The organism is Streptomyces sp. NPDC048389 (assembly GCF_040706335.1).
Taxonomy (GTDB): domain Bacteria; phylum Actinomycetota; class Actinomycetes; order Streptomycetales; family Streptomycetaceae; genus Streptomyces.
The window spans coordinates 1-57,671 of record NZ_JBEZKP010000046.1 but is presented as its reverse complement, the minus strand read 5'-3'; the positions used below and the strand labels follow the sequence as shown (position 1 = coordinate 57,671).

The window sequence follows — 57,671 nt, the reverse complement described above, 5'->3', positions numbered from 1 at the left end:
GCCGCTGCCCGGTCTGCCGGGCCAATCGTGAGCGACTGCAGCAGGACGGGCCGCTGGCCGGCCTGAGCCCGGCGGCGTTGCTTGCCCTGCTGGTGGTGCTGGTGGCCGCCGTGGCCCTCCTGGCGGCGCAGACCGCGTAGGGCGGCGCAGGCGGCAGTCGCGCGAGACGAGGAAGAGCCCGGGGCCGTCGGCCCCGGGCTCTTCCCGTGCTGCGTTACCGCCTGCGTCGCTTAGGCGACGGCACGGCCACCGGCCACGAGACGCGGCAGCATCCGGAAGCCGATGCCACCGGCGATCATCGTGGCGGCACCGATCAGCAGGAACGTGGTCTCGGCGGCGCCGGTCTCCGCCAGCTCCTCCTTGACCTCACCCTGCTGGACCGGCTGCGAACCGGCGCTGTCGGTGTCGGTTCCGTCACCACCGCCGACCGGGGCGTCACCGTCGATCACGCCGTCGTCGCCACCGTCGGTGTCGGGACCGTTGCCGTCGGTGTCGCCACCGCCGTTGCCGCCCGAGTTGCCGTTGCCGCCCGAGTTGCCGTTGCCGCCGGTGGAGTCGTCACCACCCGTACCACCGGTCGAGTCGTCACCACCCGTACCGCCGGTCGAGTCGTCACCACCCGTACCACCGGTCGAGTCGCCACCACCCGTGCCGCCGGTCGAGTCGTCACCACCCGTACCACCGGTCGAGTCGCCACCACCGGTCGAGCCGCTGGTCACAGCACCGGGACCGTTCTCACCCTCGTTGTTGATGCCGACCTCGGCCTCGACACCGATGCCGGCGACCTCGGCCTCACCGGTCAGGTCGAATGCCTGCGCCGCGCCGGCGGCGGTCAGCGACGCACCCGCGGCGATCACTGCGCCGGCGGCTATACGCGCGACACGGATCCGCGTGTTCTTCGTCATGTAACTGCTACCCCCAGTAGCTCTCGTAAGTGGAGCTGCGTCAGGGGCAGTGGATCCAGGGGCCGTTGTGCCGCGCCCCCGTTCACACGCGCCCCATAAGTACGCATGCCGCGCGTCACCCTTCCCAGTTTTCGAAAGCGCGTCAAGGTCGTTAGCAGACGCAATGTCCGAAATACTGTCAGTTGCCTGACCTGCGGGCATGCAACTGTGACATAAAAAGGAACTGCCGCCCCAAGGACGGCAGTTACCTTGTCGACAAAGCGCTCCGCTACTTCTCCTGCTGCTTGCGCCAGCGAATTCCCGCCTCGAGGAAACCGTCGATCTCGCCGTCGAGCACCGACTGGGGGTTGCCGACCTCGAATTCGGTACGCAGGTCCTTGACCATCTGGTAAGGGTGCAGGACGTACGAACGCATCTGGTTCCCCCAGGAGCTGCCGCCGTCGCCCTTCAGGGCGTCCATCTTGGCGCGATCCTCCTGGCGCTGGCGCTCCAGCAGGCGGGCCTGGAGGACGCGCAGCGCGGACGCCTTGTTCTGGATCTGCGACTTCTCGTTCTGGCAGGAGACCACGACGCCGGTCGGGATGTGCGTGATGCGGACGGCGGAGTCCGTGGTGTTGACGGACTGGCCGCCGGGTCCGGAGGACCGGTACACGTCGATACGCAGATCGTTCTCCGGGATGTCGATGTGGTCGGTCTGCTCGACGACGGGCAGCACCTCGACGCCCGAGAAGGACGTCTGGCGGCGCCCCTGATTGTCGAACGGCGAGATGCGGACCAGGCGGTGCGTGCCCTGCTCGACGGAGAGGGTGCCGTACGCGTACGGGGCGTGGACGACGAAGGTGGTCGACTTGATGCCGGCCTCTTCCGCGTACGACGTCTCGTAGATCTCGGTCTTGTAGTCGTGCCGCTCGGCCCAGCGCAGGTACATGCGCTGGAGGCGCTCCGCGAAGTCGGAGGCGTCGACACCACCGGCCTCGGCGCGGATGGTCACGAGGGCCTCGCGCTCGTCGTACTCACCGGAGAGGAGGGTGCGGACCTCCAGCTCGTCGAGGGCCCTGCGCACCTCGGCCAGTTCGGCTTCCGCCTCGGCGAGGGCGTCCGGGTCGTCCTCGGCCTCGGCGAGCTCGAAGAGGACCTCGAGGTCGTCGATGCGGGAGCGGAGCGCCTCGGCCTTGCGGACCCCGGCCTGCAGATGCGAAAGCTTGCTGGTGATCTTCTGCGCCGCGTCGGGGTCGTCCCACAGGGACGGTGCCGCCGCCTGCTCCTCGAGCACGGCGATGTCTGCCCTCATCCTGTCGAGGTCCAGAACGGCCTCGATCGACCCCATGGTCGAGGAAAGGGACTTCAGCTCTTCGGATACATCGACGACTGCCACGGGTCCAGCGTAACGGCTGAGCGGACGGACCAGTGCTGCCCCCGGGCGCCTGGGGTCCGGCGCAACCGGACGGCGCCTTCCATGCCGGCCCGGGAACCGGCAGTCGGCGCCCGCGGTGTCCTACGGCTCCGCGGGCGCCGACTGCCGGTTGTCCTGAGGAGGCACCTGGCCGTCGTCGCCGGCGGTGGCCAGCCAGCCGCCGACTCCGACCGCCGCGGCCACGGCGAGAGCGACGACACCGAACGTGATACGGCGCCTGCGCACCGCGGCGGCCCGGTTCCGGGCGGAGCCCGGCCTGCGCTGACCGGGCGTGCGGGGGGCCCGGGCCGTGCCGTGGGCGCCGCCCGCGAGCTCGTCGGGGGCGGGGACGCGCATCGACGTGTGGGTGTCCCGGTTGGAGTCGGCCGGTGCGGCGCCCGGGACCAGCGGCACGGCGCCTCGGCGGCGCTGCTCGCCGGGAGCGGGCTGCGTGACGTTCTCGTACGGCTCCGCGGGCTGCTCCGCGTCGGGCTCGTCGACGTCCAGGGGCGGCATGCCCGCGAGCGCAGGCAGCAGGTCGTGCAGCCGGGACGCCACCTCGGAGGCGCGCAGCCGGGAGGCGGGGGCCTTCGCCAGGCACTGGACGATGAGCTGCCAGAGCTCGTCGGGGATGCCGGGCAGCGGCACCACGGTCTCGGTGACGTGGCGGCGCAGGACGGCGCCGGGGTGCCCGCCGCCGAAGGGGGTGAAGCCGGCCAGCAGCTCGTACAGGACCGTGGCGAGCGCGTAGATGTCGACGGCCGCGCGGGGCGGCAGTCCCTCGATGATCTCGGGCGCGATGTAGTCGGGGGTGCCGATGATGCCCGACGGGTTCGGCGCGGCGCCCCCGGCGGGGCGCGGCGCCTTGGTGCGGCGCGGGGTGTCGATCAGCTTGGCGACACCGAAGTCGGTGAGGAGCGCGGGGTGCGAGCCGGCGGGCCCGAGCGGTCCTTCCATGTCGAGCAGGATGTTCTCCGGCTTGACGTCCCGGTGCACGACGCCCGAGGCGTGGGCGGCCGCGAGGCCGTCGGCGACGTCCGCGACGATCGCGACCGCGGCCTCCGGCGCGAGACGGCGCTCACGGTCGAGCCGGGTGCGCAGATCGGTGCCGCGCACGAGTTGCATCACGAGGGCGAGGTCGTTGCCGTCGACGACGAGGTCGCGGACGCCCACGACTCTGGGGTGGTCGAGTCCGAGCAGGGCGGTGCGCTCCTGGACGAAGCGTCCGACCAGCTCCTGGTCGGAGGCGAGGTCCTCACGGAGGAGCTTGATGGCGACGGGCCCTTCGGGTCCTTCGCCGAGCCACACCGTGCCGGCGCTGCCCCGGCCCAGGATCTGGTGGGCCGTGTACCGGCTGCCGATATTCCGTGCCAAGACTGCTCCCTCAGCGGCTGGCGTTGTCCCACAACGTACGCGGGCAACCGGGTGCTGTGTGCCCCGGATGGCGCCAACCTCCACTTCTGCGGGATAAGTCGGCCCGCAGAAGTCGACAAAACGACAGGGTTACTGCTGGTTACCGATCTGGTCGGCGGTGTCCTTCGCCTCGCCGATCTGCGAGACCCAGTCGGTGACCGTCGAAACGGCGTCGCCGATCGCCTGCCAGTAGCTCTTGCCCTCCGCGATCCAGCCCTGCAGAGGGGTCAGCTCCCAGATCAGCCAGCCGGCGACGATGAACAGCACCACCGTGAACAGGCAGCCCTTGAGGCAGCCGAGCCCCGGGATGCGCATCGGGTTGGCGCGCTGCCTCGGCTGCCGGGGCGGACGCCGGGCGGGCGGCTGCTGGGGCGGCGGCTGCGGGGGCGTGTACTGCTGCTGCGGGGCGTACTGCTGACGCTGTGGCTGCGGCGCCGGCGCGTACGGCTGCGGCTGGGGGCGCTGCGGCGGTCGCTGCTGCTGCCGGTTCTGCGGCGGCTGCTGCTGCGGGGCCTGGCGCTGCGGACGGCGGCGCAGGGGGTCCTGGCTCGGGTCGAGGTACTGGACCTGCGTCTGCTCGTTGCGGTCACGCGCGGCGCGGAGCTGGCTCTGCCAGGGGTGCGGCTCCTCGGGGCCGGACTGCCCCTGGGGTACGGGTGGCATGACGGCGGTCGGGTCGGCCGTACCGCCGGGCTGCGCGGGCTGCCCGGTCTGCGGCATGACGCTGGTCGCGGCGGCCGGGTCGTACGCCGAGCTGCCGCCGCCGGTGTTCGGCAGGACCTGCGTCGGGTCGGAGGCGCCCGGTGCGCCGGGAACCGGTGCCGGCGCCGGGTCCGGTGCCAGCAGCGCGCCGACGCCGAGAGCGGCGTCGACCTGGGCGGCGTTGGCGTGCACCCCGACCCCGGCGGCGACGGTACGCAGACCACGGGCGAGGTTCTCTGCGCTGGGCCGCTCCGACGGCTCCTTGCGCAGACAGCGCTCGATGACCGTCCACAGCGGCTCGGGGACCGTCGTGGGACGCCGGGGCTCCTCACTGAGGTGGCGATGCAGCACCTCGAGCGCCGTGCCGCCCGCGAACGGGGGCCGCCCGGTGACCAGTTCGTAGAGGAGGATGCCCGCGCCGTAGATGTCGACCGCCGACGTCTGCGGGCGGCCCTCCGCGGACTCCGGCGCGACGTACGCGGGGGTGCCGACGAACTCGTGGGTCCTGGTCAGCCCGGGGGAGTCGGCGAGGCGCGCGATGCCGAAGTCGGTCAGCATCGGGTGCATCCGGCCGTCGGCGTCCGTCTTGAGCAGCACGTTCGCCGGCTTCAGGTCGCGGTGGACGACGCCGTCGGCGTGGCTGGAGGCGAGCGCGTCCGCGATCTGGGCGGTCATCAGCGACGCCGCGACCGGGCTGAGCGGGCCGCTCTCGCGCAGGTAGCGATGCAGGTCCGGGCCGTCGACCAGGTCCATCACCAGGGCGAGGAGGTCCCCCTCGACGACGAGGTCGCGGGTGCGGACGATGTTCGGGTGGGTCAGGCGGAGCAGGACGGAGCGCTCCCGGAGGAAACGCATCACCACGTCCGCGTCGTTCGCGAGCTCCTCTTTGAGGACCTTGATCGCGACGGTCTCACCGGGCTGGCCCGCGACGGCCGCCTCCGCGCCCGCGGTCTCCCTCTGACGGGCTCGCCAGACGGTGCCCGTGGCGCCGCGCCCGAGTGGCTCCTCGAGCAGGTACTTGCTGCCTACCGGCCGCACGTCATGCGCTCCCTGCTGATCATGGTCCTCACCGGCCCGGTCCGCCGGATGGTTTTCGGTCCGCCGGGTTGTCCGACCCACTTTAGAGGGTGTCTTTCCTGTCATCCCGGTTCGAGAGACAGACGCGGGCATCGTACGGATGGTTGCCGGGTCCGCGTGCAGTGAACATCACGATCCCTTCCGTCCGTAGTTCACTGGATGACCTTTACGGGACACCACCAGGTGCTCTTCCGTCCGGACTTGTCCTACGGGCCGACCGGTCAAGATCACTTACGGGTGGGTGGCGGGCGTGTTGTCGGCGGCGGATGCGAGGATGCCCACAGCACGGAGCCGTGGGCAGCCAGTCCCCGGCCCGTGCCGTCCTGCCGGGTGGGGGCTGTCTGGGCGGCTCCCCTGCCGGGCACCCCGCGCAGAAGGGATGGCTGACGGCGATGCAGATCCGGCTGACTGTTCTCGCGCCGCGCGGCGGACAGTCCGCGTCCGCCGGACGTTCCTGCGACGTGATCGTGACCGCGCCCGCGGGCACGGCGCTCGCCGCCGTGGCCTCCGGCCTCGCCGCAGCCGTCTCCGGCCCGGACGTCTCGGGGACCGTCGTCCTCTACGCGGGCCAGGAGCGCCTCGACCTCCAGCGCCGCACCCTGGGGGAACCACCGCTGGTGGACGGCGCCGTGCTGGCCCTCCAGTCACCGGCCGACGACGAGTTCCACGGAAGCGACGTCCCGGCCCGGCTGCACGTCGTCGCCGGACCGGACGCGGGCGGCGTCCATCTGCTGCACGGCGGCCGGATCAGTATCGGCCGGTCCGCCGACGCGGACGTGCCGCTGGACGACCCCGACGTCTCCCGACTGCACTGCGCGGTGACCGTCGCGGACGACGGCACGGTCACGGTGACCGACCTCGGCTCCACGAACGGCACGACGGTCGACGGCGCGTCCGTGGGCAGCCGCCCGGTGCGCCTGCCGACGGGCGCGCTGCTCCGTCTCGGCGAGTCGACTCTCCGGCTCTCCCCGGGGGCCGCGCCCCCGGCGCTGCCCACCACGCCGGACGGCGAGGGCCACCTGCGCGTCCCGGGCGGCGGCGCGGCCGCGGATCCGGGTGGCGCTCCGGTCGCGGACGGTCGCGGACTGCCGGACTCCGGCAGGTATCGGCCGGTGGCCGGCGCGAGCGGCGGCAGCGGGCCGGGACCATCGTGGGCAGACCGCGGTCCCGATCCCTCCCGTCCGGCCGGGGCCGTCGCCCCCGTGTCGACCGCCGACGCGGCTCACCGGCCGGGCGGCGGCGCGACCTGGTCCTACGCCGCCACCGGCGTGGCCGACCACGGCGCGCCCGGCACCGGTCCACAGGGCCGCGGGGACGGAACCGCCCCCAGGACCACCGCCGCAGGGCCCGCGCCCGGCCACGCCGCCACCGGCCGGGACGCCGGGCCGTACGACGTCGCGAGCCGGTCCGGCGCGGGACGTGAGGGGAACCGGTCCGCGCAGACGCACCACATCGACGCCGCGGCGGCGCGGGTGCCCGCGCAGTACGTCCCCGGCAGCGACACGCCCGCCACCGGCCCGGACCCGGAGTCGCCGGGCCGGCGCAGGCGCGGCATAGGGACGTGGGCCCGGCGGCTCGCCGGAGGGCGGGGCGGACCGGTGGCCGAGGAGACCGGACCGGCCGGGCCCGTGGCCGCCGCTGCCGCGCCCGTCGTGGCCGGCTGGCCCGACCCCGCGGCCGTCCTGCTCACCGCCCTCGGCCCCGGACCCCGGTTGTGGGAGCGGGGCCCGGACCACCCGGAGGCGCTGGTCCTCAGGCTCGGTACGGCCGACCGCTCGGAGCTGTCCTCCGTGGCCGTGACCGTCGCGCTGAAGGAGGCCGGTTCGCTCGGGCTCGCCGGCCCGCGCGCACGGCTCACCGGCCTCGCCAGGTCCGCGGTCGCCCAGCTCGCCGCACTGCACTCCCCCGGCGACCTGGAGATCGTGCTGATCAGCGCGGACCGCTCCCGGGGCGTCGAGGAGCGCAGGGCCGAGTGGGCCTGGCTCGGCTGGCTGCCGCATCTTCGCCCGGCGCACGGCCAGGACTGCCGGCTGCTGCTCGCGTACGACCGCGACCAGGCGACCGCCCGCACCGCGGAGCTGTCGCGCCGGCTGGACGAGGGCCCACTCGGCCCCGGCTGGCCGGGCGCCGACCGACGGGCCGTCATGGAGGCGGCCGACCGGCACGACGGCCCGCGCACCGTGGTGATCGTCGACGGTGATCCGGGTTCCGCGGCGCTGCGGGAGACGACGGCCCGGCTCGCCGGTGCCGGCCGGGCCGCCGGCATCCATCTGATCTGTCTGGCGGAAACGGCCGCGGCCTCGCCGCTCTCCCCCGTCGCCGTGACGTACGAGTCGGCGTGCGCGGTGTCGCTGCCGTTCCGCGAGTGCGGGGCCGCGGCCCTGCTGACCGGAGACGTGGCGACCGCGCTGCGCCTGATGCGGGTGGCCGGCGGGCAGCCCGCGGGCCACGGCACCGTCGGTGTGGTGGACGCGGTGTCCGCCGCCTGGGCCGAGCGCTTCGGGCGGGCGCTGGCCCCTCTGCGCGCGGAAGGCTCGAGCGTCGGCCCCGGCAGGGCGGCCGTGCTGCCGCCCTCCGCGCGGCTGCTGGACGAGTTGGAGCTGGCGCGGGCCACCCCCGCGTCGCTGATGGCGCGCTGGGCGTCGGCCTGTGACGGGACCGTGGTCCTCGGCGCCGGCCCGCGGGGGCCGCTGGCCGTGGACCTGACAGAGGAGGGCCCGCATCTGCTGATCGAGGGCCCGGCGGGCAGCGGCCGTACGGAGCTGCTCCGTTCGGTCGCCGCGTCCCTGGCTGCGGCGGGCCGCCCGGACCGGCTCGGGCTGCTGCTGGTCGACGGCGCGGGCGGGGAGCGCGGTGACGGGCTGACCGCCTGCACCGAGCTGCCGCACGTGACCGAGCACCTGGTGGCGAGCGATCCGGTCCGGATGCGGTCGTTCGCCCAGGCGCTCGGGGCGGAACTGAAGCGCCGTACGGCCGCGCTGGACGACGCCGGCGTCGCGGACTTCGCCGAGTGGCGCACCCGGCGCGAGGTCGCCGAGCGGATGGTGGGCCAGCGCCCGCCGAGCGCCGCCGAGCAGCGCGGCGATCTGGACTCACCCTCCTCCGGGACGCTCAGGCTCCGGCCCGGCGGGCGTACGAAGAGCCGGGAGCCGGATCCGCTGCCGCGCCTGGTGGTGCTGGTGGACGACTTCGACGCGTTGGTGGCCCCGGCACTGGGGAGCCCGGGCCGGCCGGCGGCCGGTTCGGTCGTACGGGCGCTGGAAGCGGTGGCCAAGGACGGCGGGCGGCTCGGCATCCATCTCGTGGCCACGTCGTCGCGGCCCGACCGCACCGCGGACACGCAACTGGCCGAGGGTGCCCGGCTGCGGGTCGTCCTGGAGGCGCCGCCGGTTGCGCCCGGCCCGGACGACCCGGCACCGGGCCGTGGCCGGCTGGGGCATCCGGACGGGCGGGTGACCACCTTCCAGGGCGGCCGGGTGACCGGACGCATACCGCGTACGGCGACGTCGCGGCCCACCGTGGTCCCGCTCGAGTGGGAGCGGATGGGCGATCCGCCGACCCGCCGTCCCCTACGCGAACTGGGCAACGGCCCGACCGACCTGGCGCTGTTGGCCAGCGCGCTGGAGCGGGCGGCGCGGTCGGTGGACGCGACGCCCGTCCCGCCACTGGCCCCGGCCCACCCCTGACGGGCGCCGGCGCCGTCCCGCCGCTGAGCCCCGGCCCACCACCTGCCCCGCGCCGCGCGCGTCCTGCCCGGGGCCACCCGCGCGCCCTGCCCGTGCACCGCTGATCGACCTGACGTCACGTCACGAGGCCATCACGAAAGGGCGTTACCCGCCGGGGGCGCTATTGCGGCACCCGTAGCGCGGGCGTAGACCTGTCGAGAGGCGCGACAGGTCGGGTACAGCAGCGCACAGGAGAGACGGGGCAGTGATGCGCAGAACTCTTCGTACGGGCAGGGCCGCAGTGGTGTTCGCCGCGATCGGCGCCCTCGCCCTCACCGGATGCGGCGGCGGCAAGGACGGCGGCGAGCCGGGTGACGCGGGTCCGACGAACGGCGGCGAGTCCCCCTCTTCGGTCCGGCTGCCCGAGCTGAACGGCGAGAAGGTCGAGGTCGCCGCGGTGTGGAGCGGCCCCGAGCAGGAGAACTTCACCAAGGTCCTGGACGAGTTCGAGAAGCGCACCGGTGCGACGGTGACCTTCGTGCCCGCGCAGGACCCGATCGTGAACTTCCTCGGTACGAAGATCGCCGGCGGCAGCCCGCCGGACGTGGCGATGCTGCCTCAAGTCGGTGCGATCCGGCAGTCGGTGGCCCGCAAGTGGGCCAAGCCGGTCGGACCGGAGGCCAAGGAGCAACTGGAGAGGAACTACTCGAAGGGCTGGCAGGAGCTCGGCGCCGTCGACGGCACGCAGTACGGCGTGTACTACAAGGCCGCCAACAAGTCCCTGATCTGGTACAACAACGCCGTCTTCGAGAACGCGGGGGCGACTGAGCCGAAGACCTGGGACGAGTTCCTGTCGGCAGCGGACACGATCTCCGCCTCGGGCGTCACCCCGGTCTCCGTCGCGGGCGCCGATGGCTGGGTGCTCACCGACTGGTTCGAGAACGTCTACCTCTCCCAGGCGGGCCCGGAGAAGTACGACCGACTCGCCAAGCACGAGATCAAGTGGACCGACCCCTCCGTGAAGGACGCCCTCACCACGCTCGGCGAGCTGTTCGGCAAGCCGAACCTGATCGCGGGCGGCACGGACGGCGCTCTCCAGACCGAGTTCCCCACGTCCGTCACCCAGACCTTCACCGGCGGTGACGCTCCCAAGAGTGCGATGGTCTTCGAGGGTGACTTCGTGACCGTCAACATCGCGCAGACCGACGCCGAGATCGGTAAGGACGCGAAGGTCTTCCCGTTCCCGGCCGTCGGCGCCGAACCGCCGGTGGTGACCGGCGGGGACGCGGCGGTGGCGCTGAAGAACACCAGAGGTGCCCAGGCGCTGCTGACCTTCCTGGCGTCCCCCGACGCCGCGGCGATCCAGGCGGGCGCCGGCGGCTTCCTCTCGCCCAACAAGTCGCTCGACGTGGCCGCGTACCCGAACGACGTGCAGCGTGACATCGCGAAGGCGCTGATCGCGGCGGGCGACGACGTCCGCTTCGACATGTCCGACCAGATGCCGCAGTCGTTCGGCGGGACGCCCGGCAAGGGCGAGTGGAAGATCCTCCAGGACTTCCTGAAGAACCCGAAGGATGTCGCGGGCACCCAGCAGAAGCTGGAGGCCGAGGCGGCCAAGGCGTTCAAGAGCTGACGCCGTGACGCCCGTCACCGCGGGGGGCTCGGCCCGGCCGGTGCCCCCCGCCGACAAGCGCAAGAGCGTGACAGGCACACGTAAAATAGTCGCGGTCGGCTTCCTGCTGCCCGCGCTGGTGCTGCTGGGCGCGCTCGTGGTCTACCCGATCGGGTACTCCCTCTACCGGTCCTTCTTCGACCAGTCGGGCAACGGCTTCGCCGGGCTCGGCAACTACGTGGAGATCTTCACCGACGACACGATCCTCACCGCGGTCAAGAACAACGCGATCTGGGTGGTCGTCGCACCGACCGTGTCCACGGCGCTCGGCCTGATCTTCGCGGTACTCACCGAACGGGTCCGCTGGGGTACCGCGTTCAAGCTGATCGTCTTCATGCCGATGGCGATCTCGATGCTCGCGGCGGGCATCATCTTCCGGCTCGTGTACGAGCAGGACCCGGAGCGCGGCGTGGCCAACGCGGTCTGGGTGGGCATGCACGACACGTTCACCGAGTCGGCCGGCTTCCCGAGGGCCCGTCCGCTGCCGGTCCATCCCCTCGAGGCCGCGGGCGGCGGTGCGTTCGTGACCAAGGAGCCGGTCTCCGCCGGGACTCCCGTACGACTGCCCCTGGTCGGTGTGGCGCCCGCGAAGATGCCGTCCGACGCGGAGCCGGCGAAGGCGCCGGAGCCCGGCGACGGGAAGATCCACGGCACGGCCTGGCTGGACTTCACCCGGGGCGGCGGCGGCAAACCGAACGCCATCGACTCCGAGGAACTCGGCCTCAAGGGCATCGAGGTGGAGGCGGTCAAGGACGGCAAGGTGGTGGCCGAGACCCGCGCCGGGGCCGACGGCACGTTCACCCTTCCGGCCTCCGCGGACGGCGCGCTGCTGCGGCTGCCGGCCGACAACTTCCGGGAGCCGTACAACGGTGTCAACTGGCTCGGCCCGAACCTGGTCACACCCGCGATCATCGGCAGTTACGTATGGATGTGGGCGGGCTTCGCCATGGTGCTGATCGCGGCGGGACTGGCGAGCGTGCCGCGCGAACTCCTGGAGGCGGCCAGGGTCGACGGCGCGAACGAATGGCAGGTCTTCCGACGGATCACGGTGCCACTCCTGGCGCCGGTGCTCGCGGTCGTGCTGGTCACGCTGATGATCAACGTGCTGAAGATCTTCGACCTGGTCTTCATCATCGCGCCGGGCTCCTCCCAGGACGACGCGAACGTCCTCGCGCTCCAGTTGTACCGCTCGTCGTTCGGCACGGACGCGGACCTCGGTCTCGGCAGTGCGATCGCGGTGCTGCTGCTTCTGCTGGTGCTGCCGGTGATGTTCTTCAACATCAGGCGGATGCGAAGGGAGACCCGGCGATGAACTCCCGATGCCGCACAGCCGCCCCCTGCCGGGGGTCCGGGGGTCGCCCCCCGGGCAGGCACAGCACCATCAGGCGGATGCGAAGGGAGGCCCGGCGATGAGCGCGACCGACGCCACGGGGAGGACCGACGCCGCCGAAGGGGCCGGCGTCAGGGCGAAGCGCTCTCTCGCCACGCGGATCGCGGCCCGCACCGGTGGTGGCGTGCTGCGGGTCTTCCTGGTCCTCGCCGCCCTGTTCTGGCTGATGCCCACCATCGGCCTGCTGCTCTCCTCCCTCCGCGACAGCGGTGACATCGCGGCGAGCGGCTGGTGGACGGTGTTCAGCGCCCCGGCGCAGATCACCACGGAGAACTACTCGCGGCTGCTGGAGAACGAGGCGATCACCGGTTCCCTCTTCTCCACGGTGATGATCACCGTCCCGGCCACCGTGCTGGTCGTGGTCATCGGCGCGCTGGCCGGATACGCGTTCGCCTGGATGGAGTTCCCCGGCCGCGACTGGTGGTTCATGGTGGTCGTCGGTCTGCTGGTGGTCCCCGTACAGGTCGCGCTGGTGCCCGTCTCCGAACTCTTCGGTGTGGTCGGCATCTTCGAGACGACGATCGGTGTCGTCCTCTTCCACGTCGCCTTCGGCCTGCCGTTCGCCATCTTCCTCCTGCGGAACTTCTTCGCGGAGATCCCCCGCGAACTGCTGGAGGCGGCACGGCTCGACGGCGCGGGCGAGACCCGGCTCTTCACCAGGGTCGTCATGCCGCTGGGCGGTCCGGCGATCGCCTCGCTGGGCATCTTCCAGTTCCTGTGGGTGTGGAACGACATGCTGGTGGCGCTGATCTTCGCCGACTCCGACAGCGCGCCGATCACCGTGGCACTCCAGCGGCAGGTACGGCAGTTCGGCAACAACATCGACGTACTCGCGCCCGGCGCGTTCGTGTCGGTGATCATTCCGCTGGCGGTGTTCTTCGCCTTCCAGCGGCAGTTCGTCTCGGGCGTGATGGCGGGCGCGGTCAAGTGACCCGCTGACGGGCCGGACTCGCGGACGTACGGGGCGCACGGACACGCGGACGCACGGGTGCACGGGCGCACGGGCGCACGGACACGCGGACACGCGGACACGCGGACACGCGGACACGCGGACATACGAACACACGGGCGCACGGACACGCGCGCGTACGGGCACACGGGCGTACGGAACGGCGGCCCCGGTTACCCCCGTAACCGGGGTGCCATTCGCCGTTGGTCCCCCGTATGCCACGTGCGGCGTAACCAAGTCACCCCTTTGGCCGTTCTCGGGCCATCCTGCCCGCGCGACCCATGGATGTGACGTGCCCCGGTTCAGCGTCATCGTGCCCGCGTTCAAGGTCCAGGCATACCTCCATGAATGCCTGGAGTCGGTGCTGACACAGACCTTCGCGGACCTCGAACTCATCGCGGTCGACGACTGCTCGCCCGACGCCTGCGGTGCGATCATCGACGAGTTCGCCGCACGCGATCCACGTGTACAGGCCGTCCATCTCGCGAGGAACGTGGGGCTCGGCCAGGCGCGCAACGCCGGGCTGGCCCGCGCGAGCGGCGACTACGTTCTCTTCCTGGACAGCGACGACAGCTTCGTCCCCGGTGCGCTCGAGGCCATCGCCGGACGGCTCGCCACGACCGGCGATCCGGACGTCCTCGTCTACGACTACGCCCGCACGTACTGGACCGGGGACACCTCCCGGAACAAGTTCGCCGCGCTGCTGACCGAGCAGGGCCCGGCTCCGTTCGCCCTGCGGGACCGGCCCGGCCTGCTCAAGCTGCTGATGGTTGTCTGGAACAAGGCGTACAAGCGGGAGTTCGTCGAACGGGAGGGCTTCACCTTCCCGCCCGGCTACTACGAGGACACGCCCTGGACCTATCCGGCGCTGCTGGCGGCGTCCAGCCTCGCCACCCTGGACCGGGTGTGCGTGCACTACCGTCAGCGCCGCCAGGGCGGCAACATCCTCGCCACCACCAGCCGCAAGCACTTCGACATCTTCGACCAGTACGACCGGGTGTTCGCGTTTCTCGACACGCGACCGGACCTGGCGCACTGGAGGCCGGTCCTGTACCGGCGGATGGCCGACCACTTCTCGACGCTGGCCACGGCGCGTGGCCGGCTGCCGCGCGGCAGCCGCGCCGAGTTCTTCCGCCGGGCCCGCGCGCACTGCCGCCGCTACCGCACGCCTGGTGCGACGCCCGCGCTGCGCGGCCGGCTGCGCCATGCGCTGATCCGGACCGGCGGTCACCGGGTCTACCGCGCGCTGTGGGCGGGTGACCGGCTGCGCTCACGCGCCCGAAGCGTCGCGGGGCGCGGCCGCCGCGCACTGCGCGCCGTGGCCCTGCGGGTGCACTACCGCGTCCAGCTGCGCCTGCCGGTCCGCTCCGACCTGGCGGTCTTCTCCGCGTACTGGAACCGCGGCTACTCCTGCAACCCGGCCGCCATCGAGGAGAAGGTGCGTGAACTCGCGCCGCACATCCGCACGGCGTGGATCGCGGACGAGGCGTACCACCACACCGTCCCGGCCGGCACACGGCGGCTGCGGCCCGGGTCGTTCGGTCACTGGTCGGCGCTCGCCCGCGCCAAGTACCTCGTCAACAACGTCAACTTCGACCGGCGGTGGGTCAAGCGGCCCGGCCAGATCATGGTCCAGACGCACCACGGCACTCCGCTGAAGACCATGGGCATCGACCTGCAGGAACGCCCGGCCGCCGCCCGTTCCATGGACTTCGGGCAGCTGCTCGCCAACGCCGACAAGTGGGACTACGCGCTCTCCGCCAACCGCCACTCCACCCTTGTGTGGGAGAGGGCGTACCCGTCGGCGTGCACGGTGCTCGAGTACGGCTACCCCCGCAACGACGTCTACCAGCGCGCCGGTGCCGAGGACGTGGCCCGGCTGCGCGCCTCGCTCGGCATCCCGGAGGACCGTGTCGCGGTCCTCTACGCGCCGACCCACCGCGACTACCGGCGCAGCCAGCTGCCGCCGGTCGACATCGAACGGTTCGCCTCGGCTCTCGGCCCCCGGTTCGTGCTGCTCACCCGCGCCCACTACTTCAGCGACACCCCGCTGAGCGGCCCCGCGGCCCACCGGGTCATCGACGTCTCCGGCCACCCTTCGGTCGAGTCCCTGTGCCTCGCGGCCGACGCGCTCGTCACGGACTACTCGTCCCTGATGTTCGACTACGCGGTCCTGGACCGGCCGATCGTCCTGCACACCGGTGACTGGGAGGCGTACCAGGCCGCCCGCGGTACGTACTTCGACGTGCGGGAGTGCCCTCCGGGAGCGGTCGCCCGCACCGAGGACGAGCTCGTCGACATCTTCGCGACGGGCCACTGGCGCGGCTCCCGCTCCACGCGGCTGCGGGCCGCGTTCCGCGAGCGCTTCTGCCCGTACGACGACGGGTTCGCCGCCGAGCGCGTCGTGCGCCGCGTCTTCCTGGGCGAGAGCGCGGGTCTGCCGGTCGTCGTCCCGCCGGAGCAGCGCACCCCGGCGCCCGCGCCCGCACAGTCGCCCGCATCGGGTGCCGCACCGGCGCGGCACCCGGCCGGCCGGGTGCCCGTCCAGCAGGGCCCCGGCGACCTCGTCCCCAACCGGCGCGTCTGAGTCCGGCCGGACCCGCCCGAGTCTTGCCGGACCTCCCCTGCCCCGGCCGGTCCCGACCACACTCCCCCCCGCCGGTCCCACTGAGCCACAGAAGAACGCGAGAAAGAGTGTCCATGCCCCGTCTGAGCGTCGTCGTCCCCGTCCGTCGTGTGCGCGGCAGCCTGCGCGAGTGCCTGGAGTCGGTGCTCTCCCAGTCGTTCGCCGACTTCGAGATCATCGGGGTCGCCGACGGCTGCCCCGACGGCTCCGGCCGGCTGCTCGACGAGATCGCCGCCGGCGACCCTCGGGTGCGTGCCGTCCATCTCGCGGAGCCGGCGGGCCCGGACGGCCGGCGCACGGCGGGGGCGGAGCACGCGAAGGGCGACTACCTGCTGTTCCTCGAAGGCACGCATGTGCTGCTGCCCGGTGCGCTGCGGCGCATCGCCGACCGGCTCGCGGACGCGGCCGACCCGGATCTGCTGCTGTTCGGCCATCTCCGTACGCCGTTCCGCGGCACGCCGCAGGCCAGCCGCTCCTTGTCGCTGCTCAAGGACATGGGCACCACGGAGATCTGTACGCTCGCGGACCGGCCGGAGCTGCTCGGGGTGGCGGCGGTGTGCTGGAACCGCGCGGTGCGCCGCGAGTTCCACGAGACCGGGCAGGCGTCGTTCGCGCCGGGCCGGCACGGCGACGGGCCGTACGCGCTGGGCACGCTCGCCGCCGCCGACACGGTCGCCGCCCTGCCGGTGCCCTGTGTCGAGCACCGCCGGCAGCGTCATGTGCCGGGCCTCGCGGAGTCGCGGGAGGCTGGCTCGCCCGGCGAACAGGCCGGGCAGCTCGACCTGGTCGAGCAGTTCAGCGACCTGTTCTGCTCGCTGCGGGGCACGCCGCGGTTCGAGGCCGTGCGCGGGCCGCTCTTCGACCTGGCCGCGCGGGAGCTGCTGGAGACGTACGGGACGCTCCGACGGCGCCGCCGTGCCTACGTCCGGGCGGTCGCAACGTTCCACCGGGACCATCTGCCGCCGGGGCACCGTGCGAACGGCGGCCTCAGGTCGCTGCGCCTGCGGCTGCTGACCGGCGGCCGGGCGGGGCGGCTGCGGGCCCTCGACGCGGCCCTCGCCGTCCGCCGCGGGCTGCTCGCCGTCGCACCCGCCGTGCGCGGGCGGCTGGCGCGACGGCTCACGCCGCTGTACTACCGGCTCCAGCGGCTGCTGCCGCTGGACCGCGACCTCGCCGTCTACAGCGCCTACTGGAACCGCGGGGTGAGCTGCAACCCGGCGGCGGTGCACCGCAAGGCGGCGGAGCTGGCCCCCCGGGTGCGCGGGGTGTGGGTGGTGTCGCAGAAGGCCGCCGCCGCGCTGCCGCCCGGCATCGACCACGTCGTGCCGGGATCGCGGCGCTACTGGGCGGTGATGGCCCGTGCCACGTACTTCTTCAGCAACGTCAACTTCCCCAACCACGTGGTCAAACGGCGCGGGCAGGTGCATGTGATGACCCACCACGGCACACCCCTGAAGGTGATGGGCGTGGGCCAGGCCCGGTACCCGGCGGCGGCGCAGGGCATGAACTTCCAGGACCTGCTGCGCCGGGTGGACCGCTGGGACTTCAGCCTGTCGTCCAATCCGCACTCGACGGAGAGCTGGGCGGGCGCCTACCCGAGCGCCGCGGAGCATCTGGAGACCGGCTACCCCCGCAACGACGTCCTCGTCGGCACGGACCCCGACCGGATCCGCGCCGTCCGGGAGTCGCTCGGTGTCCGCCCCGGACAGCGGGCCCTGCTGTACGCGCCGACGTTCCGCGACTACGAGCGGACCTTCACCTGCCGGCTCGATCTGGAACGGGTGGCCGAGGCGCTGGGCGAGGACACCGTGCTGCTGGTCCGGGCCCACTACTTCCACGACGAGAGCGGTCTCGCCGAGCACCCCGGCATCCTCGACGTCTCCGGGCACGGGAGCGCCGAGGAGCTGTACCTGGCGGCGGACGCGCTCGTCACCGACTACTCGTCCGCGATGTTCGACTACGCCAACCTCGACCGGCCGATCGTGATCCACGCACCGGACTGGGAGACGTACCGGGCGGTGCGCGGTGTCTGCTTCGACCTGCTCTCCGGTGCGCCCGGTGACACGCCCGGGGCGGTGACCCGTACGACGGACGAGCTGATCCGGGTCTTCTCGGACGGCACCTGGGACGGCGAGGCGGCACGCGAGTTGCGCGCCGCCTTCCGGGAGCGCTTCTGCGCCTTCGACGACGGACGGGCCGCGGAGCGCGTCGTACGCCGGGTGCTGCTGGGCGAGCCCGGCCTGCTGCCGGTGACACCGCCCGCGGAGCGACGCCCGGTGGCGGTGCCGCGCCAGGCGCACGCCCCCGAGGGGGAGGCGCTCAGCGCTGCTGGCCGGCCATCACGGTGATCAGACCGGCGACCACCATCAGCGACCCGGCCCAGGTCCACATCGAGGTCCGCTCGTGCAGCACCGTGGAACCGGCCAGCACGATCAGCAGATAGCCCAGCGCGTTGAACGGATAGGCGACGTTCAGCGGCACCTGGGCCAGCGTCGACATCCAGGCCACCGCGGAGACGCCGAAGACGACGAGGCCGACGACGACCCACGGGCTCGTCGCGGCCCGCACCATCAGGGAGCCTCCGCCGTGCTCGGCGACGGCTGCCGCCGAGCGCATGCCGTGTTTCAGCATGATCTGCCCGGCCGCCGACGAGAAGACCGCGAAGAGCAGCAGCAACAGGCTGGGCAGCGCCAAGGTGGTCCTCCTGGTGGGCGGTCGGTGCCGTGGGTCAGGTGCCGGCGCCCACTCGGCCGACGGGCTCGGCCGGGACGTACTGGCGGCTGATGATGTCGTGTACATCGACGTGCTCCCCCGCGATGATCGTCTGCGCCGCGTGCGGGGTGAGCACGGCGACGTACTGGTAGCCGAAGAGTGTCGGCCGCACACGGGTGAGGAACCGGGAGACGCCGGCCAGTGCCCCGGCGGTGGCGCCGGCGCCGAGGACGGACCAGAAGGGCGCGCCGGTCGAGGTGAGCCGCAGCTGGTCGAAGCCGGCGGCCCGCACGGTGCGGCGCAGGCTGCCGCGGGTGAAGAAGCGCAGATGGGTCTCGTCGAGGATGCCGCGCCGGTCGTAGCCGAAGATGCCGAGGGCGACGCGGAGACGCGAGTACCAGTGGCCGAAGTTGGGCACGGACAGCAGCAGGCGGCCGCCGGGCCGCAGCACGTCCCGCAGTTCCCGCAGGACGTGTTCGGGCCGGGACAGGTGCTCGATGACGTCCCCTGCGACCACATAGTCGTAGTCGGCGCCGGTCTCCGGCGGAAGCCCCTCCTCCAGGTCGGCCAGGAGGAACCGTGAGCAGCGTTCCCGTACGCCGGGGACCTCGACGAAGTCCAGGCCGGTCACGGTGAAGCCGAGCGCTTCCAGGCGCTCGGCGAACCGGCCGCCGGAGCAGCCGACGTCGAGCACCCGGCCCGGGGGCAGGGTGCGCATGATGCCGAGGATCGCGGAGTGCGAGGAACCGTCGCCCTCCTTGAAGGCGTACTCGACGGGCTTGGGGACCCAGGGGCAGGTGCCGAAGCCCTTGAGCGCGAGCCGGTACTCGATGATGTCCTTGACGACGTCCCTCGCGTAGCGCAGCCCGTTGACGTAGCAGATCTCGTCGCCGTAGTAGGTCGGGACGGGGATCTCCTTGATCCGCATCCCGGCGTCGAGGAGTTGGACGATGATCTGGGTGTCGAAGTCGAAGGCGTCGGTGTTGCGGTCGATGGGCAGCCTGCGCAGCGCGGCGACGCTGTAGGCGCGGTAGCCGGAGTGGAACTCGGTGAGGTGTGAGCCCAGTGCCGCGTTCTCGAAGCGCGTGAGGAGGCGGTTGCCCAGCCATTTGTAAACCGGCATGCCGCCCCCGAGCGCGCTGCCGGAGCGCATCATCCGGGACCCGAACACCGCTTCGCACTCGCCGCGTTCGATGGGCGCGACCATCTCGGGCAGCAGCTCGGGGGCGTACTGGCCGTCGCCGTGCAGCAGCACCACGATGTCCAGGCCCCGTTCCGCGGCGAGCGCGTAACCCGCCTTCTGGTTGCCGCCGTAGCCGAGGTTCTTGGTGTGCCGCATGACGACGGTCGGCGGCATGCCCTTCAGCTGCGACCAGCGGCAGCCCGCGGTGAAGGTCTCGTCGCTGCTCGCGTCGTCGAGGATGAGGATCTCGGCGACTCGGGACCGGAAGTCCTCGGGGATGCGGTGGAGCGTCTTCTCCAGTGTGGATTCGGCGTTGTAGGCCACGACGAGGATGCCGATCCGCGGGCTGGGGCTTTCCTTCACTCGGTTTTCTCCGCTCTCCGTCGGTGAGGTCATCGGTGCGGTCGGTCGACGGGCCGTGCGGGAGCCGTCGGCCTGCCGGTGCGCTGGGCCACTACGGGGAGGGGCACGCCCGGCGTGGGGCCGGGCGGGTCCGCGAGCGCCCTGCGTACGCCGGTCACGGTCGCGGCGGCGAGCAGCAGCCAGCACGCCTCGGCAAGGTGCAGGGCCCAGTCGTTCCAGCGGACCGCGCTGGGAGCCGTGTAGACGATGACGGTGAGGGTGCCGGCGACGACGCCGTAGCCGATGGCCTCCCGAACGCCCAGCAGGCAGAGGGCCACGACGGGCCAGGCCAGGTACTGGACGGCGGAGCCGGTGCTGAGCAGGAGCAGCAGCGTCAGAGAAAGTGCGACGGCACCGGCAGGGGCGGTGGGCCGCAGCCATGCGAGCCAGGCGCCCGCGGCCATGCACAGCAGCACGAACAGGAAGTGGAAGCCGCCGTGCAGGCCCTCGACGAACGAGTCGGACGCACCCGCCAGGTCGGCGAACCGCACGAGCCCCCACAGCCGCCAGCGTCCGCCCTCGTACTCGAGGACGTTCTCCCGCAACGGCCCGGGCGCGGTGGCCAGCACCGGCCCCCACAGCACGAGCAGTACGGCCGCCAGACCGGAGCAGAACCTGACGGCGGCCGGCCTGCCGGCCCGCACCGCGACCACCAGCAGAGCGGGGACGGCGACGACCGGGACGAGTTTGACGCTCACCGCGAGCGCGGCCGCGACGCCCGCGGCGAGCGGGGCACGGCGGTCGGTCAGCAGATACGCGGCCAGGACGACGAGCACGACGGCCGCCGAGTCCGTGTTCCCGTGATACGCCGACGTGGTGAAAAGGACCGGGTGGAAAGCGCAGACGAGTGCGCACACCGTGGCCGTTCCGAGAGAGCGGCGGCGGCGGAGGATCTCGAAGACCAGAAGGGCGGAAACGAAATCGGCGGCACAGGCGGGCGCCCGGATCAGTACCGCGAACGGAATTCCCAGATCAGCCAGTTCATGGAATCCGGACAGCATCCAGCTCGCGAGCGGCGGATGGTTGTAGACGGGCAGACCGGGCATCGGATGCCCGTAGATGCGGACCGGCCCCACCTGCGAGACGGCGGCGGCGAAGGCTTCGAAGAAACGGACGTCCGCCGGTCCGCGCGTCAGGGCGGAGAAAGCCGTCTTGGCGAGGAAGACGAGCGCGGCGGCGCCGATGACGAGAACCCTGGCTCGTCGCACGTCGGACGTCGCCGCCGCGGTTCGCATGCGCAGGTCCATGGCGGGCGAACGTAGCAATCGGAAACGTCAATATCCCGCACCCGATAAACACACTTGGGCCGCTCTGCCGCCTTGCGCTGCGGCGTTCCGCGCCGCCCGGCGCGGGAATCACCCGTACGGCCGGGTCAGCCGATCGCCTCCAGCAGCCGGTCCGCGACCGCGGCCGCCGCGACCGCGTCGTCGAGATCGCAGAACGCCTGGCGGAACGCCTCGTACGCCGCCGCGTACGGCGCCGTGGCGCCGGCCGGGTCGCGCAGCGCCTCGACGAGGCGTGCGCCGTCCGGGATCAGCGGTCCCGGAGCCCGGCTCTCGAAGTCGAAGTAGAAGCCGCGCAGGATGTCACGGTAGTGCTCCAGGTCGTACGTGTGGAACAGCATCGGGCGGCCGGTCCTGGCGAAGTCGAACATCAGCGAGGAGTAGTCGGTGACGAGCACGTCGGCGACGAGCAGCAGATCGGCCGCGTCCGGGTAGCGGGACACGTCGAGCGCGAAACCGCCGGTGTCCGGGAGCCGGTCGCTGACGAGGTAGTGCTGGCGGACCAGCAGGACATGGCCGTCCCCGAGCCGGGTACGGGCCGCCTCCAGGTCGAGCCGCAGATCCATGGCGTAGCGGCCGCCGCCCGTGAGACGGTCCTCACGCCACGTCGGCGCGTACAGCACGACCTGTTTGCCGTCGGGGATGCCGAGGCGTTCGCGGACGGAGGCGGCGACCTTGGCGCGGTCCGGCACGTGCAGCAGGGTGTTGCGCGGATAGCCCGACTCGATCACCTCTCCCTCGTAGCCGAAGGCGCGGCGCAGGATCGGCGTGGAGAAGCGGTTGGGCGAGACCAGCAGGCTCCACTGGGCGGCGCGCATCGGCAGCGACTCGATGTACGGGCGGTTGGCCCGGTCGGTGCCGAGCAGGTCGCGGCCGATGCGCTTGAGGGGCGTGCCGTGCCAGGTCTGCACCACGAACTGGTCCGTGCCGCGCCGGAACCAGTCGGGCAGCTGAGTGTTGGTCACCACGGCCCGGCTGGTGGCCAGCGCCTCGTGCCATTCGGCGCCGCCGTACGGGACGGCGCGCACCCCGGCGGGCAGCCGCGCCTGCTGGTCGCGGACGACCCACAGCGTCTCGAACGGGACGTCGCGGCGGATCAGTTCCTCGTGGACGGCGCGCGGCGAGTCGGAGAACTGACGGCCGTCGAAGCTGCTGAACAGCACCGTGTCCCGGCGCGGTCCGGTACGCAGGGCCGCGGCCCGTTCGCGCATCAGCCGTTCGTTGAAACCACCGCGCTCGCCGGGCGGCAGCACGGGGCCCGACTCGAGCACGAGCTGGTCGTGGTAGCGGCGGTCGAGCGTGAAGTCCCTGCCGCCGACGCGTCGCACCGCGGGTACGGCGGCATGCTCGGCGAACGCCAGACGGAGGGGCGCGTACCGCTCCGGATCGCTGTCGCCGCGTTCCCGGAAGAACGGGTACCACCGGCCCTCGGCGAGCGGCAGCCGGCCACCGGGCCCTTCGACGGCGGCGGGGGTGAGGGCGGCGCGGAACCGGCCGTCGTCGCGAACCTCGTGGGCGACGACGGTCTCCTCCTGCGTGGCGCTGTGCCGCAGCACCAGCTCGGCCGGGCCGAACGCGCTCTTCCGCAACCGCCCCTCGATCGTCAGCTCGCCGGAGCCGGTCCAGTCGAAGGTGTCGACCAGTGGCTGCACGGGCTGGTCGACGAGCACGAGATCGCCGGAAGCGTCTGCCGTCACGGCGATCTCGCGGTCGCGACGTCCGCCGCCGTCGTGCGCACGCGTTTGCGGATGGCGGCCGGTGGGCGTCGCACCGCGGACGGCGAGGGGCACGCGGCTGCCGTCCGCGCGCAGCAGGCGCACCCGCCACGAGCCGTCGCCGAGCAGAGCCGTGTCCACGTCCGCGGTGAAGGCGCTGCCCTGTGGCGTGACCGGGAGCAGGTGCTGATCCTTGGTGCGCAGGTTCTCCAGCGACAGGGCCTCGGGCACCGGCCCTTCGGCGCCGCCCAGCACGGCGCCCTCGATGCGCAGCAGCCCGTCGGCCGTGCCCGTGTGCCCCGTGAACAGTGCGGCAACGCGGTCCATCCGGATGCGCAGCCTGTTGCCGGAGAGCACCGGCACGGCGCGCAGGTCCTCGCGGACGTCGAGCACGGTGGGGGCGGCGCGGTTGCCGAGCATCCGCAGCGGACCACGGCGCAGCGCCCCGCCGCCGACGACGCCGACCTCCACGTTCCAGGTGGTGCCAGGCCCGCCGAGCCTCGACGGGTCGATCACGGTCTCGAAACCGGCTCGGTCGTAACCGTGCAGTTCCTGCCGTGAGTCGGCGGTCGCCTCCGGCACCTCGGCGGCCCGCAGCCGCAGCGGCACCACCCGCCGCCGGCCTGCTCGCAGCCAGCCGAGGGTGACCGGCCGCCGCTCGCACGCCGGACGGTTGCGGATGTACGCGTAGCCCGTGAGATGCAGCTTGCCGTCGCGCCACACCGCCCCGGTGACGTCGGACATCACCGGCAGCTCGGCGGGCGCGGGTCGGTCGGTTCCGCGCGGCAGGGGCGCGGTGAGTACGGGGTACTCGGCGCGGCGTCCCCGCAGACCCCGGAGGCGGAACACGTCACGGCCGTGCTTCTTCTCGAAGGCGAGCAGATCGAGGAGCTCGCTCAGGCGACGCTCCCGCACCAGCTGCCACTTGACGCGGAAGTGCAGGGGGAGCCCTTCGAGGGCGGCCGGTCCGACGGAGTCCGCGAACGCACCGGCGTGCTCGAGGAACGCCGCGCGGTAGGCGTCGTCACCGTCCGGCAGCGCCTCCATGAACAGCCAGAGGTCGCTGCCGAGCACGCTGCGCTCGTAACGGCGCCTGCCCTCCGCCCACGTGGGCTCGTTCGCGAGGAAGTCGCGGGCCCCGGTCACGGCACCGGCGCGGTCGCGCACCGCCTTCGGCCGCGCCCTGCGGGTGGTGATCGACCCGTCCCGGTCGCGCCACAGATAGACGGTGTCGTGCAGGACGTCCACGGAGCCGGCGAGGAAGTGGGCGGGCAGAATCACCGGGATGTCCTCGAACAGGACCCCTTCGGGGAAGGCGAGGGCGTGCCGGTCCCAGAACGCCCTGCGGAACACCTTGTTGCAGGCGATCCGGTCGTACAGCAGCGGCCAGTGCCGGGTGACATGCGTGGCCGTACGGGACTTCGCCATCGGCTCACGGAACATCGGCGACTGCTCGACCTTGCCGCTCGCCCGCAGCCTGCTCACGTTCCCGCTGACGAAGTCGGACCCGGAGGCGTCGAGCGACGCCAGCATCCTCTCGTACGCCTCGGGCGGCACGAGGTCGTCGCTGTCGACGAACGCGAGGAACTCACCGCGCGCTTCACGGACCCCGGCGTTACGGGCGGCGCCGAGACCGGCGTTGACCTGCGTCACGACCCTGAACCGCGCGTCCTCCTCTGCGAACCGCCGGGCGATCGCACCGCTGTCGTCCGTCGACCCGTCGTCCACGACGACGACTTCGATGTCCCGCAGGCTCTGCCCGGCGAGCGAGCGCAGGCACTCGTCGAGGTAGTCCTCCACGTTGTACACGGGAACGACGATGCTGAGCCGCAGCGGCATGGTGGGACGTCCATTCTTCAAGCACGGTTCGCTGCGGAGAACAACCCGCCCATCCCCCTCGGGTCACCCCCATTCCCCCATCCGGGTGACTCGAGTGACTCCGCAGAGGCGCGCGGCGGTGGGGGCAGGGGTGCGTCGGTGACCCGCACCGCGGCCGGCCGGAGGCGCGGTGCGACGCTACGCGGGGGCGGGCGGGCCGGAAGTGAGGCGGTGTCCCGCTGCGCCGGCGGGGGCGGGTGGGCGCGGGCGCTGACGTTGCGCGCGGGGCGGGCACTCGCCGGGAACGCGCACTGGGGCACGGCGGGGGCGTCCCCACAGCCTGGGGCCGGTGCGCGGGCGCTGACGCTGCGCGCGGGGGCGGGTTCCGTCCGGCACTTCCCCAAGGGCCGGAGGCCGTGGAGCGGGCCCCGGCCAGCCACGATCGCCGCTGCGCGGCAACCAGCCCATCGCGCGGGGACAGGATCAGCCCCGACGGCGATTTGAGGCGCCGGCCCCGGGGACCGAGCCCCGACAAGACCCGCAAGCCCCAGCCCGGCACGGGACCCGAGGCCACCGGCGGGGCGGTGCCCGGTACGGGGGCACAGGGCGCGGTACGGGGCGCGCAGCCAGGTAGGGCGCGGTGCCCGGTACGGGGGGCACAGGGCGCGAGGCGCGGTGCCCGGTACGGGGGCACAGGGCGCGGAGCCCGGTAGGGGGGCACAGGGCGCGGCACGGGACTCGAGGCCACCGCGGGGAGCGCGGAGCCCGGTCGGGGGCACGGGGCGGAGCTCGTGAAAGCGGTCCGGAGTGCAGCACCGGTTTCGGGAAGGGGCGGGGTGGGGGGACGTCACGCCCGCAACGCCGCCACCGCCCCCCTCGCCACCTCGTCCAGGTACCCCTCCGGCACCCCACCCCGCACCACCACCAGCCGCCAGTACAGCGGCCCCACGATCACGTCCAGCGCCCGGTCCGGATCGGTTCCTTCCGGAAGTTCGCCCCTGGCCACCGCATCCCGGACGATCAGCGCCGCCACCCCCCGCTGCTCGTCCAGCAGCGCCGCCTTGATCGCGTCCGAGATCTCCGGATTGCGCACCGACTCGACCAGCAGGTCGGGGATGACCTGCGAGGCCACGGGGTGCCGCAGCGCATGCGCGGCGACCTCCAGCAGCGCCCGCACGTCCCCGTACAAGGACCCCGTCGCCGGCGCCGGCAGCCCTTGCGCCGCGAAGGCGGAGACCAGGTCCAGCACGAGCGACAGCTTCGACTTCCAGCGCCGGTAGACGGCCGTCTTCCCGACGCCCGCCCGCCGCGCGATGCCCTCGATGGACATCCGGGCGAAGCCGACGGCGGCGAGTTCCTCGAAGACGGCGCTCCGGATGGCGTCGGTCACGTCCTCCCGGAGCACGGCGGCTCCCGCGGGTGCGCGGCGTGGGCTTCTGGGGTCCGTCGTCATGCACAGGAGCATACGCGGCGACGACGGAACGGTTGCGTTCCGACGTAGTGCCGTCCTACCCTCCCCGTAGCGACGAAACGGTCCCGTTCCATCGTGGCCTCGACCCGATCAGCCCTCTGCCCACGCCCCTGGAAGGCGAGCCCACGTGACCACAACCACCACTCCCCCACCTGCCATCACGACCGCCGCACCCGCAGCACCCCCCGCACCGCCCACACCCCCGCCCGCCGACCTCGCCGCACTCGCCGCCCGCCACGGCCTGACCGTCAGCGGCGCCCGGCCCACCCTCCCCGCGTACGTCCGGCAACTCTGGTCGCGCCGCGACTTCATCACCGCGTTCGCGACCGCCAAGCTCACCGCCCAGTACAGCCAGGCCCGGCTCGGCCAGCTGTGGCAGCTGATGACCCCGCTGCTCAACGCCGCGGTCTACTTCCTGGTCTTCGGCGTGCTGCTCGGCACCGCCGACCATGTCCCCGACTTCGTTCCGTTCCTCGTCACGGGCGTGTTCATATGGACCTTCACGGCGAACTCGATCATGTCCGGGACCCGTGCGATCTCGGGCAACATCGGCCTGGTCAGGGCGCTGCACTTCCCGCGCGCCGCGCTGCCCGTCGCGCTCGCCCTGCAACAGTTCCAGCAGCTGCTCTTCTCGCTCGGCGCGCTGATCGCGATCCTGGTCGGTTTCGGCCAGCTCCCCACCACGTCGTGGCTGATCGCGGGGCCGGCGCTTTTGCTGCAGGCCGTCTTCAACACCGGCCTGTCGATGGTGATGGCCCGTGTCGCCGCCCGTACGCCCGACGTCTCGCAGCTGATGCCGTTCCTGCTGCGCACCTGGATGTACGCGTCGGGGGTGATGTGGTCCGTCGACAAGGTGGTCGGTGACCGGGACCTTCCGCAACTGGCGGCGCTCGCCCTGCAGTACAACCCGGCCGCGCTCTACATCGACCTGGTGCGCTTCGCGTTCATCGACTCGTTCACAGCGGACCGGCTGCCGCCGCACGTCTGGGCGGCAGCCCTGACGTGGGCCGTGCTCTGCGGAGTCGGCGGATTCCTGTACTTCTGGCAGGCGGAGGAGCGATACGGCCGTGGCTGAGAACCCGACCCGTCCGACCGTGGAACGGACTCCCACCGTCGTCGCCGACGGCGTCCACATCACGTACAAGGTCAACGGTGCGCGCACCGGCCGCGGCAGTGCCGTCTCCGCCCTGAGCCGGATCGTCTCCCGCAGGGCCGCCCCCGGCGTACGCGAGGTGCACGCCGTCAAGGGCGTCAGCTTCGCCGCGTACCGGGGCGAGGCCATCGGCCTGATCGGCTCCAACGGCTCCGGCAAGTCCACCCTGCTCAAGGCCGTCGCCGGTCTCCTCCCGACCGCGCGGGGCCGGATCCACACCCGGGGGCAGCCCTCCCTGCTCGGCGTCAACGCGGCCCTGATGTCCGATCTGACCGGCGAGCGCAACGTCGTCCTCGGCGGTCTCGCGATGGGCATGACCCGCGCGGAGATCCACGACCGCTACGACGACATCGTCGAGTTCTCGGGTATCAACGAGAGGGGCGACTTCATCTCCCTGCCGATGCGTACGTACTCCTCCGGCATGGGGGCCCGGCTGCGCTTCTCCATCGCCGCCGCCAAGAGCCACGACGTGCTGCTCATCGACGAGGCGCTGTCCACCGGCGACGCCCGCTTCCGCCGCCGCAGCCGCGAACGCATCGACGAACTGCGGCAGGAGGCCGGCACCGTCTTCCTGGTCAGCCACAGCAACGCGACGATCACGGAGAGCTGCGACCGCGCAATCTGGTTGGAGGCGGGCACACTACGGATGGACGGACCGGCACAGGAAGTCGTCGCGGCGTACGAGGAGTTCACCAAGGCCGGAGCCGGGTCCGGCGGAGGGACCGCGCGGTAGGCTCCCTGCCGGGCGGCCGAGGGGGTGGTCGGGATGAACGGTCGAGGGCCGGAGCCGCTGCGGGACGACGATCCGCGCGAGATCGCCGGTTACACGCTGCGGGCGCGCATCGGCGAGGGCGGTATGGGCACCGTCTTCCTCACCCGCAGCCACGACGGCGCGCTGCCCGTCGCCCTGAAACTGATCCGCCGCGAGCACGCCCGGAGCGAGGACTTCCGTCGGCGGTTCGCCCGCGAGGTCGAGGCCGCGCGGCGTGTCCGGGGCGCCCATCTGGTGCAGGTCGTCGACCACGACGCGGAGGCCGAACTGCCGTGGCTCGCCACCCGTTACGTACCGGGGCTGCCGCTCGGCGACGCGCTCGGCCACCACGGGCCGCTGCCCCTGCCGTGCGTGCTGAAGCTGACGGCCGGCGCGGCACGCGCGCTGGAGGCCGTGCACACCGCCGGTCTCATCCACCGGGACGTGAAGCCGGGGAACCTGCTGCTGACCGCCGAGGGGCCCTGGCTGCTGGATTTCGGCATCGCCCGCGCCGCGGACGGCACCTCCGTGCTGACCACCGTCGGGCGTATGGTCGGCACCCCCAAGTACATGTCGCCGGAGCACGCGCTGGGCCGTGAACTGACGCCCGCTTCTGACGTTTTCACGCTGGGGCTCGTGGCGGCGGAGGCGGCGGCCGGGCGCCACCCGTACGGCGAGGGCGGCGGGCTCGTCGTCGCGACCCGCATCGCCGGCACCGATCGTGAACCCCCGGACCTCTCCGCCCACCCGCCGGCCCTCCGCCGGATACTGAGCGCCGCCCTGGCGGCCCGGCCGCAGGACCGCCCGTCGGCGGCAGAGGTCGCGGAACTGTGCGGTCCGCCCGACTTCACCGCCTGGCTTCCGAAACGGATCGCGTCGGCCGTCACGGAGACCGACCGCGCGTCGGCCAAGTTCTCGGTCCCCCCTCAAAACCCCCGCACCGCCCCCTGGCTCCCCCGCCTCCGCCGCACCCGCTGACCCGCGCCTGAGACCGCAGGCCCACGGAACCGCAGGACCGCAGGACCGCGGAACCGCAGGACCGCAGGCCCGTGCACGGCAGGCCCGTCCGAAGCAGGGGGCGAAGCGTTCCGCACCCGCCGCGAAGCCGAGGCCGGAGCCCGGGGGCGGGCGGCGGACGTCACCGGGCACGCCTACCGAAGGTGCCCGGCACGCAGGTCCCGGTTCCGGAACGGGCGGGGGAGAAGGCCACGGACCCGGCCGCGCTCACACGCGCTAGCCGGGTCCGATCCACCTCCTACCGCCTGGCCCGCAGGCCGGCCATCAGCTGTGCGTGCGCAGCAGCTGCCGCATCGTGCGCATCGCGACCGACAGATTCGCCAGGTCGAACGTGTCCGAGCTCTGGATCTCCTCGAGCGTCGCCCGCGCCCGTCCCAGGATCGCCGCGTTCTTCTGCTCCCACGCCTGGAACCGCTCCTCCGGCGTCGAGGTGCCGTTGCCCACGGACAGCACATCGGCCGTGAGCATGGCGTGTGCCGCGTACAGGTCCTCGCGGATGGAGGCACGGGCCATGGACTGCCAGCGGTCGGCCCGCGGCAGTTCGATGATCCGGTCCATCAGCTGTGTGATGGAGAGCCGGTCCGCCAGGTCGTAGTACACGTCGGCGACCGCCAGCGCGTCCTGCCCGTTGCGGTCCGAGATCGCGACGATGTCGAGCGTCGGGAACGCGGACGAGAAGCCGGCCACCCGCAGCGCCAGCGCCTCCGGGACACCCGCTGCGGTGAGCTCGTCCAGGATGCCCTGGTACCAGTCCAGGTCCGCGCCACGCAGCATCTTCGGCAGCGCCGCCCACACCTGCTCGACGCGCTCGGAGAAGAACTCGATGGTCTCCGCAAGCTCCAGCGGCTGCGGCCGGTTGCCCAGCAGCCAGCGCGTGCCGCGTTCGACGAGCCGGCGCGAGTGCAGCCGGATCCGGGTCTGGACGTCCGCGGCGACCTCGTTGTCGAGCGCCTCGACCGCGTCCCACACCGCACTGAGACCGAAGATCTCGCGCGCCGCGGTCTGCGCCCGGACGATCTCCTCCATGGTGGCCCCGGTCTCCTCCCGCAGCCGGTGCAGGAAGGTCGAACCACCGGTGTTGACCGTGTCGTTGACGAGTACCGTCGTCACGATCTCGCGGCGCAGCGGGTGCGCGTCGATCGCGTCGCCGAACGTCTCGCGCAGCGGCTTGGGGAAGTAGGCGTGCAGCAGCCTGCGCAGATGCGGGTCGTCCGGCAGGTCCGTCTTGATCAGGTCCTCCGCCACCATGATCTTCGTGTAGGCGAGGAGCACCGCCAGTTCGGGCTGGCTCATGCCCTTGCCCGCGCCGAGCAGCTCACGGATCTGGCGGTCGTTGGGCAGGAACTCCAGCGCCCGGTCCAGGTGTCCGTCCCGTGCGAGCCGCCGCATGAAGCGCTGGTGGGCGTGGAGGAGGGAGGGCGACTGGGCGACCGCGTTGGCGAGGGCCGTGTTCTGCGCGTAGTTGTTGCGCAGTACCAGCGCGCCGACCTCTTCCGTCATCTGCGCGAGGAGCTGGTTGCGCTGCTTGACGGTCATGTCGCCCTCCGCGACGAGGCCGTTGAGCAGGATCTTGATGTTGACCTCGTGGTCCGAGGTGTCGACGCCCGCGCTGTTGTCGATCGCGTCGGTATTGATCTTCCCGCCGTTGCGGTCGAACTCGATACGGCCGAGCTGGGTGCAGCCCAGGTTGCCGCCCTCCCCCACGACGCGGACCCGCAGGTCGGCGCCGTTGACGCGGATGGCGTCGTTGGCCTTGTCACCGACATCGGCGTTCGACTCGGTGGCCGCCTTGACGTAGGTGCCGATGCCGCCGTTCCACAGCAGGTCGACCGGCGCCTTGAGGATGGCCTGCATCAGCTCGGCGGGGGTCACCTTGGTGATGCCCGCCTCGATGCCGAGGGCCTCGCGCATCGCCGCGTTGACCGGGATCGACTTGGCGCTGCGCGGGTGGATGCCGCCGCCCTGGGACAGCAGCGTCTTGTCGTAGTCGGCCCATGAGGAGCGGGGCAAGTCGAAGAGCCTGCGGCGCTCGGCGTACGAGAGGGCCGCGTCCGGGTTCGGGTCGATGAAGATGTGGCGGTGGTCGAAGGCCGCGACGAGGCGGATGTGCTCGCTGAGCAGCATGCCGTTGCCGAACACGTCACCGGACATGTCGCCGACGCCGACGACCGTGAAGTCCTGGGTCTGGGAGTCGTGCCCGAGCTCGCGGAAGTGCCGCTTGACCGACTCCCAGGCACCGCGGGCGGTGATGCCCATGCCCTTGTGGTCGTAGCCGGCGGACCCGCCGGACGCGAAGGCGTCGCCGAGCCAGAAGTCGTACGCGACCGCGACCTCGTTGGCGATGTCGGAGAAGGATGCGGTGCCCTTGTCGGCGGCGACGACGAGGTAGGTGTCGTCCTCGTCGTGGCGGACCACCTGCGCCGGCGGGACGACCTCTCCGGCGACCAGGTTGTCGGTGATGTCGAGCAGCGCGGAGATGAAGATCTTGTAGCAGGCGATGCCTTCGGCCAGCCAGGCGTCGCGGTCCAGGGACGGGTCCGGGAGCTGCTTGGCGACGAAGCCGCCCTTCGCGCCGACGGGCACGATCACGGTGTTCTTCACCATCTGGGCCTTGACCAGGCCGAGGATCTCCGTGCGGAAGTCCTCGCGCCGGTCGGACCAGCGCAGACCGCCTCGGGCGACCTTGCCGAAGCGCAGGTGGACGCCCTCGACGCGCGGCGAGTACACCCAGATCTCGAACGCCGGGCGCGGTGCCGGCAGGTCCGGGATGGCCTGCGGGTCGAACTTCATCGACACATAGCCGTGCCGCTCACCACCCGCTGCCTGCTGGAAGAAGTTGGTGCGCAGGGTGGCCTTGATGACGGTGAGGAAGGCACGCAGGATGCGGTCCTCGTCGAGGCTGGCGACCTGGTCGAGGGCTCCGTCGACCTCTTCGAGGAGCCCGTCGATCAGCTCGGTGCCCGCGCGCTGGCGGTCCGGCGACATCCGGGCCTCGAAGAGGGAGACCAGCAGCCGGGTGGTGTGGACGTTGTTGCGGAGGGTGTCCTCCATGTAGTCCTGGCTGAACGTCGAACCGGCCTGGCGCAGGTACTTCGCGTACGCGCGCAGCACCATCGCCTCCCGCCAGTTGAGCCCGGCGCCGAGAACCAGCGTGTTGAAGCCGTCGTTCTCGGCCTCGCCGGTCCACACGGCGGCGAACGCGTCCTGGAAGCGTTCGCGGGCGTCGTCGGCGAGGTAGTCGCCGCCCGGGACGCTCTTCGGCATGCGCAGCCCGAAGTCGTAGATCCAGGCGTGCGTACGGTCCGCGCAGCGCAGCTCGTACGGCCGCTCGTCGACGACCTCGCATCCCAGCCGCTGCAGCACGGGCAGCACGGCGGACAGCGAGACCTGCTCACCGGTCCGGTAGATCTTGAAGCGCCGCTCGCCGGGGCCGGCGCCGACCGGCTCGTACAGCGAGAGGGCGAAGTCCTTCTCCTCGTGGCTGAGCTCTTCGAGGCGCACCAGGTCGGCCACGGCGGAGCGCGGCGAGTGGTCGGCCTTGTAGCCCTCGGGGAAGGCGCCCGCATAGCGGCGGAGCAGCTCCGCGGCGCGCTCCTCACCGAACTCGGCGTTCAGGGCCTCGCCGAAACCGTCGGCCCAGGAGCGGGCTGCCTCGACCAGCCGGGCCTCGATCCGGTCGGTGTCGGCGTCGGTGAGGTGCGGCAGCTCCGTGCCGGACGGAACGCGCACCACGAAGTGGATACGGGAGAGGATCGACTCGGTGTTCCAGGCGGTGAAGTCGACGCTGGTGCCGCCGAGCTCCTCCTTGAGGATGTCGATCAGCCGCAGCCGCACGCCGGTGGTGTAGCGGTCGCGCGGCAGGTAGACGAGCGCCGAGTAGTAGCGCCCGTACTCGTCCTGGCGCAGGTACAGCCGCAGCCTGCGGCGCTCCTGCAGGTACAGGACGCTGGTGACGATCGCCCGCAGCTGGTCGGTGGGCGTCTGGAACAGCTCGTCACGCGGGTACGTCTCGAGGATCTGCAGCAGGTCGCGGCCGTCGTGGCTGTTGGGCGAGAAGCCCGCACCCTGAAGGACCTCGGCGACCTTGCGGCGCACGACGGGCACGCGGCGCACGGACTCGGTGTACGCGGCGGACGAGAACAGGCCGAGGAAGCGGCGCTCACCGATGACGTTGCCCTCGGCGTCGAACTTCTTGACGCCGACGTAGTCCAGGTAGCTGGGGCGGTGCACGGTCGCGCGGCTGTTGGCCTTCGTCAGGACGAGCAGCTTGTGCTCGCGGGCCTTGGCGCGGGCGTCGGCGGGCAGCCGGCTGAACGACGGGCTCACCGGGTGCGCCTCGTCCTCGCCGTGCTGCGGGTCGGAGCGCAGGATACCGAGACCGGTGCCGGGCACTGCGGCCAGGGCGTCGGACTCGGTGAGCTCGTACTCCCGGTAGCCGAGGAAGGTGAAGTGGTCGGCGGCGAGCCAGCGCAGCAGCTCACGGGCCTCTTCGACCTCCTGGCCGGGCAGGTCGTCGGTGGGCTCGCTCGGCAGGCCGTCCGCGATGCGCAGCGCGGTGTCACGCATCTTCTCCCAGTCCTCGACAGCCTCGCGGACGTCGGACAGGATGCGCAGCAGATCGGCGGTGATCTGCTTGAGGTCGGCACGGTCGGTCTCGCGGTCGATCTCGACGTGGATCCAGGACTCGACGAGGGCGTCGTGCGGCAGGTCCTTGGAGTTCGCCCGCAACGGCAGCAGTTCGATGAGCCTGCCGGTCACATCACGGCGGGCGACGACCTGCGGGTGGATCACGACGTGGATGCCGCGGCCCTGACGGGAGAGCTCGTTGGTGACCGAGTCGACGAGGAAGGGCATGTCGTCGGTGACGACTTCCACGACGGAGTGGCTGCAGGTCCAGCCGTTCTCCTCGACGGTCGGCGTGTGCACCCGGACGTTCGCCGTGCCCTGCGGACGGTTCTCCGCGAGCCGGTAGTGGGAGAGCGCCGCACCGAAGACGTCGACCGGGTCGCGGTCGGCGAGGTCCTCCGGAGCTGTGTGCAGGTAGTAGCGCTGGAGGTACGTGAGCAGGGTGTCCCGGTCAGGATGCTTTCCCTGTTCTGTCCCAGTCGGAAGGTGCCCCCCGGCCGGGCTGTTCTCAGCAACCCGGGCGGCCCGTGCGAGCAGCTCGGCCTTGGCTTCGTCCAGCTTGGTCTGCATGTCCTCTGGCTCCTGTCGCGCGCCGTTGCGTGACGTAGGTGAAGGGTGCGACGAATCGCTGCGGCCCGGGGTGTCCGGGCGCAGTCGACGCTATGCCGCGATGAGAGTCGTCCGAGCCGTAATCGGCCAATTCTGTCTGGCGGAGAGGGTCCGGACGGGAGGGGTCAGCGATCGCCCGGACGCTGTGGCGCTCCGGGCGCAGGCCGGGGGCTTCGCTGCCCCCACGGCGTATCGCGCTGATCACGCCCCCAGGCTATCCCGCCGCACCCCCGAACCGTCATGAGCCGTATGTGTACAAAAGAGGGACCCGAAGTTTGACACTCTGGACAGCGACACAGGCCCTCTTGGCAACCAAGCAACCGGGGAGCAGCCATGACCACGAAGATTCTCATCGTCACCGGGGACGCCGCGGAGTCCTTGGAGGTCCTCTACCCGTACCAGCGGCTGCTGGAGGAGGGGTACGAGGTGCACATCGCGGCCCCTGCACGCAAGAAGCTGCAGTTCGTCGTGCACGACTTCGAGCCGGGCTTCGACACGTACACCGAGAAGCCGGGCTACACCTGGCAGGCCGACCTCGCCTTCTCCGAGGTGGACCCCGGCGCGTACGCCGCCGTCGTGATCCCCGGTGGACGCGCGCCCGAGTATCTGCGCAACGATCTCGAGCTGCGCAAGATCCTCAAGGCGTTCTTCGACTCCGACAAGCCCGTGGCCCAGATCTGCCACGGCCCGCTGCTGACGGCGGCGATCGGCGGCCTGGCGGGACGCCGTGTCACCTCCTACCCGGCGCTGGAACTGGACATGCAGGCGGCCGGTGCGTCGTTCCAGGACCTGGAGGCGGTCGTCGACGGGACGCTGGTCTCCTCACGGGCCTGGCCGGACCATCCGGCGTGGATGCGGGAATTCCTCAAGGTGCTGCGGGCGACGGCACCGGCCGGCTAGGCGGCGCCGGGTCCGGGCGGCGCCGGGTCCGGGCGGCGTCACGTCCGGCCACGCACGACCGGGCGGCGCCACGACCGGGCGGCGCCGGGTCGAGCGCTGCTCAGGAGGCGAGGCGCAGCGCCTCCTCCACCGCCTCGGCGAGAGTGTCGACCACGGGCACGCCCACCGACTCCAGGCTGGCCCTGCTGTGCGAACCGCCCGTGAACAGCACCGCCCGGGCACCGACGTGCGCAGCCGCCAGCGCGTCGTCCACGGCATCGCCGATGACCACCGTGCGCTCGGGCACGACCGACGCCGCCAGGGCACCGAGGTGGCGCTCCATGTGCAGTGCCTTGGGGCCCCCGGACGGGCCGGTCCGCCCGTCGACGCGTATGAAACGGCGCTCTATGCCGTAGCCACGCACCACGGGGACCAGCTGATCGTGTCCGTACATGCTCAGCAGCGACTGGCTCCGGCCGGCGAGCTGCCACTCGCGCAGCAGTTCCTCCACGCCTTCGGTGAGCCCGCAGCCGATCCGGTGCCGGACGTAGTGCCGGTGGAACGTCTCGTCCATGACGGTCCACTCGGCGTCCGACGGGAGGCGGCCCATCAGCCGCTCGTAGAAGCGGGGGATCGGGACGCAGTACAGCTCGCGGTAGCGCTCGAGCGTGATCGGCTCCAGACCTATCTCCGCGAAGGCGGCGTTCGTCGCCTCGATGACCGCACTGATGTCGTCGAGCAGTGTGCCGTTCCAGTCCCAGACCAGATGTGCGTGCGTCCCCTTCATCCCCATGCCGAGAACCGTACAGGCCGGGTACGACACCAAGCCCGGGGCAGGTCAGCCGACGATGTTCGGGATCTCCTGCACGCCGAACCAGAGCAGCTCGTGGTCGTCTGCGCCGTCGACGGTGAACTGCGCGTCGTCGTCGCCGTGGTCGGCCGCGCCGAGCGCCGCCACCGCGGCGGAGACGTCACCCTCCGCGTCATCGGCGTCGACGTGGACGGCCGCCGCCTTGGCCATCGGAACGGCGGCGGCGATCCGCACCTCACCGAGCGCGCCCGCGTCGAGCCCCCGGTCCGGGTCGGCGACGGCGTCCTGGTCCGGTACGTCGACGGCCACCACGACGCGGCGCCGGGCCGCGTCGGGCGCACCGGCCAGCAGGCGCAGGGACGCGGCGGCTGCGCGGCTGAGGGCGGCGTACTCCAGCTCCTCGATGTCGTCGGAGACGTACCACTCGCGCAGAGCGGGTGTGACGGCGTAGGCGGCGAGCGGGCCGGGACCGAGTTCGCCCGCCCTGTGCGCCGCTGCGAGACCGGGAAGGGTCAGGGGGACGTACACGCGCATGCCAGGCCGCTTTCGTAGTCGGAGAACGCCCTCAGGATACGTGCGGCGTCCCCCTTCGAGGTGCCCTCACCGGCCTGCTCGCCGTCCACCCCGTACACCCTCGATACCTCTCCGGCCCTGAGTCGGCGGGGCCTCGTCACCCTGATAGGTGACTTTCGCGAGCAGGGCCGCCGGGTCTCCGGTCTCTTTGCGGTGCCGGTCCGCACGCCATAGAAGTTCCCCGTCGAGGCTACTTCCCGGTACCGAGTCCGGGACCAGCACATCGGGGGCGTTCCATATGGACAGGACCAGGCCCGCAGGCCGGCACGACCAGCGCAGGCCCGCCGCACACGCGGCGGCGGCACTGACCCGCGCCCGCGGCAGGCAGCACAAACCGCACTACTGGTTCGCCGATCGTCTGCTGGCGGTACTGAGCGGTCGGCGCCCCGTGCACTGGATGCTCGGGCACACCATCGGCGAGGCGTACGAACAACTGGTCCGCCTCGCGCCGGGCGCACCACTGCGCCCGGCGGACCGAGTGACACCGGTCGTCCGCCACTGCGGCGAATTCCATCCGCGGCCGGGCGTGATCGAGGCGTTCGCCCGCATCGGCTCGGGCGAACGCGTCACCGCGATGGCGTTCCGCCTGGAACAGGGAACGGACCTCCGCTGGCGCTGCGCAGCGGTGGAACTGGGCGGCGAACGCACCGGCCCGGACACCCGATGACCCCGGACGTTCCGGCCCTCCTACGCAGGCCGTGCCCTGCGCCGGCCCGGCCTTGCGCGAGGCCCCGCCGGAGGCGGTGGCGGTGCCCCGCCCGGTCGCCGGCCGCCGTGCCGACACCGGGAGGGGCACGCCTTGTCGGAAACCGGGCTCTGCCCGGACTCGCGCATTGAGGCACCGCCCCGGGCGGCTTCCACGCTCCTCGGAACCTGGCTCCGCCCGGCCCCGTACAGGAGCGCCCCGGCGCGCGGTGGGCCGGGTCCGGACCCATGCGGACCGACTCGGGACGCCCGCGTGTCGGCGCCCCGGGCCCGCCGCGAGCAGCCTGGAGGTGGGCCCGCGGCCTTTATCCTCTTCAGGAGTGGCCGCGGGCCCCGGCGGTCCTCAGCGCGGCCCGCCAGGGCAGAGCGCACCGGGCGCCGGGAAACCCCACCAAGACGCCTCCCATGGCCCCCGGAGACCGCCCAAGACAGCGCAAGCCCCGGCCCCCGAGGACGCGGCCCCTCTCCCGTCGGGAGAACCGCCTCCCGTCAGGAGAACCGCCGCGCCGCTCTGGGGCGTCGCAGCGCCCGCCCGGCGGCAGGTCCGGGTGCGGATCGCTCCGAGCGAGGCACCGGGCACCGTCGCCTGGGCGCGCAGCGATACGGGGCCGCGGGGTGGCAGCACCGTGAACGGTCCGGGCGGAGCCCGGTCTCGGCAGCAGCACCGGCCCGACCGGCCGACGGGGCAGCTCCTGCCACCCGCACTGTGCGGCGGTTACGGCTCCCTTCGCGCCACCCGGCCCACCTGGCGCCTCGAAGCCCGCGCGCAGCGGTACCGGCGCCGCGGGCCGAGCCGGTTTCGTGAGGGCGGCGGGGCGGGGGCCGCTCCGCGCGGCGGCGTCGGCAGAACGCCGCACCCGCTCCCGCAACGCCGCCGGGCCGGACACCCAACGGTGTCCGGCCCGGCGGCCTCGGATACGACGTACCCGGACTACTTCTTGCGACGACGCCCCGCCGTCTTCTGCGCCTTGCGGCGCTCCGCCCGGGTCATCCCGTCCGACCGCGCCGACCCGTCGCCGTTCTCGAAGTCCCCTTCGACCACACCGCCTTCGCCGTCCACCGTGGGAGCGGAGAAGTGCAGCCGGTCCGGACGCTGCGGAGCCTCGAGCCCCTTCGCGCGGATCTCGGGACGGCCCGCACCCGCGGGCACGGCGTCCTCCTTGGCGAGCGAGGTCTTCCCGGCCGCCTCGACCGGGACCTCCTCGACCTGCTGCTCGACCTGGACCTCCAGGTTGAACAGGTAGCCGACGGACTCCTCCTTGATGCCCTCCATCATGGCGGTGAACATGTCGAAGCCCTCCCGCTGGTACTCGACCAGGGGGTCCTTCTGAGCCATCGCGCGCAGGCCGATGCCCTCCTGGAGGTAGTCCATCTCGTAGAGGTGCTCGCGCCACTTGCGGTCCAGGACGGACAGCACCACGCGCCGCTCGAGCTCGCGCATGATGTCCGAGCCGAGCTGCTTCTCGCGCTCGTCGTACTGCTCGTGAATGTCGTCCTTGATCGAGTCGGCGATGAACTCGGCGGTGATCCCGGCACGGTCGCCGGCCGCCTCCTCCAGCTCCTCGACCGTGATCTTCACCGGGTAGAGCTGCTTGAACGCGCCCCACAGGCGGTCCAGGTCCCATTCCTCCGCGAAGCCTTCGACGGTCTCCGCCTGGATGTAGGCGTCGATCGTGTCGTCCATGAAGTGGCGCACCTGCTCGTGCAGGTCCTCGCCCTCGAGGACACGGCGGCGCTCGCCGTAGATGACCTCGCGCTGCCGGTTGAGCACCTCGTCGTACTTGAGGACGTTCTTACGGGTCTCGAAGTTCTGCTGCTCGACCTGGGACTGCGCCGAGGCGATCGCGCGCGTCACCATCTTGTTCTCGATCGGGACGTCGTCGGGCACGTTGGCCATCGACATCACACGCTCGACCATCTGGGCCTTGAACAGCCGCATCAGGTCGTCGCCGAGCGAGAGGTAGAAACGGGACTCGCCAGGGTCGCCCTGACGGCCGGAGCGGCCGCGCAGCTGGTTGTCGATACGGCGGGACTCGTGCCGCTCGGTGCCCAGCACGTACAGGCCACCGAGCTGCTTGACCTCGTCGTGCTCGGCCTTCACCGCCGCCTCCGCGCGCTCGAGCGCGGCGGGCAGGGCCGCGGCCCACTCCTCGACGTGCTCGACGGGGTCGAGGCCGCGCTGGCGCAGCTCCGCCTCCGCGAGGTCGTCCGGGTTGCCGCCGAGCTTGATGTCCGTGCCACGGCCGGCCATGTTCGTCGCGACCGTGACGGCGCCCTTGCGGCCGGCCTGGGCGACGATCGTCGCCTCACGGTCGTGCTGCTTGGCGTTGAGGACCTCGTGCTGGATACCGCGCTTGTTCAGCTGCTGCGAGAGGTACTCGGACTTCTCGACAGAGGTGGTGCCGACCAGGATCGGCTGGCCCTTGTCGTGCTTCTCCGCGATGTCGTCGACGACGGCGGCGAACTTGGCGACCTCGGTCCGGTAGATCAGGTCGGACTGGTCGAGACGGACCATGGGCCGGTTCGTCGGAATGGGGACGACGCCGAGCTTGTAGATCTGGTGGAACTCGGCGGCCTCGGTCATCGCCGTACCGGTCATTCCGGAGAGCTTGTCGTAGAGGCGGAAGAAGTTCTGCAGGGTGATCGTGGCGAGCGTCTGGTTCTCGTCCTTGATGTCCACCCCTTCCTTCGCCTCGATCGCCTGGTGCATGCCCTCGTTGTAGCGGCGGCCGGCGAGGATACGGCCGGTGTGCTCGTCGACGATCATGACTTCGCCGTCGATGACGACGTAGTCCTTGTCCTTCTTGAAGAGCTCCTTGGCCTTGATGGCGTTGTTCAGATAACCGACGAGGGGGGTGTTCACCGACTCGTAGAGGTTGTCGATGCCCAGCCAGTCCTCGACCTTGGCGACGCCGGCCTCGTGGATCGCGACGGTGCGCTTCTTCTCGTCGACCTCGTAGTCGCCGGTCTCCTCGATGCCCTTGAGCTGGTTTCCGGCCTCGCCCCTGGTGAGGCGGGTGACCAGCTTGGCGAAGTCGCCGTACCACTTCGTGGCCTGGTCGGCCGGACCGGAGATGATCAGCGGCGTACGCGCCTCGTCGACGAGAATGGAGTCGACCTCGTCGACACAGGCGTAGTTGTGGCCCCGCTGGACGAGCTCGTCCTTGGACCACGCCATGTTGTCGCGCAGGTAGTCGAAGCCGAACTCGTTGTTCGTGCCGTACGTGATGTCGCAGTTGTACATCTCGCGGCGCTGGGAGGGCGACATGTTGGCCAGGATGCAGCCGACCTCGAGGCCGAGGAACTTGTGGACCCGGCCCATCATCTCCGAGTCACGCTCGGCCAGGTAGTCGTTGACCGTGATGATGTGGACGCCCTTGCCGGACAGGGCGTTCAGATAGGCGGGGAGCGTGCCGACGAGGGTCTTGCCCTCACCGGTCTTCATCTCGGCGACGTAGCCGAGGTGCAGCGCGGCGCCGCCCATCAGCTGGACATCGTAGTGGCGCTGGCCGAGCACCCGCTTGGCCGCCTCGCGGACGGTCGCGAACGCCTCGGGCATCAGGTCGTCCAGGCTCTCACCGTCTTGGTACCGCTGCTTGTACTCGTCGGTGAGCGCCCGCAACTCGGCGTCGGAGAGGTTGACGAAGTCCTCTTCGATGGAGTTGACCTGGTCCGCGATGCGGTGCAGTTTGCGCAGGATCTTGCCTTCGCCTGCACGCATGAGCTTGTTGAAGACGGACACTGAGGTTGGTCTCCTTGCCGGTCGGGCCTGGCACTGGGTCTGTGATGGACACTGGCGCGGGCACGGCAGGTAGGCCCCACCGCACCGGCCATCGTAAGCGAGGACCCCGCCACGTCGGGAGGTCCATGGCCACTGAGGCCGGCTGTCCGCCATCAGATGAACGCGCGGGAGCCGCGGAAGGTGCCGGGAACGCGGCAAAAGTGCTCGCATCGGTCTGCCGCGCTGACCAGAATCCTTGTATGGAGCCGATCACACTCACCACTGAACGCCTGCTGCTGCGGACCTTCACCCCCGAGGACACGGAGGCGGTCCACCATGCCTGCCAGGATCCCGACATCCAGCGGTGGACGACGGTTCCCTCCCCTTACGAGTGGCAGCACGCGACCGAGTTCACGGAGCGCATGGTCCCGGACGGCTGGCGCAACGGCACCATGTGCACCTTCGCCGTGCTGCCGCGCGACGGCGGCCCGCTGATGGCTTCGGTCGCTGTGACCATGCGCACCTTCTCTGGCACCTGGGAGATCGGCTTCTGGACGGGCAAGGAGCATCGGGGCCGGGGTGTGATGGCGGAGAGCGTCGTCGCCGTGTCCCACTGGGCCTTCACCGGACTGGGCGCCACCCGCGTCGAGTGGCGGGCCGAGGTCGGCAACACCGGCTCCCGGGCGGTCGCGGAGAAGGCCGGTTTCCGTATCGAGGGAGAGCTGCGGGCGGCGCTGCTCAACAAGGACACCCTGCGGGACGTGTGGATCGGCGGCCTGCTCCCGTCGGACCTGGGCCTGCCCTGCAACGCCGGGTATCTCCCTGCCCGCTCCTGACCGTCTGCCCCCGGGCGGGGTTGTCAGTGGCGCCCTCTATCGTGCGGGACATGACGACGCCGCCCACGCTCGAACTCTCCGCCGACGAGGCCCGCCGCATCGCACTGCGCGCCCAGGGATTCCTGGGCGCGCCGGACCGGCGTGGCGGAGTCCGGGGCGTACTGCGCCACCTCGGCGCCGTACAGCTGGACACGATCTCGGTGCTGGCGCGTTCGCACGAGTTGATTCCGTACGCGCGGCTCGGCGCCGTCGGCCGCCGCACGGTCGAGGACGCGTACTGGACGGAGGGCCACAGCTTCGAGTATTGGTCCCACGCGGCGTGCATCCTGCCCGTCGAGGAGTGGCCGCACTTCGCCTTCCGGCGCCGCGCCTACCGCGCCCGCCCGCACTGGTACCACGACCTGCCGGACGGCGCGTACGACGCGGTGATCAAGCAGCTGCGCACGGAGGGCCCGCTGACCGCGACCGGTCTGGGCGGCGCGAACAACGGCGGCGAGTGGTGGGACTGGTCCGCCTCCAAGGTCGCCGTCGAGCGCGCGCTGATGTACGGCGAGGTGGTGTGCACCGAGCGGCGCAGCTGGAAGCGCGTGTACGACCTCGCGGAGCGGGCGATCCCCGACGCACTCCTGCACGACGACCTGGACGACACCGAGTGCCTTCGCCGGCTCGTCCGGCTGGCAGGCGAGTCGCTCGGCGTCGGCACCCGCGCCGACATCGCGGACTACCACCGCCTCAGGGGCGAGCAGTTCGACGCGGTGGTCGCGGACTCGGGGCTGGTACCGGTGTCGGTCGAGGGCTGGGCCAAACCGGCATGGGCCGATCCGGCGGCGCTGGCCTCGCCGCCACGCGGCCGGCATCGGACGACCCTGCTCTCGCCGTTCGACTCGCTCATCTGGGAGCGTGCGCGCACCGAGCGGATCTTCGGCTTCACCCACCGGTTGGAGGCGTACGTGCCCAAACCCAAGCGGGTGTACGGCTACTTCGCGATGCCGCTGCTCGCAGGGGGGAGACTGCTCGGTCGCGTCGACCCGGCGCGCGAGGGGACGACGCTGGTGGCCCGGCAGGTGTCGCTGGACACCCCCAAGGCCGTGGCACCGATGGCTCAGGCGCTGCGTGAGGCCGCCGAGTGGGTGGGCTGTGACGCGGTCCGTGTCGAACGGGTCGACCGGCCCGAGCTCACCGCGGACCTGGTCAAGGCGCTGTGCTGAGCACGTGATTCGCTCCCTCTGACGCAGTCGGGCGCAGCCCCGCGGTCCACGGCCACTCCACGGTCCGGGAGTCGTTCCACGGTCGGGGGGCGATCCCTTGAGCCGGGCGTCGGTCAACGGGCCGACGCGGCTACCGGATCTCGAGGATCTTCTCTCGCATCGCGTAGACCACGGCCTCCATCCTGGAGTGCAGCTGCAGCTTCTCCAGGATGTTGCGCACATGGTTCTTGACCGTGTTCTCCGAGATGAACAACTCCTTCGCGATGTCGCGGTTGTTCATGCCCGTGGCCACGAGCTTGAGCACCTCCAGCTCCCGGTCGGTGAGCCGGGGCGCCGGCACGAGCCTGCGCTCGTCGGTGCGCTGGATCATCGACTTGAACTCGGTGAGCAGCTTGGACGCCATGGAGGGGCTGATCTGCGACTGCCCGTCCGCCACCGCGCGAATGGCGGTCGCGACCTCGTCCGTGGAGATCTCCTTGAGGAGGTAGCCGGTGGCTCCGGCCTTGATCGCGTCGTAGAGATCGGCCTCCTCGTCGCTGATCGTCAACATGATGATCTTCGCGCTCGGGGCCACCTCCTTGATGCTGGTGCACGCCTCGATGCCGCCTCGCTTCGGCATCCGGACATCCATCAGCACGATGTCCGGCAGCAGATCCGCCGCCTTGTCCACGGCCTCCGCCCCGTCGCCGGCCTCGCCGACGACCTCGATGCCCTCCTCATGCGCGAGGACGATCTCGAGTCCTCGCCGGAACAGCGCATGGTCGTCCACGACAAGGACCCGGATCGGCTCCTTTCCGGAGCCTCCGGTGTCCTCGTCGCAGTGCGCTGCGGTTTCTGCGTGGGTTTCACCGGGGTGGCCCGCGCCGCCGTGCACCGGACCGAATCCGTCCGCCATCGTTCCTCCCCCTGAAGGCCGTGGCCCGAAGATCATGTGTGGTTCGCCAACGTCTGTGCGGGGCGCACCGGTTGCTTCTGACGCCATGCTTTCATGCCCGGGGGCAGAGCGCTGGCCTGCCGGTCGCACGAGGTGCCCCTGGGGGCGCACAACGCGCTCCAGGGGCACCGAATTCGTCACCGACAGACCTTGGGCATCCCGGCGTCAGCCGCCGAGCGCGCCTCCGGCGCCGCCGGCCTCCGACCCGGCCAGGGGGTCGGTCTCCAGGTGGATGACGCCGTAGTCGTAGGCGTGCCGCCGGTAGACGACACTGGGCTGCTTCGTCTCGGAGTCGACGAAGAGATAGAAGTCGTGTCCGACCAGCTCCATCTCGTAGAGCGCCTGGTCGAGCGTCATCGGTGCCGCGGTGTGCAGCTTCTCGCGGACCACCAGCGGCCCTTCGCCCTGCACCTCGATCGACCCGATCTTGGTGGTGGGCACGGACTGTGTCGCCTCTTCGGTGAGGGGCCGGCCGTTCGTCGCACTCAGCTCGGCGACGCCGGGTACGGAATCGGCCACATCGGCTGCGGACAGGCGGCCGCTGCCACGTCGGTTGTGGCGCTTGTCGTGCTGCTTGCGAAGCCTTGCCTCCAGCTTGCCGGTAGCGAGGTCCAGCGCTGCGTACGGGTCGGCTGCCGCTGCCTCGGCCCGGATCACGGGGCCTCGCGAACGGAGTGTGATCTCCACACGGTCGGAATGGTCGGCCTGCCGCGGGTTGTGCTCCTTGGACACCTCGACGTCGAGGCTGATCACCTTGGCGTCGAGCTTCTGGATCTTGTCCAGCTTCAGCTTCTCGGCCACGTGCTTGCGGAACCGCTCGGGCACCTCTGTCTTGCGGCCCTTGACGACGATGTCCACGCAGAACTCCGTTCCCGGATTCACTCCGCCCGCTCATCGGCTGCGGAGCATCTCCCTCTTGCACCAGACTCCGGTGTTCTCCGGAGCCTCGGACTTGGCGACTTTCACCTCCTCCTCCCCAGTCGACAAGATCTCCACCCACCCCAATTTTCGAGGGGCTGCCGCCGCTCTTCCCCGGCCGGGAAACCGGCAGCCCGTTCGAGGGTCAGGCTCTCGCCTTTCCTCACACCCGAACATAGCTCTCTCGGACGGATGTCGGCACCCGCTACCCGGAGGTACCTCCGATCAGGGGTCCTTGCTCTCTTACTACCTGCAACGATGCAGGTTCCCAGTCAGTTCCGGTTTAATTCGAAGGACAGCGGTGAAACGGCGACGACTGCGGCACTCGGCCACACTTCCCGACCGGAATCCGGCCCCGCCACGGCACTCAGTGCCCGCGCCGCCTCCACCAGCGTCGCCCCGGTCGTCATGAGATCGTCCACGAGGACCGTCCTGCCGCCCGTGAGAAGGCGTGCGCCGCCGGCCCGCACCCCCAGCGCCCCTGCCACGTTGGCGAGCCTCTGGTCGGCCGTGAGCCCCGCCTGGTCGGCCATACGGCGCCGCTGCCGCAGCACCGGCAGCACCTGCGCGGCCCTGCCCGTACGCCTCAGCTCGCCCGCCGCCGCGAGCGCGATCCGCCGTGCCGCGTCCTGCCCGCGCGCCCTGACGGCGCGCGGCGCCGACGGAACAGGCACCAGGAACAGCGGGCCGCCGGGCCCCGCCGTGTCCGCCACCGCCGCACGTACCGCTCCGGCCAGCGCCACGCCCAGCGGACCGGCCAGTCCCAGCGCACCCCGCTCCTTGTGCGCCAGGAGCACGGCGCGGACCGAGTCCGTGTAGGCAGCGGCGGCGTGCACCGCGGGAAGCCCCGCCGGCTCGGGCACCGGCCGGGCCCTGCGCGCCATGCGACCGTGCAGCACGTGCGCGCACTCCACACACAGCTGCGTACGGGGCGCACCGCAGCCGCCGCAGGCGACGGGGAGCACCAGGCCGGAGATCTCGCGCCACCACGCCCTCATGGAGACCACTGTGGCCGGGGTGGCGGGCCGCCCGCCACCCCTGTGGACAACCGCGGCCGGACGCTCGCCGGACGGGGCCTATCCCGGATAGACCGGCGAGGTCCCCTCCTTGACCAGCGTCTGCCAGTTGGCGCCGGCGGGAAGCCGGACGATGCCGTCCTCCTGCGAGTACGCCACCAGCGGCTGACTCTCGTCGTCGGACGCGGCGACCGCCTTCACCTGGTTGAGGCCGGGCAGGATCCCCTTGGGGACGTTCGAGCCGTCCGTCTGGATGTAGCGCACCTGCTGCACGCCGCCGGCCTCCTTGCCGACGACCACGAGCCGGCTCGGACCCGCCCAGGAGACCGCTGTCACGGTCTCCATCTGCGGCGCGGCACGCCGGAGTTCGGTGACGGTCACCACGGTGTCGTCGCCGCCTCCGTGCCGTTCCACCCGGCCGATCCTCAGCGTCGTCGTGCCGTCCTTCGTCAGCAGCAGCGCGATGCGTACGCCGTCAGCCGACACCCGCACGGCCTCGATCCGCGCCCCGGCCAGGCTCGGAACGATCTTCACCGGCTCCGCTGTGTCCGCGCCGCGCCCGAGTCGCTTGAGCTCCGGCTGGGCCGGATTCCGGTCGGCCACCCACAGATCCCCACGGCCGTCCCAGCTGGGTGCGGACAGGCGGTTGTCGATCCCCTTGCCGGAACTGGTCAGCACCGGCTGGTCCAGTTCACTGTTGGAGACGATCGACGCCACGTACAGACTGCTGAAGTCTGCGGAGACAGCCGCGGCCTTGTGCTCGTCCCTGGCAACACCCACCGTGCCCAGTCCGAGACGGCCGTCGCCGAACGGTCCCACCACGTTCTGCGGTTCGTCCGTCTCCGAGGCGCCGGCCGCGATCAGCGCCAGCCGCTGCTCGCTGTCCACGAAGTACTGGTGGTCGGGCCTGCCGGCCGTATGGTCCGGCGCGTACCCCTCGGCCTGCCCGGCGTTCATCACACACAGCTGAGAGCCGTTCGAGCGCAGCAGCTCCACGTGCTCGAGCCTGGCCGACGAGAGGTCCTTGATCGTGAACAGGATCTGCGCGGCCATCTTCAGGCACTGCGTCCGCCCCACGTGGGACGCCTTGTCGTCGAGAGGGACCTGCAGTCCGTTGCGGTCGTCGAAGGCCAGCGACGTGGTGCCGTCCTTCAACTGCATCCCCGTGCCACTGGGGAACCGCGACTCGACGACCGGCTTCAGCCAGTTCGTCGGCCCCTCCAGCAGCGCCTTGACGGCCTGCGTCACCGGATCCATACGGGTCACCGGGTCCTGTCGCTGCCGTATGTAGACCGGGTCGGCGACCATGACGTCGCGCCCGGAGGCGAAGTAGTACTTGTTGACCGACCGGTAGTTGCGCTCGAAGTCGGACGCGCCCAGCAGCAGCCCGGCGGGCAGGCTGTCGATACGCCACTGCTTCCCGTCGGGCCCGGTCGTCTGCGACAGGTGGATCGTCCTGCGGTACTCACTCGGCGTGACCGGCTGATAGGCGTGCTGGGCGTCGACCGTGGCGATGTGCCGACCGAGCAGCGGATAGCTCATTCCCGGGTTGTCCCGCTGCCCGGACACCGGCGTGCCCGGGTCGGGGGCCGCCGCCAGCACCGTCGTGCTCTCCTCCGGCCGCCACTTCTTCGACGCCTCGGGCGTCAGATACGAGCGCGCCGTGTCGAAATTGGTGTCGTCACTGGTCATCGCCTCCAGAAAGCCCGTGACGATCTCGTCGGGAGAGGCGTCCTTCCGCGGAGGCACCGCATACACCCGCACCTGCGAGTCGGCCCGCTGCGACGCCTTCACCGGATGGACGTCGCCGGAGTCCGGCATCGAGGCGCACCCGGCAAGCAGCACACCACTGCAGCCGAGCAGCGCCGATACGCGCCGCAGTCCCGGCCTGGTACGACGGCGGTCAGCGCCCACGAGTCGTGTCCTCCCGCTCCGATGAAGTCCGTGCGGCGGGGGGAGTGCCCCGCTCTCCCGGCGGCCGTGCGACCACGCGGGACCCGTTGCCCGGCAGCGCCGTCGGGTCCACCTCCGGGGGCGCCGTGCGCGGCGGCAGCGGGGAGCGGTCCGACGCCGTCTGAACGGGCACGGACGCCAGCCGATGCCCGTTCACCCCGGGCTCCGCCTGCGAACCGGCACGTTCCCGGTTCTGCCGCGAGTCCTGCGGTTCCAACGGTATCGGCGAGCCCCGCAGCGGCTCGTCCGCGGTACGCGGCAGGGTCAGACGGAACTGCGAACCGCCGCCCGGCTCACCCCACGCCTGCAGCCAGCCGCCGTGCAGCCGCGCGTCCTCGACGGCGATGGACAGTCCGAGACCGGTACCACCGGTGGTCCGTGCCCGCGCCGGGTCGGCCCGCCAGAACCGGTTGAAGACGCGGGTCGCCTCACCCGGCTTGAGCCCCACCCCGTAGTCCCGCACCGCGACGGCCACCGCACCGCCGGCCACGGCCATACGGACCACGACGTCCTTGCCGTCGCCGTGCTCGACGGCGTTGACCACCAGATTGCGCAGCACCCGCTCGACGCGGCGGGCGTCCGCCTCGGCGACGACCGGCTGCTCGTCGCCGACCACCCGTATCCGGCTGCCCTTGCGCTCCGCCAGCGGCTCGGCACCGCCGATGACCCGCCGCACCACCTCACGCAGGTCTATCGGCTCGGCCTCGAGGGCAGCCGCTCCGGCATCGAATCGGCTGATCTCCAGCAGGTCGGAGAGCAGCGACTCGAAGCGGTCCAGCTGGTCACCGAGCAGCTCCGCGGAGCGCGCGGTCACCGGGTCGAAGTCGCTGCGCGCCTCGTGGATCACGTCGGCGGCCATCCGCACGGTTGTCAGCGGCGTACGCAGTTCGTGCGACACGTCCGAGACGAAACGACGCTGCATCCTGGACAGCTCCTCCAGCTGCTGGATCTTCAGCTGGAGGTTCTGCGCCATCTTGTTGAACGCTTCGCCGAGCCGGGCGATGTCGTCCTCGCCGGTGACCTTCATCCGCTCCTGGAGCCGGCCGGCCGCGAGGCGCTCTGCGATACCGGCCGCCATCCGGACCGGGGTGACGATCTGCCGCACCACCAGCCAGGCGATCGCCCCGAGCAGCACGACGACGAAGAGTCCTGCCGTCGCCAGGGTGCCTCTGACCAGATTCAGCGACTGCTCCTCCTGCGCCAGCGGGAAGACGTAGTACAGCTCGTACGGGGTGCCCTCGATGTCGTTCAGCTGCGTGCCCACGACAAGCCCGGGTTCCGCTTCGAGCCCGTTGTCCGTGTACCGGATGCTGAGGTATGTCTCGAACGTCCCCGCTTCCTGCCTGACGGCGTCCCTCAGGTCCTGCGGGATGCTCGCCGGGTCCACCGCCCCGGACGTACGCGGCGCGCGGCTGGCGCCCGCGCCCTGCGCGTCGGCGCTGAGCGCGACCACGTTGAACGCGCCCTGGCCGCCGCTGGACAGCTGGACCACGAGATCGGAACGCCACGTGCGCGCGTTCGCGCCTTCGGCGTTGTCGTCGCCTCCGCCGCCGGGACCGATCGGGGCGTTCGCCTTCTCCCGGGCCACGGCGAAGCCGCCGGCCGCCTGGCTCTGCGCCGCCTTGCTCTTGGCGTCGAGCAGGCCGTTGCGGACCTGGCCGATGACGACGAATCCGAGCAGTACCACCACGCCGAGTGACATCAGCAGGGTGCTCACGACCACCCGGAGCTGGATGTTCCGCCGCCACAGCCGCACCGCGGGCAGCAGCGGGCGCCTCACCCAGCGCATGACGAGCCGCGGCACCGGCCCGTTGGGGGCGCCTTCCTGGAGCAGCCGTCCGCCGTGCAGCAGACGACCGAGACGCCTGGGCCCATGCCCCGGTCCGGCAGCCCGCTCCTTACGGGCCGCCGGCTCGCCGGGCCCGGGAGCAACGCTGCCATCGGGCATGTCAGCTCGGCCCGGCCTTGTAACCGACACCACGGACGGTCACCACGATCTCCGGGCGCTCCGGGTCCTTCTCGACCTTCGAGCGCAGCCGCTGCACATGCACATTGACCAGCCGGGTGTCCGCGGCGTGGCGATATCCCCACACCTGCTCCAGCAGCACTTCTCGGGTGAACACCTGCCAGGGCTTGCGCGCGAGCGCGACCAGCAGATCGAACTCCAGCGGAGTGAGCGCTATGGACTGCCCGTCCCGCTTCACGGAGTGGCCTGCGACATCGATGACCAGGTCACCGATGGTCAGCTGCTCCGGCGCGGGCTCCTCGGACCGCCGCAGCCGCGCCCGGATCCGGGCGACCAGCTCCTTCGGCTTGAACGGCTTGACGATGTAGTCGTCGGCTCCCGACTCGAGACCGACCACGACGTCGACCGTGTCGCTCTTGGCGGTCAGCATGACGATCGGAACACCGGACTCGGCACGGATGAGCCGGCACACCTCGATGCCGTCCCGTCCGGGCAGCATGAGGTCCAGCAGCACAAGGTCGGGTTTGGCCTCCCGGAAAGCGGCAAGCGCCTTGTCACCGTCCGCTACGAACGACGGCTCGAAACCTTCACCACGCAGCACAATGCCGAGCATCTCGGCCAGTGCGGTGTCGTCGTCGACGACAAGGACTCGTCCCTTCATAAACGCAATCATCCCATTAGCTAATCGTTACCTGGCGTGACCTGGCACACAGCTCCGCGATTCCGACCCCGGTGACAGGCGACAACACCCCTTCCTCGGTGACGATCGCGGTCACCAGATCCGGTGGCGTGACATCGAACGCGGGGTTGTACGCCTGGGTTCCCACAGGGGCCACGGACAGCCCGCCCCTTCCGGCGCCGGCCACTGCGGACTGCGGGGATGTTACCTCCGTCACCTCGTGCCCCGGTCGCTGCTCCACCTCGATCGCCGCCCCGTCCGGTGTCGCCGGGTCCACCGTCGTCGTCGGCGCGACCACGACGAAAGGTACGTGGTGGTACTTGGCCAGGACCGCCAGCGGATAGCTGCCGACCTTGTTGGCCACCGAGCCGTCCGCGGCAATCCGGTCCGCGCCGACCAGTACCGCGTCCACCTCTCCGGCCGCGAACAGCGAGCCCGCGGCGTTGTCCGTCAGCAGCGTGTAGGGCAGTCCGTTGCGCGCCGCCTCGTAGGCGGTCAGCCGCGAGCCCTGCAGGAGCGGCCGGGTCTCGTCCACCCACAGCCGTTGCAGCCGCCCCGCCCGGTGTGCGGAGAGCGCCACGGCGAAAGCCGTCCCCTCACCGCCGGACACCAGCGCTCCGGTGTTGCAGTGCGTCAGGATCCGGTGGCCGCCCCCGGGCAGCAGTTCCTCCAGCAGCGCCAGACCGTGCGCGGCCATCCGCGCACTCGCCTCGGCGTCACGGCGGTGCAGGTCCTTGGCCGCCATAAGCGCTGCCCTGGCCGCCTGCTCGGCGCCGGCACCCTGGCCGACGGCCGCCCGGTGCGCCGACGCCGCCAGCCGCACTCCGTACCCGAGGTTCACCGCGGTGGGCCTCGCACTCGCCAGCAGCTCGGCGGACTCCTCCACGTCGAATCCCCGCAGCGCGGCGAGCGCCACGCCGTAGGCACCGACGATGCCGAGCACAGGGGCCCCGCGCACCGCGAGCGTGCGGATTGCGCGCACCAGGGCAGGAACGTCGGTGCAGACCAGCTCGACCTCCTCCGCTGGCAACCTGGTCTGGTCGAGAAGTACCAGTACGGGCCCTTCGGGCGGCTCGTCCCAACGCAGCACCGGAAGCTTCGACGGCTCGGCGACCACCTGGTTTTGTACATGCTGATCAGCCATCCGCCCAGTCTGCCCGGTGAGGCTCGGACAAAGAAGGTGCGAAGGTGACCCGGGCGCCGGTCCGCCGACCGGCCACGCGTGGCACGATGGCAGCCAGCCAGCTGCCCGCACAGGCGGCGGGGCACCGTGAACGTGCCGGTTCGACGAGCCGGCCCCGACGCCAATCCATGAGGTGGACGACCGTGAACGACACCCCGGGCTGGGCATCGCCCGGATCGGCTCCCTCCGAAGGCCAGAGCACCGGCGTGCCGCACCCCGCCCCACCCGCCGACGGAAACGGTCCCGCCCAGAAGTGGTCCAAGGAACAGCCCGCTCCCGGCCAGTGGTCCGCGCCGACCGGCCCCGGCCAGGCCCCCGGGCCACCGCAGCCGGGACGGGGCGGCGGCGGCCGGTACGACGGCGGCTGGGGCCGACCTCCGGCCGCCAAGCCGGGAGTCATCCCACTGCGCCCCCTGGGGGTCGGTGAGATCCTCGACGGCGCGGTGTCGACGATGCGGGCCCACTGGCGCACCGTCCTCGGCGTGACGGTCACGGTCTCGGTCGTCTCCCAGATCTGCAGCATCCTGGTGGAGCGCTACCTGCTCCCGGAACCGCCGGCCGTCGATCCCGACGCGACGCCCGAGGAGGCCCTGGAGCAGTCGGTCGACTCCTTGCAGGCCAGCCTGGTGGCCCTGGGCCCCGCCCTGCTGATCACGCTGATCGGCACACTGCTCACCACTGCCCTGCTCACCGTGGTCATCAGCCGCTCCGTACTGGGCCGGCCGGTGACCCTCGCCGAGGCGTGGCGCGAGGCCCGGCCCCGGCTGCCCCACCTGCTGGGTCTCACTCTGCTGCTGCCCCTGGGCAGCATCGCCATCATGACGGTGGGCATGCTGCCCGGTGTGCTCATCGGTGGTGCGGGGGTCCTGCTCTCCGTATTGGGCGGCATTGCCGCGATCACCGTCCTCATCTGGCTCATGATCCGCTTCTCCCTCGCGTCTCCCGCGCTCGTGCTGGAACGCCAGGGCGTCATCGCCTCCCTGCGCCGCTCTGCCAAGCTGGTCCAGGGCGCCTGGTGGCGCATCTTCGGCATCACGCTCCTGACCCTGCTGCTCGCCTTCCTGGTGAACGTGGTCATCGCCATCCCGTTCACGATCATCGCCTTCGCGGTGGACGGGGTCGGGCTGAGCGATCTGCTCACCGGGACCGGCCCGGACTTCGGCTGGGCCTTCCTGATCATCACGGGCATCGGCTCCGTGATCGCCGCGTCGATCACCTACCCGATCACCGCAGGCGTGACGGTCCTCCTCTATGTGGACCAGCGCATCCGCCGCGAGGCCCTCGACCTCGAACTCGCCCGCGCAGCGGACCTCCCCGGCTACGGCGCGGCACCGCCCGGCTCCGAACCCACCGGAGGCTGATGCGGTGTTGGGCACGGGGGGCACGACGGCAGCACCGCTGGTCCGGGTGAGCGACGACGTACCGGTGGACATTCCACGCGTTCCCGCCCGCGAGGCGGCGGAGCGGGAACTGTCCCGGCCGATGTACCACGAGAACGACCCCAGCCTTCTCCAGCGCGCCCTCAACCGCTTCTGGGAGTGGGTCGACCGTCTCTTCAACTCCGTGTCGGGCGGAGCTCCGGGAGGCGCGCTCGGGCTGATCGTCATCGTTCTCGTCGTCGCCGCTCTGGTGGCTGCGCTCTGGTGGCGGCTCGGTAAACCCCAGCGGACGGCGGACACTTCCGACTCGCTCTTCGACGACCGCCCGCGCGATGCCTCCGCACACCGCGCGGCAGCAGAGAAACACGCCGCCGCCGAACGCTGGAACCAAGCCGTGCAGGAACGGATGCGCGCCGTCGTCCGCTCGCTGGAGGAGCGCACCCTCCTCGATCCGCGACCCGGCCGAACCGCCGACGAGGCCGCCGCGGAGGCAGGCCGTCCGCTCCCCGGCCACGCCGACGAACTGCGCGCGGCCGCCCGGACGTTCGACGACGTCACGTACGGCGGTCGCACCGCCGACCGGCAGGCGTACGAACGCCTCCGGGAACTGGACCTCGCGCTGGAGCGCGCCAAGCCCCTGACCGCCGACGCTGCCCAGGGAGCGGCCGAATGACCGGGCTCACCGACGGCACCACCTCCATGTCGCCTTCCGCACGCCAGGTATGGAACCGGGTCCGTGGGCTGCTCCTGGCGCTCGCACTCCTCGTCGTGGCCGGCATCACCATGGCCGCCCTGCGGTCCGGTGACCATCACGGCCGACTCGACCCGCGCTCCGCGGACCAGTACGGCAGCCGTGCCGTCGCCGAACTCCTCGAGGACCGCGGGGTCTCGACCCGGGTCGTCACCACCCTCCACGACGCCGCCACTGCGGCCGGCCCGGGCACCACCGTCCTCGTCACGCAACCCGACATGCTCACAGAGGCCCAGCAACAGCGCCTCCGGTCCGCGACAGCTTCCTCGGGCGGCCGCACGGTGCTGATCGCACCGGGTCGGCCCTCCGTCGGAACACTGGCCCCCGGTGTCGACGCCGGCTCCCCCACGGACGTCTCCGTCCGCAGCCCTCAATGCGACCTCCCCGTCGCCCTCAGCGCCGGCAGCGCCGAAGTCGGCGGCGAGCGGTACACGACCGACGCCCCCCGCACCGACAACTGCTACCCGACCGACGGGCTGCCCTCCCTGGTCAGGATCGCAGGCCAGGACGACGGCGACACCGTCCTCCTGGGCTCCCCCGACATCCTGTACAACAATCGTCTCGACGAGCACGGCAACGCCTCCCTCGCTCTGCAACTCCTCGGTTCCCGCCCTGAACTGATCTGGTACATCCCTTCGCTCGACGATCCCTCCGCTGTGGAGCCGGCGGACGGGGGCGACGACAGCAGTGGCCGAGACGCCGAGGGCGAGAGCCAGGGCACGTTCTTCGACCTGATCCCCGGTGGCTGGCTGTGGGGCACCCTGCAACTTGCCGTGGCCGCCGTCCTCGCCGCCGTCTGGCGTGCACGCCGGCTCGGCCCCTTGGTCGCCGAACGGCTGCCGGTCGCCATCCGCGCCTCGGAGGCCACCGAAGGACGCGCCCGTCTCTACCGCAAGGTGAACGCCCGCGACCGTGCAGCAGCCTCGCTCCGTGCCGCCACCAGGACCCGCCTCGCCCCACTCCTCGGCGTCTCCGCGGCCGAGACCCACTCACCTGAAGCGCTGCTTCCCGCGATCTCGGCGCGCCTCCCCGGCGGGGAGCGTGACACCCGTGAGCTGCTCTTCGGTGCGCCCCCGGCCGACGACACAGCCCTTGTACGACTCGCAGACCAACTCGACGCCCTCGAAAGAGAGGTACGCACCTCATGAGCGCCCCGACCCCCGAGACAGCCGAGAGCTCGGACCGCGCACGCTCCTCCCTGGAGGCACTGCGCACCGAGATCGCCAAGGCCGTGGTCGGCCAGGACCCCGCTGTCACCGGACTCGTCGTGGCCCTGCTCTGCCGCGGCCATGTGCTGCTCGAAGGCGTACCCGGCGTCGCCAAGACTCTGCTGGTACGGGCTCTGGCGGCATCGCTCGAACTCGACACGAAGCGCGTCCAGTTCACCCCCGACCTGATGCCCAGCGACGTCACCGGGTCCCTGGTCTACGACACGCACACGTCCCGGTTCTCATTCCAGCCCGGGCCGGTGTTCACCAACCTCCTGCTCGCCGACGAGATCAACCGCACTCCGCCCAAGACCCAGTCATCGCTCCTCGAAGCGATGGAGGAACGACAGGTCACGGTCGACGGAACACCGCGCCCCCTCCCCGAACCGTTCCTCGTCGCAGCGACACAGAACCCTGTCGAGTACGAAGGCACCTACCCCCTTCCCGAAGCCCAGTTGGACCGATTTCTTCTCAAACTGACCGTTCCTCTTCCCTCCCGCGAGGACGAGATCAACGTCCTGACCCGACACGCCGACGGTTTCAATCCTCGGGACCTCGATGCGGCGGGGGTGCGTCCCGTCGCCGGTCCCGCAGAGTTGGAAGCGGCGCGTGCCGCCGTCGCCAAGACGTCCGTCTCCGCCGACATCGCCGCCTATGTCGTCGATATCTGCCGTGCCACCCGCGAATCCCCCTCACTCACTCTGGGCGCCTCCCCTCGAGGTGCCACAGCCCTGCTGTCCACCGCCCGTGCGTGGGCCTGGCTCACCGGGCGCGACTACGTCATCCCTGATGATGTGAAGGCCCTCGCTCTGCCCACCTTGCGGCACCGGCTCCAACTCCGGCCGGAGGCGGAGATGGAGGGAGTCACCGCCGACTCCGTCATCACCGCGATCCTCGCCCACGTCCCCGTCCCCCGCTGAGGCCACCGATGGCCCTCACCGGACGGACAGCGCTCCTCGCCGCTCTCGGCTCTCTCCCCGTGGGCATCCTCGCCCCGAGCTGGACGGGGATGCTCGCTGTCAACGCGCCTCTCTCACTCGCAATCCTGTGCGACTACGCCCTCGCCGCGCCAGTGCGAACGCTCCGATTCACCCGAAGTGGTGACACAACTGTTCGACTCGGTGACGCTGCCAGGGTCGAGCTGACCGTCACCAATCCCTCCGGGCGTCCCCTGCGGGCCCAGATCCGTGATGCCTGGCCGCCGAGCAGCTGGCAATCGGGAACGGAGCAAGCGGCCTCGCGACACAGGCTGACCGTTCCGGCAGGCGAGCGCCGCCGTCTCACCACGCTCCTGCAGCCCACGCGACGCGGCGACCGCCAGGCCGAACACGTCACGGTGCGCTCCTACGGCCCGCTGGGCCTGGCAGCCCGGCAGGGCAACCACAAGGTGCCGTGGACGGTCCGCGTCCTGCCACCGTTCACGAGCAGGAAGCACCTTCCCTCACGGCTGGCACGCCTCCGCGAACTCGACGGCCGCACAAGCGTCCTCGTTCGCGGGCAGGGCACCGAGTTCGACAGCCTCCGCGATTATGTGCCCGGGGACGACACGCGCTCCATCGACTGGCGGGCCACCGCACGCCGGACCACGGTCGCAGTCCGCACCTGGCGACCCGAGCGTGACCGTCACATCCTCATCGTCCTCGACACCGGGCGGACTTCGGCCGGCCGAGTGGGAGACGTGCCCCGCCTGGACGCCGCGCTGGATTCCGCCCTGCTGCTCAGCGCACTCGCCTCCCGCGCCGGCGACCGGGTCGGCCTGCTGGCCTACGATCGCCGCGTCCGCGCCCAGGTCCTCGGGCGTTCCGCCGGAGACATCCTGCCGGCTCTCGTCAGCGCCTTCGCTCCCCTGGAGCCGGAGCTGGTCGAGACCGATGCCCGTGGTCTCAGCGCGGCCGCACTGCGGAACGCTCCCCGCGGATCACTCATCGTCCTGCTGACCAGCCTCGAAGCCGCTCCGGTCGAGGAGGGGCTGCTGCCCGTACTTCCTCAGCTGACCCAGCGGCACACGGTCCTGGTGGCTTCCGCGGCGGACCCGCACATCGAGACCATGACCGGCGGCCGCGGCTCCGCCGAAGGCGTCTATGACGCTGCTGCGGGGACGCAGGCCCAGACCCAGCGCCGCCGGTCGGCGGAGCAGTTGCAGCGCCACGGCGTGACCGTAGTGGACGCGACACCGGAGAAGCTCGCCCCCGCCCTTGCCGATGCGTATCTCGCGCTCAAGGCCGCCGGACGCCTCTGAGCCCGATACCCCTCTCTGCGGTGTCTCGACCGGCCGGCGCCGGCCGGTGCAGGGGGTGCCGGGGTGGGCCTGGTGGTGAATCGGCCCGGAACGCAGGAAAGCCCCGCACCAGAGGCACGGGGCTTTCCCACAACAATTGTTCGGCGGCGTCCTACTCTCCCACAGGGTCCCCCCTGCAGT

39 protein-coding genes (1 of these 39 running past the window's edge) are annotated in these 57,671 nt (G+C 71.5%); 19 read left to right on the top strand and 20 right to left on the bottom strand.

All coding sequences use genetic code 11. The features are described from left to right. Positions 1–140, top strand: partial view of a hypothetical protein gene (locus tag AB0903_RS26135; RefSeq protein ID WP_366706767.1) — the 3' portion only. It extends 52 nt beyond the left edge of the window; the window shows 140 of its 192 coding nt (coding positions 53–192); the start codon falls outside the window, past its left edge; its stop codon occupies positions 138–140. 90 nt (positions 141–230) lie between these two features. Here AB0903_RS26135 and AB0903_RS26130 read toward each other — a convergent pair whose 3' ends face one another. The 4 genes from AB0903_RS26130 to AB0903_RS26115 all read right to left on the bottom strand — a co-directional run bounded on the left by AB0903_RS26130 (position 231) and on the right by AB0903_RS26115 (position 5,451). Further along, positions 231–905 (bottom strand): hypothetical protein, encoded by a 675-nt coding sequence (locus AB0903_RS26130; protein WP_366706765.1) that lies wholly within the window; start codon positions 903–905, stop codon positions 231–233. A 268-nt stretch (positions 906–1,173) separates the two neighbouring features. Next, entirely contained in the window at positions 1,174–2,280 is a 1,107-nt protein-coding gene (prfB, locus tag AB0903_RS26125) for a peptide chain release factor 2 (protein ID WP_366706764.1), read from the bottom strand. 120 nt (positions 2,281–2,400) lie between these two features. Beyond that, complete coding sequence (locus AB0903_RS26120) at positions 2,401–3,672, bottom strand: serine/threonine-protein kinase (protein ID WP_366706762.1); 1,272 nt, start codon at positions 3,670–3,672, stop codon at positions 2,401–2,403. Positions 3,673–3,801: 129 nt separating this feature from the next. Further along, complete coding sequence (locus AB0903_RS26115; RefSeq protein WP_366706760.1) at positions 3,802–5,451, bottom strand: serine/threonine-protein kinase; 1,650 nt, start codon at positions 5,449–5,451, stop codon at positions 3,802–3,804. Positions 5,452–5,882: 431 nt separating this feature from the next. Between AB0903_RS26115 and AB0903_RS26110 the strand changes: the two genes are divergently transcribed. From AB0903_RS26110 to AB0903_RS26085, 6 genes are all read left to right on the top strand, one after another. Then, complete coding sequence (locus AB0903_RS26110; RefSeq protein WP_366706781.1) at positions 5,883–9,176, top strand: FtsK/SpoIIIE domain-containing protein; 3,294 nt, start codon at positions 5,883–5,885, stop codon at positions 9,174–9,176. A gap of 247 nt (positions 9,177–9,423) precedes the next feature. After that, entirely contained in the window at positions 9,424–10,788 is a 1,365-nt protein-coding gene (locus tag AB0903_RS26105; protein WP_366706758.1) for an ABC transporter substrate-binding protein, read from the top strand. 4 nt (positions 10,789–10,792) lie between these two features. Beyond that, on the top strand, positions 10,793–12,139 hold the full coding sequence (locus AB0903_RS26100) for a sugar ABC transporter permease (protein WP_366706756.1): 1,347 nt from the start codon (positions 10,793–10,795) through the stop codon (positions 12,137–12,139). Between the two features lie 97 nt (positions 12,140–12,236). Continuing rightward, positions 12,237–13,148 carry a carbohydrate ABC transporter permease gene (locus AB0903_RS26095; RefSeq protein ID WP_366706754.1) on the top strand — a complete coding sequence of 304 codons (912 nt, stop codon included), beginning with the start codon at positions 12,237–12,239 and terminating at the stop codon, positions 13,146–13,148. A 310-nt stretch (positions 13,149–13,458) separates the two neighbouring features. Then, positions 13,459–15,753: a CDP-glycerol glycerophosphotransferase family protein gene (locus AB0903_RS26090; protein WP_366706752.1), complete on the top strand. Its 2,295-nt coding sequence runs from the start codon at positions 13,459–13,461 to the stop codon at positions 15,751–15,753. 113 nt (positions 15,754–15,866) lie between these two features. Continuing rightward, on the top strand, positions 15,867–18,140 hold the full coding sequence (locus tag AB0903_RS26085) for a bifunctional glycosyltransferase family 2 protein/CDP-glycerol:glycerophosphate glycerophosphotransferase (protein ID WP_366706750.1): 2,274 nt from the start codon (positions 15,867–15,869) through the stop codon (positions 18,138–18,140). Here the strand turns inward: AB0903_RS26085 and AB0903_RS26080 are convergent. The 5 genes from AB0903_RS26080 to AB0903_RS26060 form a co-directional block, all read right to left on the bottom strand. Continuing rightward, positions 18,112–18,486 carry a hypothetical protein gene (locus AB0903_RS26080; RefSeq protein ID WP_366706748.1) on the bottom strand — a complete coding sequence of 125 codons (375 nt, stop codon included), beginning with the start codon at positions 18,484–18,486 and terminating at the stop codon, positions 18,112–18,114. The two genes, AB0903_RS26085 and AB0903_RS26080, sit on opposite strands and share 29 nt — an antisense overlap. A 34-nt stretch (positions 18,487–18,520) precedes the next feature. Beyond that, positions 18,521–20,050, bottom strand: coding sequence for a bifunctional glycosyltransferase/class I SAM-dependent methyltransferase (locus AB0903_RS26075; protein WP_366706746.1), 1,530 nt, complete (start codon positions 20,048–20,050; stop codon positions 18,521–18,523). Positions 20,051–20,079: 29 nt separating this feature from the next. Continuing rightward, on the bottom strand, positions 20,080–21,336 hold the full coding sequence (locus AB0903_RS26070) for a glycosyltransferase family 39 protein (protein ID WP_366706744.1): 1,257 nt from the start codon (positions 21,334–21,336) through the stop codon (positions 20,080–20,082). Positions 21,337–21,461: 125 nt separating this feature from the next. After that, on the bottom strand, positions 21,462–24,926 hold the full coding sequence (locus AB0903_RS26065) for a CDP-glycerol glycerophosphotransferase family protein (RefSeq protein ID WP_366706779.1): 3,465 nt from the start codon (positions 24,924–24,926) through the stop codon (positions 21,462–21,464). 826 nt (positions 24,927–25,752) lie between these two features. Beyond that, on the bottom strand, positions 25,753–26,370 hold the full coding sequence (locus AB0903_RS26060) for a TetR/AcrR family transcriptional regulator (RefSeq protein WP_366706742.1): 618 nt from the start codon (positions 26,368–26,370) through the stop codon (positions 25,753–25,755). Between the two features lie 163 nt (positions 26,371–26,533). Between AB0903_RS26060 and AB0903_RS26055 the strand changes: the two genes are divergently transcribed. The 3 genes from AB0903_RS26055 to AB0903_RS26045 are packed head-to-tail and all read left to right on the top strand — an operon-like array spanning position 26,534 to position 29,258. Further along, positions 26,534–27,451, top strand: a complete 918-nt coding sequence (locus tag AB0903_RS26055) for an ABC transporter permease (protein ID WP_366706777.1) — start codon at positions 26,534–26,536, stop codon at positions 27,449–27,451. Then, on the top strand, positions 27,444–28,262 hold the full coding sequence (locus tag AB0903_RS26050; protein WP_366706740.1) for an ABC transporter ATP-binding protein: 819 nt from the start codon (positions 27,444–27,446) through the stop codon (positions 28,260–28,262). The genes AB0903_RS26055 and AB0903_RS26050 overlap by 8 nt, the downstream gene beginning before the upstream one ends. Positions 28,263–28,295: 33 nt before the next feature. Next, positions 28,296–29,258, top strand: coding sequence for a serine/threonine-protein kinase (locus AB0903_RS26045; RefSeq protein WP_366706738.1), 963 nt, complete (start codon positions 28,296–28,298; stop codon positions 29,256–29,258). 303 nt (positions 29,259–29,561) lie between these two features. On the opposite strand, the gene AB0903_RS26040 is transcribed toward AB0903_RS26045, so the two are convergent. After that, positions 29,562–34,493: an NAD-glutamate dehydrogenase gene (locus AB0903_RS26040; protein WP_366706736.1), complete on the bottom strand. Its 4,932-nt coding sequence runs from the start codon at positions 34,491–34,493 to the stop codon at positions 29,562–29,564. 372 nt (positions 34,494–34,865) lie between these two features. On the opposite strand from AB0903_RS26040, the gene AB0903_RS26035 reads away from it, so the two are divergent. After that, entirely contained in the window at positions 34,866–35,432 is a 567-nt protein-coding gene (locus AB0903_RS26035; RefSeq protein ID WP_366706734.1) for a DJ-1/PfpI family protein, read from the top strand. 100 nt (positions 35,433–35,532) lie between these two features. Here the strand turns inward: AB0903_RS26035 and AB0903_RS26030 are convergent, their stop codons facing one another. Both AB0903_RS26030 and AB0903_RS26025 read right to left on the bottom strand, forming a co-directional pair. Next, a complete protein-coding gene (locus AB0903_RS26030; protein WP_366706732.1) occupies positions 35,533–36,204 on the bottom strand; it encodes an HAD family hydrolase in 672 nt (223 codons plus the stop codon). Between the two features lie 45 nt (positions 36,205–36,249). After that, a complete protein-coding gene (locus tag AB0903_RS26025) occupies positions 36,250–36,756 on the bottom strand; it encodes a hypothetical protein (protein WP_366706730.1) in 507 nt (168 codons plus the stop codon). Positions 36,757–37,033: 277 nt separating this feature from the next. On the opposite strand from AB0903_RS26025, the gene AB0903_RS26020 reads away from it, so the two are divergent. Next, complete coding sequence (locus AB0903_RS26020; protein WP_366706728.1) at positions 37,034–37,462, top strand: Rv3235 family protein; 429 nt, start codon at positions 37,034–37,036, stop codon at positions 37,460–37,462. Positions 37,463–38,431: 969 nt separating this feature from the next. Here the strand turns inward: AB0903_RS26020 and secA are convergent. Continuing rightward, on the bottom strand, positions 38,432–41,242 hold the full coding sequence (secA, locus tag AB0903_RS26015; RefSeq protein ID WP_366706726.1) for a preprotein translocase subunit SecA: 2,811 nt from the start codon (positions 41,240–41,242) through the stop codon (positions 38,432–38,434). 239 nt (positions 41,243–41,481) lie between these two features. Between secA and AB0903_RS26010 the strand changes: the two genes are divergently transcribed. Both AB0903_RS26010 and AB0903_RS26005 read left to right on the top strand, forming a co-directional pair. Continuing rightward, complete coding sequence (locus tag AB0903_RS26010; RefSeq protein ID WP_366706724.1) at positions 41,482–42,057, top strand: GNAT family N-acetyltransferase; 576 nt, start codon at positions 41,482–41,484, stop codon at positions 42,055–42,057. A gap of 50 nt (positions 42,058–42,107) precedes the next feature. Beyond that, on the top strand, positions 42,108–43,265 hold the full coding sequence (locus AB0903_RS26005; protein ID WP_366706722.1) for a crosslink repair DNA glycosylase YcaQ family protein: 1,158 nt from the start codon (positions 42,108–42,110) through the stop codon (positions 43,263–43,265). Positions 43,266–43,395: 130 nt separating this feature from the next. Here AB0903_RS26005 and AB0903_RS26000 read toward each other — a convergent pair whose 3' ends face one another. The 7 genes from AB0903_RS26000 to mtnA all read right to left on the bottom strand — a co-directional run bounded on the left by AB0903_RS26000 (position 43,396) and on the right by mtnA (position 51,875). After that, complete coding sequence (locus AB0903_RS26000; RefSeq protein WP_366706720.1) at positions 43,396–44,160, bottom strand: response regulator transcription factor; 765 nt, start codon at positions 44,158–44,160, stop codon at positions 43,396–43,398. Positions 44,161–44,364: 204 nt separating this feature from the next. Next, positions 44,365–45,057: a ribosome-associated translation inhibitor RaiA gene (gene raiA / locus AB0903_RS25995; protein ID WP_366706718.1), complete on the bottom strand. Its 693-nt coding sequence runs from the start codon at positions 45,055–45,057 to the stop codon at positions 44,365–44,367. Between the two features lie 332 nt (positions 45,058–45,389). Continuing rightward, positions 45,390–46,115 carry a ComF family protein gene (locus AB0903_RS25990; RefSeq protein ID WP_366706716.1) on the bottom strand — a complete coding sequence of 242 codons (726 nt, stop codon included), beginning with the start codon at positions 46,113–46,115 and terminating at the stop codon, positions 45,390–45,392. A 78-nt stretch (positions 46,116–46,193) separates the two neighbouring features. Further along, on the bottom strand, positions 46,194–48,047 hold the full coding sequence (locus AB0903_RS25985) for an LpqB family beta-propeller domain-containing protein (protein WP_366706715.1): 1,854 nt from the start codon (positions 48,045–48,047) through the stop codon (positions 46,194–46,196). Next, positions 48,037–50,034: an MtrAB system histidine kinase MtrB gene (gene mtrB, locus AB0903_RS25980; RefSeq protein WP_366706713.1), complete on the bottom strand. Its 1,998-nt coding sequence runs from the start codon at positions 50,032–50,034 to the stop codon at positions 48,037–48,039. The genes AB0903_RS25985 and mtrB overlap by 11 nt, the downstream gene beginning before the upstream one ends. Before the next feature lies 1 nt (position 50,035). After that, positions 50,036–50,725, bottom strand: coding sequence for a two-component system response regulator MtrA (gene mtrA, locus AB0903_RS25975; protein WP_319020203.1), 690 nt, complete (start codon positions 50,723–50,725; stop codon positions 50,036–50,038). Positions 50,726–50,729: 4 nt separating this feature from the next. Further along, positions 50,730–51,875: an S-methyl-5-thioribose-1-phosphate isomerase gene (mtnA, locus tag AB0903_RS25970; RefSeq protein ID WP_366706711.1), complete on the bottom strand. Its 1,146-nt coding sequence runs from the start codon at positions 51,873–51,875 to the stop codon at positions 50,730–50,732. Positions 51,876–52,057: 182 nt separating this feature from the next. Here mtnA and AB0903_RS25965 point away from each other — a divergent pair, with 182 nt between their 5' ends. From AB0903_RS25965 to AB0903_RS25945, 5 genes are read left to right on the top strand one after another with little or no spacing between them, the layout of a single operon-like run. Next, positions 52,058–53,275: a hypothetical protein gene (locus tag AB0903_RS25965; RefSeq protein WP_366706709.1), complete on the top strand. Its 1,218-nt coding sequence runs from the start codon at positions 52,058–52,060 to the stop codon at positions 53,273–53,275. 4 nt (positions 53,276–53,279) lie between these two features. Continuing rightward, positions 53,280–53,966, top strand: coding sequence for a DUF4129 domain-containing protein (locus AB0903_RS25960; RefSeq protein WP_366706707.1), 687 nt, complete (start codon positions 53,280–53,282; stop codon positions 53,964–53,966). Continuing rightward, entirely contained in the window at positions 53,963–55,192 is a 1,230-nt protein-coding gene (locus tag AB0903_RS25955; RefSeq protein WP_366706705.1) for a DUF4350 domain-containing protein, read from the top strand. The genes AB0903_RS25960 and AB0903_RS25955 overlap by 4 nt, the downstream gene beginning before the upstream one ends. Further along, positions 55,189–56,172 (top strand): MoxR family ATPase, encoded by a 984-nt coding sequence (locus AB0903_RS25950; RefSeq protein ID WP_366706703.1) that lies wholly within the window; start codon positions 55,189–55,191, stop codon positions 56,170–56,172. Before AB0903_RS25955 ends, AB0903_RS25950 begins: the two co-directional genes overlap by 4 nt. Positions 56,173–56,180: 8 nt before the next feature. Continuing rightward, positions 56,181–57,491: a DUF58 domain-containing protein gene (locus tag AB0903_RS25945; RefSeq protein WP_366706701.1), complete on the top strand. Its 1,311-nt coding sequence runs from the start codon at positions 56,181–56,183 to the stop codon at positions 57,489–57,491. Positions 57,492–57,671 lie beyond the last annotated feature (180 nt).

Excerpts from the sequence above, each read along its gene's own strand:
- AB0903_RS26130 (WP_366706765.1), bottom strand. The coding sequence starts at position 905 with ATGACGAAGAACACGCGGATCCGTGTCGCGCGTATAGCCGCCGGCGCA.
- AB0903_RS26110 (WP_366706781.1), top strand. The coding sequence starts at position 5,883 with ATGCAGATCCGGCTGACTGTTCTCGCGCCGCGCGGCGGACAGTCCGCG.
- AB0903_RS26105 (WP_366706758.1), top strand. The coding sequence starts at position 9,424 with ATGCGCAGAACTCTTCGTACGGGCAGGGCCGCAGTGGTGTTCGCCGCG.
- AB0903_RS26095 (WP_366706754.1), top strand. The coding sequence starts at position 12,237 with ATGAGCGCGACCGACGCCACGGGGAGGACCGACGCCGCCGAAGGGGCC.
- AB0903_RS26085 (WP_366706750.1), top strand. The coding sequence starts at position 15,867 with ATGCCCCGTCTGAGCGTCGTCGTCCCCGTCCGTCGTGTGCGCGGCAGC.
- AB0903_RS26070 (WP_366706744.1), bottom strand. The coding sequence starts at position 21,336 with ATGGACCTGCGCATGCGAACCGCGGCGGCGACGTCCGACGTGCGACGA.
- AB0903_RS26065 (WP_366706779.1), bottom strand. The coding sequence starts at position 24,926 with ATGCCGCTGCGGCTCAGCATCGTCGTTCCCGTGTACAACGTGGAGGAC.
- AB0903_RS26060 (WP_366706742.1), bottom strand. The coding sequence starts at position 26,370 with ATGCTCCTGTGCATGACGACGGACCCCAGAAGCCCACGCCGCGCACCC.
- AB0903_RS26045 (WP_366706738.1), top strand. The coding sequence starts at position 28,296 with ATGAACGGTCGAGGGCCGGAGCCGCTGCGGGACGACGATCCGCGCGAG.
- AB0903_RS26040 (WP_366706736.1), bottom strand. The coding sequence starts at position 34,493 with ATGCAGACCAAGCTGGACGAAGCCAAGGCCGAGCTGCTCGCACGGGCC.
- AB0903_RS26035 (WP_366706734.1), top strand. The coding sequence starts at position 34,866 with ATGACCACGAAGATTCTCATCGTCACCGGGGACGCCGCGGAGTCCTTG.
- AB0903_RS26030 (WP_366706732.1), bottom strand. The coding sequence starts at position 36,204 with ATGGGGATGAAGGGGACGCACGCACATCTGGTCTGGGACTGGAACGGC.
- AB0903_RS26025 (WP_366706730.1), bottom strand. The coding sequence starts at position 36,756 with ATGCGCGTGTACGTCCCCCTGACCCTTCCCGGTCTCGCAGCGGCGCAC.
- AB0903_RS26020 (WP_366706728.1), top strand. The coding sequence starts at position 37,034 with ATGGACAGGACCAGGCCCGCAGGCCGGCACGACCAGCGCAGGCCCGCC.
- AB0903_RS26010 (WP_366706724.1), top strand. The coding sequence starts at position 41,482 with ATGGAGCCGATCACACTCACCACTGAACGCCTGCTGCTGCGGACCTTC.
- AB0903_RS26005 (WP_366706722.1), top strand. The coding sequence starts at position 42,108 with ATGACGACGCCGCCCACGCTCGAACTCTCCGCCGACGAGGCCCGCCGC.
- AB0903_RS26000 (WP_366706720.1), bottom strand. The coding sequence starts at position 44,160 with ATGGCGGACGGATTCGGTCCGGTGCACGGCGGCGCGGGCCACCCCGGT.
- AB0903_RS25990 (WP_366706716.1), bottom strand. The coding sequence starts at position 46,115 with ATGAGGGCGTGGTGGCGCGAGATCTCCGGCCTGGTGCTCCCCGTCGCC.
- mtrB (WP_366706713.1), bottom strand. The coding sequence starts at position 50,034 with ATGCCCGATGGCAGCGTTGCTCCCGGGCCCGGCGAGCCGGCGGCCCGT.
- mtrA (WP_319020203.1), bottom strand. The coding sequence starts at position 50,725 with ATGATTGCGTTTATGAAGGGACGAGTCCTTGTCGTCGACGACGACACC.
- mtnA (WP_366706711.1), bottom strand. The coding sequence starts at position 51,875 with ATGGCTGATCAGCATGTACAAAACCAGGTGGTCGCCGAGCCGTCGAAG.
- AB0903_RS25955 (WP_366706705.1), top strand. The coding sequence starts at position 53,963 with ATGACCGGGCTCACCGACGGCACCACCTCCATGTCGCCTTCCGCACGC.
- AB0903_RS25950 (WP_366706703.1), top strand. The coding sequence starts at position 55,189 with ATGAGCGCCCCGACCCCCGAGACAGCCGAGAGCTCGGACCGCGCACGC.
- AB0903_RS25945 (WP_366706701.1), top strand. The coding sequence starts at position 56,181 with ATGGCCCTCACCGGACGGACAGCGCTCCTCGCCGCTCTCGGCTCTCTC.